Raw genomic sequence first — 57,671 nt, 5'->3', positions numbered from 1 at the left:
CGGCGGCGAGCAGCACCGGGTCCGGGTCGAGGTAGCCGACCGGCCGCATCCCGTACTCCCGATGCTCCGTCAGCACCGCCGCCACGCGCTGCCCGAGCTGGCCGGCGCCGAGCACCAGGACCGGGCTGGGGCGCCGGCGGCGGGCCTGGCGCAGTAGGTGGTACATCGCGGCGCGGCCGCAGGAGGCCAGCAGCAGGAAGAGGACGAGCCCGGCGGCCAGCTGGAGCGGGGTGGCGGGGCCGCTGTCCGGCCACCCGTCCCGACAGCAGGCCAGGGTGACCGCGAAGGCGGTGGCCACGGCGGCCCGGGTGGCCAGGGCGGGGACCTCGTCGAGCGCGGAGAGGGTGAACCTGCTGCGGTAGAGGCCGCCGGCCAGATTGAGCGGCAGCAACAGGGGGAGGACGGCGGCGGCACCGAGCAGGGGGTGCGCCCGGCCGCCGGCCACGAGGGCGGTGAGGGTGGTCGCGCCGAGGACCGCGAAGGCGTCGACGGTGACCAGACCGGCCGGAAGGGCGGCCCGAGAGCGGAACGGCCTGCGGTGCTTCCCGATCGGCGGCGCGGAGCGGGCCTGGGCCGCCGCGCTGGGACGGTCGAGGAGCCCGGTGGCGATCCGCCGGGTGGACGGCAGGGGTCGGCCCGGCCGTGGCACACTCTCGTGATCGATGGTCATCAGCGCGCGAACTCCCCTGCTGTGTACCCGCCATGACGGAACGTCCGAATCCGGGCTGGCACCGGCACGGCCGTCCCGGCCCGGTGGATGCGGTCCAGGTAGCACCTGCTGCCATGGGTGGCATTCGGGCATTTTCCGGATTGCCCCCCAGGGGGGTCGGCAGCCAGAAATAGCAACGAAGCAGGCAAAATCAGACATTACCGAACGCTGGCTTGATTTCAGGAAGTTGACTTGCCATTTCATTCCACCCGCCCATTAATCAGACTTTCGGATTTGAATCCTCGGCCACTTGGTCCAGGTTCGAATACAGCAGCACCTTCGCGGCGAGCATTCACGGTCTGAGAAACGATCAGGACCGCCGGGAGACACGGGCGGCACGGCGCGCCGATCGCGGCGCGGGGGCACCGGGGGTGGTAGCCCCGGGAGGGTCCGACGGGGGGCTCGGGGACGAAGTCGGAGGTGAACTCGGGGGTGAACTCGGGGAGGGACTCACGGAGGGACTCGCGGAGGGACTCATGGGGGGACTCGCGACGGAATTCGTTCGCAGAACAGTTCGGTAGAGATCGTCCACCTGTGCGATCACATTCCGCACGTCGTGCCGGTCGGTCACATGCCGGCGCGCGATCGCTCCACGACGTTCGCATTCGATCGGATCAGACAGCGCCTCGATCAGCCTGCGAGCGAGTTCCGCAGGATTCTCCGGCTCCACCAGGCAGTCCGCCACCTGCCCCGGCGGCAGGCACTCGCGGGCCCCCGGAACATCCGAGAGCAGCACCGGACGCCCCGTCGCCATCGCCTCCAGCGGCGCCAGTGCCATGCCCTCCCAGCGGGACGGCAGCACCACCAGATCGGCGGCGGCCAGCCACGGCCTGGGGTCCGCGACGTCGCCGGCCAGCCGCACCCGCGATGGCTCCGGCAACTCACGTACCTGGTCCGCGAGTTGGGTGGCTTCCGGGCCGTCACCGACCAGCGCGAGGCGCGCGGCGGGGAGCCGCCCGACCACCTCCGGCCAGGCGGCGAGCAGGACGTCCTGGCCCTTCTGCCGGCAGAGCCGACCGACACAGACCGCGAGCGGGGCGTCCAGGTCGAGCCCCAGCGACATCCGGGCGGCGCGACGGGCGGCCGAGTCGGCGGGGGCGTAGTGCCGGACGTCCACTCCGTTGGGGATCACCCGCCAGTCGGCCGGCAGACCGGCCGCCTCCCCGTCCAGCCGCTCCCGCTCGCTGACGCAGAGCACCGACCGGGCCCACCGGGTGGCGAACCGCTCCCAGCGCAGGGTGGCGTTGGCGAGCGGGCCCTCGACGGCGGCGAACGACCAGGCGTGCGGCTGGAACACGGTCGGCACCGAACCCCGCACGGCCAACCGCCCCGCCAGCCCGGCCTTCGCGCTGTGCAGATGCAGTACATCGGGTTTGGCCCCCCGGACGATCCGGCGCAGCCGCCACACCTCCGCCGCCGTGCCGGGACCGGGCGAGCGTCCGGCGGGCCAGTCCAGCACCAACGCCCCCGCGCCGGCCGCCTCGGCAGCCAGCCTGCCGCCCTGCGGACAGGCGACCAGTACCCGGCACCCGGCCTCGCGCTGCCCCCTGACCAGGTCGACCACGACGCGGGCGACACCACCGTCGACGGGCTGGGAGATATGAAGGATCGTCATGTGCACGGCCGCGAGCCTAGGTCGGCGGTATCCCCCCGCCGGGTGCTCTCACCCACTCCGGGGTACAGAACCACTCGTCCGGGGGTAAACATGCGCAACTGGGTCCCCCAGGGGGCGGGCGCCCTGAGGGACCCGACGGGTTACTTGACCTCGTCCGCGAGGCGGGCGAGCACGGAGTCGTGGATCCGGTTCAGCCCCTTCGGTGCGAAGGTCCGCTCGAAGAAGCCGCCGATGCCGGTGGCGCCCTGCCAGGTCGTCTCGATGACCACCTTGGCCTGGTTGTCACCGGCTGTGGTCACCGTCCAGGTGATCACCATGCTGGAGTTGGCGTCCGTCTCGACCAGCTTGCGGGGGCTCGGCTCGGTGACGGTGAACAGGCAGTCCCGCACCCGCTTCTCGGTCGCCTGGAGCTTCCAGTGCACCTTGGTCCCCGCGCCGGTGCCGCCCGCCTCGACCTCGTACTCGCTGTACTGGGCGGGCAGCAGCTTCGGCCGGGTGACCGTGTAGTCGGCCAGCGCCTCGTACACGCGCTCCGGGGACGCCTGGTAGACCCGCTCGGTGGTGGCGTTGACCTGTCCCATGACTGAACTCTCCTCGACTACGACTGTGGCTGCGGCTGCGACGTTTGGAAGCTGCGCGCCACAGCCAATCACCGGCGTCCACCCGTTCCAAACCGGGGCCGGGTTAGGCTGGCCGGTGTGCTTACCGAGGTGACTGCGCTGCGCTACCTGGACCCGCTGCGGGCGGGCGGCTCCGTGCCCGGGATCGTGGAGACGGACGACCTGGGCACGTACGTGGTCAAGTTCTCCGGTGCCGCGCAGGGGCACAAGGCGCTGGTCGCCGAGGTGATCGTCGGGGAGCTGGCCCGGCGGCTGGGACTGCGGGTGCCCGAACTGGTGCTGGTGGACTTCGATCCGGCGGTGGCCGCCGATGAGCCCGACGCCGAGATCCAGGACCTGCTGAAGGCCAGCTCGGGCGTCAACCTCGGGATGGACTACCTGCCGGGCGCACGCGACTTCGAGCGGAAGATGCTGGACGTGGACCCCGTCGAGGCGGGCCGGGTGGTCTGGCTGGACGCGCTGACCGGCAACGTCGACCGCGGCTGCCGCAATCCCAATCTGATGGTCTGGCACGGCGCCCTCTGGCTGATCGACAACGGCGCCGGGCTGATCTTCCACCACCGCTGGTCGGGCGCACACGCCTCACTGCTCAAGGCGTACGACCTGAGCGACCACGCACTCGGCGCCTACCGGCCCGACGTCCGCGCCGCCGACGCCGCGCTCGCGCCGCTGGTCACGGAGGGCCTGCTGCGCGAGGTGGTGGCCCTGGTTCCCGAGGAGTGGCTGACCGACGAGCCGGGCTTCGGCTCGGTCGGCGAGCTGCGGGAGGCGTACGTCAAGCACCTGGCAGCCCGCGCGGCAGGCTCCGCCGCCTGGCTCCCGGACGGCTTCGCCTCGCCCGAACAGTTGCGTGCAGCAGCGGCCGAGCGAGCGGCGACGACCCGCGCGGGCCGTCCGGCCTGGCTGCAGCAGGTACCTGACCTGCACGGGAAACCCGCCGTGGAGTCGGACTGGAGCAACCACGTCGGGTGACACGCCGGGCGAACAGAGGCACCGGGGTAACCACCCTTTCGTGACCCCCCGATCCCGTTTACGAAGCCTCAGTACCGCCACCGCGTGGCCGCGATGATCTCCTCCGGGGTACGCCCCGCGAACAGTTCGACCTCCGCGCGCCGCACCGCCAGCACCGCCGAGAACAGCTGGGCGCCGAGGGCCTCCCGCAGCAGCACGGACTTCTCGTACACGTCGAGTACCTCCGGCAGGTCGGCCGGCAGCCGCTCGGCCGCACCCGGTGCCGACGGGTCGCCGGTGACCTCGGGCGGCAGGGGGTCGCCGAGGTCGAGGCCGGCCAGGCCGGCCGCGAGCACCGCCCCGACCGTCAGGTAGGGGTTCGCGGCGGCGTCGAAGCACTTGATCTCGGCATTGGCCTGGGCGCCCGTCGAGCCGGTGATCAGGCGCAGCGCGGCCTCCCGGTTCTCCAGCCCCCAACACCGGTACGCCCCGGCCCAGCGCGAGGGCACCAGCCGCAGGTAGCTGGCCACGCTCGGCGCGCCGAGCGCGAGCAGGGCCGGGAGTTGCGCGAGCACTCCGGCGAGGAAGGCCTCGGCCTCGGGCTGGAGTCCGTGCGGGCCCGGGCCGCCGTGCCCGAGGTTCTGCCCGTCCCGCCAGAGGCTGAGGTGCAGGTGGCCGCCGTTGCCGACGGCCCCTTCCGTGACGACGGGTGCGAAGGAGGTCCGCAGGCCGTGGCGCGCCGAGACACCGCGCACGGTGTGCCGGATCAGCATCACCGTGTCGGCCGCCTCGACCGGCCCCTCCGCCGCGACCGAGACCTCGAACTGGCCCGGGGAGTACTCGGGATGAATCTGAAGTACCGTCAGACCCTGGGCGGTGAGCGCCTTCAGGACATCTCGCAGATAGTCGGAGAGTTCGATGAACCGGTTCATCCCGTACGCGGGCCCGGTGGCAGCGGGGTCGCCGTGGGCGTCGGCGACCACCCACTCGACCTCGATCCCGGCCCGTACCGCCAGGCCGCGCCGCTCGAGCGTCTCGGTCATCCGGCGGGCGAAGCGCCGCTGGCACCCCGGGTGCGGCACGCCGTCCTGGGTGTAGCGGTCGGCGGGCGCCCAGGCCCAGCCGGGCTGGGCGGCCAGCGGGGACAGGCGGGCGAGATCCGGGACGAGCCGGAGATCGCCGACCGGGCCGTCGCTGAACGGGCTGCTGGTGCTCGAGTCGTCGACCAGGAACACGTCGAAGCAGGGCGCGGCTCCGACGCCCCACTCAGCGGCGTGCTCCAGCTGCCCGACGGGGACGGCCTTGACCCGGGTGACGCCGGCGTTGTCGACCCAGCCGAACACCACCCCTTCGATACCATCGGCGGCGAGTCGGACGGCGGCCAGTCGGGCCTGCGCCGCGCGTTCGGCGCGGGGCTGCATGCTGCTCATCCGCCCATGCTGCCCGGCCCGACGGCCCGACCGGCAGCAGCCGTGCGGACGATTCACTCATCCGGGGACGGCAGCTCAAACCATCTTGTGACGCAGGTCACACTTCGTCGCGAAATATCCGGGGACTTCTCCCCCGTTTACCCGTATGTTCGAAGAACCGGGGAAAATCTCCCCGGAACACCGGCAGAGGACCGCAGCCGAAGTACGCGTCCCGAAGTACGTGTCCCGAAGTACGCGTCCGAAGCCGCCACCCGAACCGAAGCCCGAGCCCAAGCCCGAGGGGAGCCCGATCATGACCACAGTCGCCGCCGGACCGGCAGCACCGCGTCTGCGGGCCGACGCCTCCCGCAACCGGGCTCGGATCCTCACCGCAGCGCGCGAGGCGTTCGTCGAACACGGCGCGGACGTGCCGTTCGACGAAATCGCGCGACGCGCGGGGGTCGGCAATGCCACCATGTACCGTAATTTCGCGGACCGCCGGGACTTGATCCACCAGGTGACCCTCTCGGTGATGGCCCGCGTGCTGGGCCACGCCACCGAAGCCATGGCCGAGGAGGCCGACAGCTTCGACGCCCTCTGCCGGTTCGCCCACGCGGCGGCCGACGAGCGGATCGGCGCCCTCTGCCCGATGGTCTCGGACCACGTCGACCTCGCGGACCCCGAGCTGGAGCAGGCCCGGGCCGACCTGGTGCGGGGTGTCACCGAACTCATCACGCGGGGCCAGCAGAACGGGCGGATCCGTACCGACGTCGGCGCCGGTGACTTCGTGATCGCGCTGAGCCAGCTGACCCGCCCGCTTCCCGGCACCGCGTGCCTGGATCTCGACCAGTTCGCCCACCGGCACCTGCAGCTCCTCCTGGACGGCCTGCAGGCTCCGGCCCGATCGCCGCTGCCCGGCCGGGCAGCGACCATGGAGGACTTCCAGCGGCGCTCCTGAGCCGCTCGCCTGCCCCCAGCACCCAAGACTTCCGCGCCCAAGAGTCCGCAGCTCGGACTCCGCACCTCCGCTTCCGCACGCTCGCACCGCACACATAAGTGGGTACCTCCATGTCCCAGACCGTCCCGCAGCCGGACCCCCGGCGCTGGAAAGCGCTGATATTCATCGGCCTCGCGCAGCTGATGGTCGTCCTCGACGCGACTGTCGTGAACATCGCGCTCCCCTCCGCCCAGGCGGACCTCGGCATCTCCGACGCCAACCGGCAGTGGGTGATCACCGCTTACGCCCTCGCCTTCGGTGGCCTGCTGCTCTTCGGCGGACGGATCGCCGACCTGTGGGGACGCCGACGGACCTTCATCGTCGGCCTGACCGGCTTCGCGCTCGCCTCCGCCCTCGGCGGTGCCGCCGCGAACACCGCGATGCTGCTCGGCTCCCGGGCCCTGCAGGGCCTGTTCGGCGCACTGCTCGCCCCGGCGGCGCTCTCGCTGCTCGCGGTGATGTTCACCGAGGCCCACGAGCGGGCCAAGGCGTTCGGCATCTACGGCGCGATCGCCGGTGGCGGTGGCGCGATCGGTCTGATCCTGGGCGGCCTGCTCACCGAGTACATGAACTGGCGCTGGACCTTCTTCGTCAACATCCCGTTCGCGGCGGTCGCCATCGCCGGTGCGGTGCTGATCATCCGCGAGCCCGGCGGCGCCCGTAACAGCAACCGCCTCGACATCCCCGGCGTCCTGCTGGTCACCTCCGGCCTGGTCTCGCTGGTCTACGGCTTCACCCGCGCCGAGACGGACGGCTGGACCTCCGGCATCACCCTCGGCCTGTTCGCCGCCGCCGTCGTCCTGCTGGCCTCGTTCGTGCTGGTCGAGAGCAAGGTCAAGGCCCCGCTGCTGCCGCTCCGGGTGATCCTCAACCGCAACCGTGGCGGCGCCTACCTGTCGCTCGGCCTGGCCGTGATCGGGATGTTCGGGCTCTTCCTCTTCCTGACGTACTACATGCAGAAGGTGCTGAACTACAGCCCGGTGCTCACCGGTGTCGCCTTCCTGCCCATGGTCGCGGGCATGATCACCGGCTCGACCCAGATCGGCGCCCGGCTGATGACCAGGGTCCCGCCGCGCTACCTGATGGCCCCCGGCTTCCTGACCGCCTCGGTCGGCCTGCTGATCCTCACCCAGATCAAGGTGGACAGCTCGTACCCCGCCCTGATCCTGCCCGGCCTGATCCTGATGGGCCTCGGCATGGGTACCGCGTTCATGCCCGCCATGAGCCTGGCCACGCTCGGCGTCGAGCCGCGCGACGCCGGTGTCGCCTCCGCGATGGTCAACACCTCGCAGCAGGTCGGCGGCGCGATCGGCACCGCTCTGCTGGCCACCATCGCCAACAGCGCCGCCACCGCGTACGCCAAGGCACACCACGTCGGCCCGACCGCGTCGCCGCTGGCCCACGCCCAGACCATGGTGCACAGCTTCTCGACCGCGATCACCTGGTCCTTCGGCATCCTGGTGCTGGCCGCGCTCATCGCCGGCCTGCTGATCAACGCCGGCCACCAGGGCACCCAGCCGGTCGTCGGCGAGGACGGCGAGGTCCTGGACGCCATCCCGGTCATGGCGCACTGACCCACCGGCAACTGACCCACCTGCCCCACCCGTAACAGCGAAGCCCCCGCCTCCTCGGAAAACTCCCGGGAAGTGGGGGCTTCGTCATGCCCGCACCCTTCCCTACCTGGCGGTAACTTCGCTACAGTGACCGCACGCACCACCGCTGGGCTTCGGGAGCCGCACCAGCGGGGCCGCCGTCCGACGTGCCATCGCACGTTTCACGGACGCGATCGCAGCGTTCTCCACACCTTCACTCAGCGACACCGCACTCAGCGCGCCTGAGCACCACGGCACACCCGCAGCAGAGCCGGAGCGGACCGGCCTGCTCGCAAGTGCCGCACCCGTCATTCCCTCCCGTTCCCGTGCCGTCGCACGTACCCCCGCGTTCTCACGCACCCCGCAACGCCGCTCGATCCCACCGGACGAGCAGGCCGGGCGGCTGGGCACGCGGACGTCGGCACGGGTCCCATGACAAGGAGTCAGGACCTATGGAGCGTCCCTTCCCCACCGTCGCCGTGGTCGGCCTCGGCACCATGGGCGCCGGCATCGCCGTCGCCATCGCGCGCAGCGGCCGCCGGGTGATCGGCATCGAGGCCGACTCCGGCTCCGCCGCCCGGGCGCTGGCCCGGATCGAGGAGGCCACCGCGCACGCCGTGCAGCGCGAGCGGCTCACCGCCGAGCAGCGCACCGGGCTGCTCGAGCTGATCTCGGTCGGCGACCGGCTCGACGCGGCCGCCACGGCCGATCTGGTGATCGAGGAGGTCCCCGAGCAGCTGGAGCTCAAGCGCGAGATCTTCGCCGAGCTGGACCGGATCTGCCCGCCGGAGACCGTGCTCGCCACCGGTACGACCGCGCTCTCGGTGACCCGGATCGCCGCCGCCACCGCCCGCCCCGAGCGGGTGCTCGGCCTGCACTTCTTCAACCCGGTGCACTCGATGAAGCTGGTCGAGGTGGTCCGCACCGTCCTGACGACCCCTCAGGTCGCCGAGGAGGCCGCCGCCTTCGCCCGCGAGCTGGGCAAGGAGCCGGTCGCGGCGGGCGACCGGGCCGGGTTCGTGGTGAACGGCCTGCTCTTCGCGTACCTCAACCAGGCCGCCGCGATGTACGAGTCGAAGTACGCGACGCGCGAGGACATCGACGCCGCGATGCGGCTCGGCTGCGGCCTGCCGATGGGTCCGCTGGCCCTGCTCGACCTGATCGGCGTGGACACCGCGCGCACCGTCCTGGAGGCGATGTACGAGCAGTCCAAGGACCGGCTGCACGCGCCCGCGCCGATCCTCGGCCAGCTGGTCGCCGCCGGGCTGCTGGGCCGCAAGTCCGGCCGTGGCTTCTACACCTACGAGGCACCCGGTTCGTCCAAGGTGGTCGCCGGGACCGCCGAGCAGACGGCCGCGCGGGTGGCGGGCCGGGAGATCCGCAGCGTCGGTGTCTGCGGCTCCGGGACGATGGCGACCGGGATCGCCGAGGTCTTCGCCAAGGCCGGCTACCAGGTGCTGCTGACCGCCCGCAGCCAGGAGAAGGCGGACAAGGCCAAGGCGCAGCTGACCAAGTCGCTGGAACGTTCCGTCGCCAAGGGCCGCCTCACCGAGGCGCAGCGGGACGAGGCGCTGGCGCTGGTCACCCCGACCGGCCGGTACGGCGATCTGGCCGAGGCCGACCTCGTGGTCGAGGCGGTGGCCGAGGATCTCGCGGTGAAGCGTGAGCTGTTCGCGACCCTGGACAAGATCTGCAAGCCGGGCGCGGTGCTGGCGACCACCACCTCCTCGCTGCCGGTGATCAGCTGCGCGACCGCGACCTCGCGGCCGCAGGACGTGATCGGCATGCACTTCTTCAACCCGGCGCCCGCGATGAAGCTGGTCGAGGTGGTCTCCACCGTGCTGACCGGCGCGGATGTCACGTCCACCGTGCTGGAGCTGTGCGGGAAGGTCCGCAAGCACGCGGTGGAGTGCGGTGACCGGGCCGGGTTCATCGTGAACGCGCTGCTCTTCCCGTACCTGAACGACGCGGTGCGGATGCTGCAGGAGCACTACGCGACGGTGGACGACATCGACACCGCGATGAAGCTCGGCTGCGGCTACCCGATGGGCCCGTTCGAACTGCTCGACGTGGTCGGGCTGGACGTCTCGCTGACCATCGAGCGCGTGCTGCACCAGGAGTTCCGCGAGCCCGGCCTCGCCGCCGCGCCGCTGCTGGAGCACCTGGTCGCGGCGGGTTGCCTGGGTCGTAAGACGGGGCGTGGCTTCCGCGACCACGCACGCCGGTGAACGGCCTGCCGACGGGCGGCCCATCGGCGGGGCACGACCCGGTGGACCGGAACGGTCTCCCGCTGCGACCGGCCTGGAGCCCGGGGGCGGCCTCGTCCCGGTGGCCCCGGCCGGTGGCGGCGCGGCCCGTCCCGACGGGAGCGGTGGCGCCGGTGCGCAGAGCAAAGGCGGCGGCCTCGGGACCAGGGGCGTGTAGCGTTCCGGGCATGGACCGGGCTCAGTCATCCACCGAAACGTCTCTCCTGGAGCAGCAGGACTCCGTACGGCCCGCCACCGAGGCGGGCGCCGGCAACCGCCGGGCGGCCGCCCAGCGGCAGCAGATGCGCCAGGACCTGGCCACGGCCGCGATGGAGCTGTTCGCCACCCAGGGGTACGAGGAGACGACGGTCGACCAGATCGCCGCCGCCGCCGGGGTGGCCCGGCGGACCTTCTTCCGGTACTTCCGGTCCAAGGAGGAGGCGATCTTCCCGGACCACGACGACACCCTGATCCGGGTCGCCGACCTGCTGGCCAGCTCCGACTACGAGGAGCACCCGCTCGACGTGGTCTGCCGGGGCATCAAGGAGGTGCTCCGGATGTACGCCTCCACGCCCGGGGTCTCGGTGGCGCGGTACCAGCTGATCCGCCAGGTGCCCGCGCTGCGCGAGCGCGAGATCGCGGTGGTCTCCCGGTACGAGCGGCTGTTCACCCGGTACCTGCTGGGCCGGTTCGACGCGGCCGAGGAGATCCCGCCGGGCTGGCAGCGCGGCGGGGACGACGACTCGATGCTGGCCGAGGTCTCGGCGGCGGCGGTGGTCGCGGCCCACAACCACGTACTGCGGCGCTGGCTTCGGGCCGGCGGCTTCGGGGACGTGGAGGCGCAGCTCGACCACTCCTTCGAGGTCATCCGGAACACCTTCTGGGCGACGGCTCCGACGGGTGCCCGGCGGCGTGGCACGACTGTGGCACCGGGTGCCACTGGTGACACCGCGACGCCGATGGAGGCGAGTGCCATCAGCGCACTCAGTGCCAGCCCGGGGGGTGAGGTACTCATCACAGTGGCCCGCACGGACGCCCCGCTGGACCTCGTGGTGGACAGCATCCGGGCCGCGCTGGCCGGCGCACAGGCCACCTGACATCCCACATATCCGCAGGTCAGAGCGGTATCGAAGGCCCGCCCCGCAACTGCGGGGCGGGCCTTCCGCATGCCGCCCGAGCGGAGGCTCGAACGGCAGTCGCATTCACCCGAATTGATGACACCCAGTGTCTTTACGAGTGGCACAGGGTGCCACTACCTTGTTACTCACCAGTCGCGGCGCCGCGGCTCCCCACCTCGGCGCGCCGTGTCGGGTGCGACACCACCACTCGTCGCGCAGGCCCAGATCCACCCAGATCGACTCACTCACTCAGACCGACAGCGAAGCCGGTGTCCGCGCCCGGCTCCCCCAGACGCCCTGTGCCCCCCTCACACAGGTACGCCTTCGGAGGCAGCCATGAAGGAAATCCTCGACGCAATCCTCAGCTCCGACAGCACCTCGGCGGACTTCGCCGCGCTGAAGCTGCCGGAGTCCTACCGGGCGGTCACGCTCCACAAGGACGAGGAGCAGATGTTCGCCGGCCTCGCCAGCCGCGACAAGGACCCACGCCAGTCCCTCCACCTCGAGGACGTCGCCCTGCCGGAGCTCGGCCCGGGCGAGGCCCTGGTCGCCGTGATGGCCAGCGCCGTGAACTACAACACCGTGTGGAGCTCGATCTTCGAGCCGGTCTCCACCTTCGGCTTCCTGGAGCGGTACGGCCGCCTGTCGCCGCTCACCAAGCGCCACGACCTGCCGTACCACGTGGTCGGTTCGGACCTGGCGGGCGTGGTTCTGCGGACGGGCGCCGGCGTCAACGCCTGGAAGCCGGGCGACGAGGTGGTCGCGCACTGCCTCTCCGTCGAGTTGGAGAGCTCCGACGGCCACAACGACACGATGATGGACCCTGAGCAGCGGATCTGGGGCTTCGAGACCAACTTCGGCGGCCTGGCCCAGCTGGCGCTGGTCAAGACCAACCAGCTGATGCCCAAGCCCGCCCACCTCACGTGGGAGGAGGCCGCCTCCCCCGGCCTGGTCAACTCCACCGCCTACCGGCAGCTGGTCAGCCGCAACGGCGCGGGGATGAAGCAGGGCGACAACGTGCTGATCTGGGGCGCGAGCGGCGGGCTCGGCTCGTACGCCACCCAGTACGCGCTGGCCGGCGGCGCCACCCCGATCTGCGTGGTCTCCAGCGAGCAGAAGGCCGACATCTGCCGGGCGATGGGCGCCGAGGCGATCATCGACCGCAGCGCCGAGGGCTACAAGTTCTGGAAGGACGAGAACAACCAGGACCCGCGCGAATGGAAGCGCCTGGGCGGCCGGATCCGCGAGCTGACGGGCGGCGAGGACGTGGACATCGTCTTCGAGCACCCGGGCCGCGAGACCTTCGGCGCCTCGGTCTACGTCACCCGCAAGGGCGGCACCATCGTCACCTGCGCGTCCACCTCCGGCTTCATGCACCAGTACGACAACCGGTACCTCTGGATGTCGCTGAAGAAGATCGTCGGCTCGCACTTCGCCAACTACCGCGAGGCCTGGGAGGCCAACCGCCTGGTGGCCAAGGGCAAGATCCACCCGACCGTCTCCAAGGTCTACACCCTCGACCAGACCGGCCAGGCCGCGCTGGACGTGCACCACAACAAGCACCAGGGCAAGGTCGGCGTGCTCTGCCTGGCTCCGGGTGAAGGCCTGGGCGTGCGCGACACCGAGCTGCGCGAGAAGCACCTCCCGGCCATCAACCGCTTCAGGGACATCTGATGACGCGTCAAAAAGACCGGCCCTGGCTGATGCGTACCTACGCGGGCCACTCCACCGCGGCCGACTCCAACGCGCTCTACCGGAAGAACCTCGCCAAGGGGCAGACCGGCCTGTCGGTGGCCTTCGACCTGCCGACTCAGACGGGGTACGACTCGGACCACATCCTCGCCCGTGGCGAGGTCGGCCGGGTCGGCGTCCCGGTGGGCCATGTGGGTGACATGCGGGCACTGTTCGACGGCATCCCGCTCGAGCAGACCAACACCTCGATGACGATCAACGCCACCGCGATGTGGCTGCTGGCGATGTACCAGGTGGTCGCCGAGGAGCAGGGTGCCGACATCACCAAGCTCACCGGCACCACCCAGAACGACATCGTCAAGGAGTACCTCTCGCGCGGGACGCACGTCTTCCCGCCCGGCCCCTCGGTGCGCCTTATCACCGACATGATCGCGTACACCGTCGCCAACATCCCCAAGTGGAACCCGATCAACATCTGCAGCTACCACCTGCAGGAGGCCGGGGCCACCCCCGTCCAGGAGATCGCGTACGCGATGTGCACCGCGATCTCGGTGCTGGACGCCGTCCGTGACTCCGGCCAGGTGCCGGCCGAGCGGATGGGCGAGGTGGTCGCCCGGATCTCCTTCTTCGTGAACGCGGGCGTCCGCTTCGTCGAGGAGATGTGCAAGATGCGCGCCTTCGCCCGCCTGTGGGAGAAGGTCACCCGCGAGCGCTACGGCATCGAGGACGAGAAGCAGCGCCGCTTCCGGTACGGCGTCCAGGTCAACTCGCTCGGCCTGACCGAGGCCCAGCCGGAGAACAACGTCCAGCGGATCGTGCTGGAGATGCTCGCCGTCACGCTCTCCAAGGACGCCCGCGCCCGGGCCGTCCAGCTGCCGGCCTGGAACGAGGCGCTCGGCCTGCCCCGGCCGTGGGACCAGCAGTGGTCGCTGCGCATCCAGCAGGTGCTGGCCTACGAGTCGGACTTGCTGGAGTACGGCGACATCTTCAACGGCTCCGAGGTGATCGAGACCAAGACCGCCGAGCTGCTCGCCGGCGCGGAGGCCGAGATCGCCAAGGTGCTGGAGATGGGCGGGGTGATTCCGGCCGTCGAGTCGGGCTACCTGAAGTCCAACCTGGTGGCCGCGCACGCCGCCCGGCGGGCCCGGATCGAGTCGGGCGAGGACAAGATCGTCGGGGTGAACTGCTTCGACACCACCGAGGAGAGCCCGCTCACCGCCGACCTCGACGCCGCGATCATGGTGATCGACCCGGCCTCCGAGCAGTCCGTCCTGACCGCCCTTCAGCAGTGGCGCGGCAAGCGCGACGAGCCGGCCGTGCAGACGGCGCTGGAGCAGCTCAAGACGACGGCCCTCACCACCGACAACCTGATGCCCGCCACCCTCGCCTGTGCCCGCGCCGGGGTCACCACCGGAGAGTGGTCCTTCGCCCTGCGCGACGTCTTCGGCGAGTACCGCGCGCCCACCGGCGTCGGCGGCGCCCCGGTCGCGGTGGCGGCCGAGCCGGGCGGCGAACTGGCCGCCGTCCGCGAGGCGGTGGCGGCCACCGCAGCCGAGCTCGGCGTCGGCAAGCTCCGCCTGCTGGTCGGCAAGCCCGGCCTGGACGGGCACTCCAACGGCGCCGAGCAGATCGCCGTCCGGGCCCGCGACGCCGGGTTCGAGGTGGTCTACCAGGGCATCCGACTGACGCCCGAACAGATCGTCTCCGCCGCCGTCGCCGAGGACGTGCACTGCGTCGGCCTGTCGATCCTCTCCGGCGCCCACCCGGAGCTGGTTCCGGACGTTCTGCACCGGCTGCGCCGCGCGGGGGTGGAGGATGTCCCCGTGATCGTCGGTGGCATCATCCCGGCAGCGGACGCCGAGACCCTGAAGGCCGCCGGCGTCGCCGCCGTCTTCACCCCGAAGGACTTCGGCATCACCACCATCATCGGCCGGATCGTCGACGAGATCCGGCTCGCCAACAGGCTCCAGCCTTGGGCCGCGGCCACCGCCGCTACCAGCTGACCCGGAAGGACGAACCACCCCTATGACTACCGTCAACCGGCTCCGCCCCCGCCGTTCCTGTCTCGCCGTCCCCGGGAGCAACCCGCGCTTCCTGGAGAAGGCCCAGGGCCTGCCCGCCGACCAGGTCTTCCTCGACCTGGAGGACGCCTGCGCCCCCCTGGTCAAGGAGAGCGCCCGCCACAACATCGTGGACGCCCTGAACAACGGCGACTGGGGCAAGAAGACCAAGGTCGTCCGGGTCAACGACTGGACCACCCACTGGACGTACCGGGACGTGATCACGGTAGTCGAGGGCGCCGGCCCGAACCTGGACTGCATCATGCTGCCCAAGGTCCAGGACGCGACCCAGGTGAAGGCGCTCGACCTGCTGCTCACCCAGATCGAGAAGACCATGGGCTTCGAGGTCGGCAAGATCGGCATCGAGGCGCAGATCGAGAACGCCAAGGGCCTGGTGAACGTCGACGAGATCGCCGCCGCCTCCGCCCGGCTGGAGACGATCATCTTCGGCCCGGCCGACTTCATGGCCTCGATCAACATGAAGACCCTGGTGGTCGGCCAGCAGCCCCCCGGCTACCCGGCGGACGCCTACCACTACATCCTGATGCGCATCCTGATGGCCGCCCGGATGCACGACCTGCAGGCGATCGACGGCCCGTACCTGCAGATCCGCAACAACGAGGGCTACCGCGAGGTGGCCGGCCGCGCCGCCGCGCTGGGCTTCGACGGCAAGTGGGTGCTGCACCCGGACCAGGTCGGCGCCGCGAACGAGATCTTCTCGCCCTCGCAGGAGGACTACGACCACGCCGAGCTGATCCTCGACGCCTACGACTACTGCACCTCCGAGGCCGGTGGCGCCAAGGGCTCCGCGATGCTCGGCGACGAGATGATCGACGAGGCCAGCCGCAAGATGGCCCTGGTCATCGCGGGCAAGGGCCGGGCCGCCGGCATGGAGCGCACCACCAAGTTCGAGATCCCGGGGGCCTGACGCCATGCAGTTCGGACGCACCTACGAGGAGTTCGAGGTCGGCGCGGTCTACAAGCACTGGCCCGGGAAGACCGTCACCGAGTACGACGACCACCTCTTCTGCCTGCTGACCATGAACCACCACCCCCTCCACATGGACACCAACTATGCGGAGAAGACCACCGACTTCGGCAAGAACGTGGTGGTCGGCAACTACATCTACTCGCTGCTGCTCGGCATGTCCGTCCCGGACGTCTCCGGCAAGGCGATCGCCAACCTGGAGATCGAGTCGCTGCGGCACATCGCACCGACCTTCCACGGCGACACCCTGTACGGCGAGACCGTGGTGCTCGACAAGTGGCCGTCCAAGTCCAAGGACGACCGCGGCATCGTCTACGTCGAGACCAAGGGCTACAAGCAGGACGGCACGGTCGTCTGCATCTTCCGCCGCAAGGTGATGGTGCCGACCGAGACGTACATCAAGGCGCGTGGCGGCGAGCAGCCCGGCCGCCCGGAGCCGCTCTCCCAGTAGTCCAGCAGGACAGAGCCCGGCTCTTCCCAAGACCCCGGCCGAGGCGCCGCCGTCATCGGCTCCTCACCGGTCACGGGGGCTCCACGGAAGTCACGCTTCGTGGAGCCCCCACAACTCCCCACCCTTACTTCTAGTTCTGGAGCCGCACGATGGGACGCCTCGCACAGACCGACGGCCTCACCGAGATCCAGCGGGACATCCTCGCCACCGTGCGGGACTTTGTCGACAAGGAGATCATTCCGGTCGCCACCGAGCTGGAGCACAAGGACGAGTACCCGACCGCCATCGTGGAGGGGATGAAGCAGCTCGGCCTCTTCGGCCTGACCATCCCCGAGGAGTTCGGCGGGCTCGGCGAGTCCCTGCTGACGTACGCGCTGGTGGTCGAGGAGATCGCCCGTGGCTGGATGTCGGTCTCCGGCATCGTCAACACGCACTTCATCGTCGCCCACATGATCAACGCGCACGGCACCCAGGAGCAGAAGGAGTACTTCCTGCCCCGGATGGCGGCCGGCGAGATCCGTGGCGCCTTCTCGATGTCCGAGCCCGGCCTCGGTTCCGACGTCGCCGCGATCTCCACCAAGGGCGTCAAGGACGGCGACGAGTACGTCCTCAACGGCCAGAAGATGTGGCTGACCAACGGTGGCACCTCCACCCTGGTCGCCGTCCTCTGCAAGACGGACGAGGGCGGCAGCACCCCCTACAAGAACATGACCACCTTCCTGATCGAGAAGACGCCCGGGTTCGGTCCGAACCCGACCGTCCCCGGGCTCACCGTGCCCGGAAAGATCGAGAAGATGGGGTACAAGGGCGTCGACACCACCGAACTGGTGCTCCAGGACGTCCGTATCCCTGCGAATCGTGTGCTCGGTGGCGTCACCGGCAAGGGCTTCTACCAGATGATGGACGGCGTCGAGGTCGGCCGCGTCAACGTCGCGGCCCGTGGCTGCGGCGTCGCCCGCCGCGCCTTCGAGCTGGGCATCTCGTACGCGCAGCAGCGCTCCACCTTCGGCAAGAAGATCTGCGAGCACCAGGCGATCCAGTTCAAGCTGGCCGAGATGGCGACCAAGGTCGAGGCGGCACACCAGATGATGGTGATGGCGGCCCGCAAGAAGGACAGCGGCGAGCGCAACGACCTCGAGGCCGGGATGGCGAAGTACCTGGCCTCCGAGTACTGCAAGGAGGTCGTGGAGGACTCCTTCCGCATCCACGGCGGCTACGGCTTCTCCAAGGAGTACGAGATCGAGCGCCTCTACCGCGAGGCTCCGATGCTCCTGATCGGTGAAGGTACTGCGGAGATCCAGAAGATGATCGTGGGTCGCCGCCTGCTGGAGGAGTACCGCCTCGCGGAGTAGGTCACCGGCCGGCCCACCGATCATTTTAAGACTGACCGGCATTGGCAGCCCCACCCACCATGTACCGGTCGGTCCGAGAGCGTCCGCCCCCTACCGGCGGACGCCCCAAGCCTGGAGGCGGGCGTGCGGGTCCGCCTCCGACCGCCGCCGCCACCGTGATGATCCCCGGCCTGGTCAGCCGTGGGGAGCGGTGCGGGGGCACGGGGAGAGCCGCAGGGCGCGTATCGAGAGGTACGCGCCCTGCGGCCGCCCCCGCACACCTGTTTTCGGCCACGCTCGAACCAGGCTCCGGCCCGGCTCGAGTCGGGCTTCGACCACCCGTGCCACCCGGTCAACTGCGTTCGGTTTGAGACATGGCTCACGCAGTTCGCCGGACCCCTTGGGGAACCGGAGCGCCCGAGCTACGGTCGTATACATAGCAGGCATAGATCGGCACCGCGCAGGACACCTGAACATGCAGGCGGCTTGCCCACCTACCGCCTGGTCCCGATAGCATCCACCGGGACAGCAGCCGTCTCTTTTCACTCGATCCCCGCGGTGGCCCCCGTCCAGCGGCCATGATCCCCCGCGACTAAGGTCTTCGATGCCCATCAGCCCGTCCCCTCACACCTCCGTTCCGGATGGCGATGTCCTCGCCACCCCGGTGGCCGGTCGGCGCCCGCGCGTGACCATCGCTCGCGGAGCAACCCCCTGGTTCGTCCCCACGTTGGCCACCGCCGCGCTCACCACCGCCCTCACCAGGCGGAGCGGCAAGTGGGCCGTGGCGGCGGTACCGGCCTGTGCGCTGAGCGCGGGCATGCTGTGGTTCTTCCGCGACCCCGAGCGTGAGATCGGCCCGGGCAGAGTGATCTCGCCCGCCGACGGTGTGGTGCAGAGCATCGACGCCTGGCCGGACGGCCGGACTCGCGTGGCGATCTTCATGAGCCCGCTCAACGTGCACGTCAACCGCGCGCCGCTGCCTGGCACCGTGACGTCCGTCGAGCACATCGCCGGTGGCTTCGTCCCGGCGTTCAACAAGGACAGCGACCGCAACGAGCGGGTCGTGTGGCATTTCGACACCGAGCTCGGCGACATCGAGATGGTACAGATCGCGGGGGCCGTGGCCCGCCGCATCGTGCCGTACATGGACGCCGGCACCAAGGTCGAGCAGGGCGAGCGGGTCGGGCTGATCCGTTTCGGTTCCCGCGTCGACACCTACCTGCCGGTCGGCGTCGAGGTCGGCGTCGAGGTCGGCCAGAAGACCACTGCCGGGGTGACGCGCCTTGACCGTGACTGATCCTGAGACGTTGGTCGGTCTGGGGGACGACGACGAGACGGACCTACGTCGTCGCCGCTGGGCCCGCGACCGCGAGCTCCGCGCTCCGCGTTCGCCCCAGCACCTCTCCACCGCCGACTTCCTGACCCTGGGCAACGCCGTCTGCGGCTTCCTGGCGATCTACTCGATCACCACCGGGGTCCTGATGCCGCACATCACCGGGGAGTCCCACTCCCCGAACCGGAACAGCGCGGCCACCGCCGTGACGCTGCTGCTGATCGGTGCGATGTGCGACCTGTTCGACGGCCTGGTGGCCCGGAAGCTGCGCTCCTCGGCGCTGGGCGCCGAGCTCGACAACCTCGCCGACCTGATCAGCTTCGGTATCGCGCCGGCCTACTTCGTCGCGGTCTGGGGCATCGTCTCACCGGACAGCAACCAGCAGCTCTCGGCGCTCATCGCGCTGACCGTGCTGCTGGCGGTCGTGCTGCGGCTGGCCCGGTTCTCGACCGTGAAGATGCGGCCCGGGGTCTTCCAGGGCATGCCGTGCCCGATGGGCGCCATGACGGTGATCGCCATCGTGCTGCTGGACCCGCCGCTGCTGCTCGGCCTCGCGATGATCTTCGGCGTGGCCTACCTCATGGTCAGCCGGATCGAGTACCCGAAGCCGCAGGGCCTGCTGGCCACCGCCACGCTCTGCTGGATCGTGGTCAGCATCGGCTGCCTGGCGGCCTGGGCGGCCGGTCTGCCCGGCGGTGACACCCTGATGCACATCGGCGCGATCGCCCAGATCACGCTGGCCGCGATGGCACCCCTGCTGGTCATCCGCCGCAAGGTGGGCCAGAAGGTCGGCGACGTCCGCGCCCGCCGCGCGGAGTCCAAGGGCTGCTGACCAGGGCTGCTGACCCGAGTACAGAAGACGAAGGGCCCGGATCCTGACGGATCCGGGCCCTTCGCTTTTGCGACAAGCGCTACGCGCCGCCGCCCCGGTGGACGCTGAAGGCGCTGCGGCGGGCCGCCCGGGCGACGGCCGGGTCGGGGTGGACGCCTGCCACGGCGGTGAGGACGGAGGCGGCGCGGGGGTGGCCGGACTGGCGGGCCCGGTTGAACAGCCGGACGGGCTCGCCCGCCGAGGCTCCCTCGACGTGGCCGACCAGGAGTTCGGTCTCACCGTGGTCGAGGACTGCGGCGGCCGTGTCCACCCAGAGCCAGGCGGCGTCCTCGGCCGTCAGCACGTCGGCCGGCGCGCAGCCACCCTCGTCCGACTGCTCGGCGAGCCAGAGCAGCGCATACGGGCGCAGTACAGGCTCGTCCACGGCCGCGCGGACGGCCTGCTCGGCGGTGCCCCCGGCGACCCGCAGGGCTTCGAAGGCGAGGCCGCGCAGCAGGGCGTCCTCGCCCTGGGCGGCGTCGAGCAGCTCGGCGACGGCCCGGTCGACCGGGCGGGCGGCGACCCAGGCGCGGTACTCGGCGCGGGCGGGACCGGGTGAGTAGTTGGCGCAGGCGTCCAGCAGTTCCAGGGCGCTCTGCTCGATGTGCCCGGCGGCGGTCTGGGCGACCGTGCAGATCTCCTCCAGCTTGGCGCGGACGGCCCAGTGCCCCAGGGAGGAGAGCTCGGCGGCCTCGCCCTGGCGGATGACGGCGCCGACGGCGGCCAGTCCGTCCAGCATCCAGTCCAGGACGGCGGCGACGTCGGAGAGCGCGTGCGGGGTGTCGATCTGCGGCTCGCGGCAGGTGCCGCGCACGGCGGAGACGGCCGAGGCGGCGTGCGGGACCGGGGAGAGCGCGCCGGCCCCGGCGCCGGCGCCGTGGCGGCGCTCGTCCAGGCCCCGGCGGAGCAGTTCGAGCAGCTCGCTGTCGGGGACCGGTCCGTCCACCAGGTGCAGGAAGGAGAGCAGCTGCGGAGCCTGGTCGACGGCCTGCCCGGCCAGCACCGCGAAGACGCCGCGCAGCGCGGCGGGCGGTACGGGGGCGAGCAGCGTCCAGGCGTCGAAGAGCGCGGACCAGCCCCGGACGACGGCCTCGTCGTCGTGCTCCCAGGCGTGCAGGCGCCAGCCGGGGGCGGCGCCGCCGTCGCGGGCCTCGACCAGCCCGACCAGCAGGGCCTGGCCCCAGGCCCTGGCGGCGGCGGGGACGGTCATGGCGAGGGCGCGGCCGGCGGCGCGGGCGTCCTCGGGGAGGAGTTCGCCACGCTTGTCGACCCGCTCCAGCTCGCCCGCCCAGCGCGCGATCCGGACGGCGTCGGCCAGCATCCGCCGGGCCGGCGGTGCCAGCTCGGCGGGCGCCGGGAAGCCGTCGGGCATGGGTACGCGCCCGCGCCCCGGCTTGGCGGCGGGGGTACGGCGGCGGGCTGCGAGGGGATCGGCCGGGCGGGCGCCGTCGGCACGGCGGGCCGTACCGGGCAGACGGGTCACCGTCGCACCGGCACCGATCGTCGGCGGGGGCGGGGCATCACGGTCGCGCGGGTTCCGAGACGTCACGCCGTGCAGTCTTCCCCGTGCACGGGCCATCTGTCACATCGACTTAGGTGCATCTTCCGGAGTCCGGCGCCCGGGGCGGGCAGAGATCGGGCAACCCCCCGCAAACCGGGCTCTCACCAGGGCCGATATGGCATGACCACGACAGCCATGGCGCTCGGAGCAGGACGCTCAGAGCAGCGGGGTGAGCCAGCGGCGCAGGGTCTCGGTGTAGCCGGCCGGGTCGGCGTTCCAGAGGGCGGCGTGGTCGGCGCCCGCGACGGGGTGCAGGCTCACCACGTCCTCCCGGAGGTGCGCGAGGCGCTCGGCGGCCGCGTAGGGGGCGAAGTCGTCCGCCGGGCTGTGCAGCAACAGCGTGGGCGCGTGCAGGTCCGCACCGTCGGCGAGCCGGGCGAAGCTCGCCAGGTCGACCTTGGCGCGGCCCTGTGCGGCCAGCGCGCCGAGCCCGGCGAGCGGCGCCGGCACGCCGGAGCGGACGACCTCCTGCCGGACCGTGGCGGGCCAGTCGAGGACCGGGGAGTCCAGCACCAGTCCGGCGACCGACTCGCGCCAGTCCGAGCGCGCGGCCGCCTGGAGCGCGACGGTGGCGCCGAGCGACCAGCCGTAGAGGATCACCTTCCCGGCGCCACTGGTCAGCGCGAGCCGGATGGCAGCCTCGATGTCGCGCCACTCGGTCTCACCGAAGTGCCCGAGCCCGTCGGGCGAGGCCGGCGCACCCTCGTCGCCCCGGTAGGTGACGGTGAGGGTCGGGAGCAGCAGCGACTTCAGCACCGGCAGCACCGGCAGCGCCTGCGAGCGGTCGGCGCCCGGCCCGTGCACCAGGACCACCCAGGTGCCGCGCACACCGGCGGTGTACCAGGCCGGGAGCGAGCCGAGCTCGCCGTCGGACGCGGTCTCGATGTACTCCAGACCGAGGGCCGACTCCGGGTTGCCGAGGTACACCCGAGGGGTCAGCCGGACCTCCGTACCGACGTCGAGCGTGCCGCTGTCGGCGCGCTCCAGCCGACGGGTGACGGTCTGGACGTCGGTGCGCAGGATCTCGCCGATGACCGCGTGCCCGTCGCGCCCCCACTCCAGGGCGTAGCGGCCCGGGCGGGCGGTCTCCGGGGTGCGGCTGAGCGTGACCCGGCCGGCGCCCAGGGCATGCACGCGCAGGGCGACGGTGGCGGCGGGTTCGGCCCCCTCCAGGTGGACCACCCGCTCGGAGACCTTGCGACCGAGCAGCAGGACGGCCACTCCGGTCCCGACGGTGGCGGCCGCGACGATCGCGGCGGTTCCCCAACGCATGACGCTCCCCGGTACAGCTGACGAGACGGTGTCCGATTGCGGACGGTACGTTCCCAGTCCACCGGCTGTGGGCCTGCCGTGCCAGTGGGAGGAGCCCGTACGAGGAGGCCGGGTCGGACCCGGCGGGTCGGACCGGTCAGACCGGGATGTCGGTCTCGTGCTGGGAGAGCAGCTCCCAGAAGCGCTGGCCGAGCGGCTTGGCGGGCGGCTGTTCGGCGACGGGCGCGGAGGTGCCCCAGTGCATCGGCACCAGGTACTCGCTCTGCAGGACGGCCAGCGTCTCCGAGAGCAGCTCGCGGGGGACGGGCACCAGGCGGGCGATCACCTTCAGCTGGGCCTGCCAGCGCCCGTCGACGCAGCTCCGCAGCCGGAGGTCCAGTTCGTCCTGACGGTTGGTCACGTACAGCAGTGCGCGCAGGCTCAGGCCGAGGGCGTGCGCCAGGGCGTACGACTGCTCGGTGTCACCGGCCCACTTGCCGGTCGCCTCGGCCTTCTCGTACACCGACACGGCGATGCCGATCCTGCGGGCCGCCTGCTCCACGGTCAGTTCCCGGGCCACCCGGAAGTCGCGCAGGCTGGCCGGGCGGGTGCCCATCAGTTGGGCCGGGGGGCACCAGAGGGCCCGGGAGAGTGCGATGAGCTCCTCTTCGGTCGGGCGGATCTCGCCGCTCTCCCAGCCGATGACGTGCCCGGGCAGCAGCCGGATGCCGTGGGCCGCCATCCCGTCGGCGACCTGTTCCGGGGTCAGGCCGAGCCCGACCCGGTGCGCCCGGGCGGCCGTCGGGGAGAAGGGCACGGGAGGGGGACCGGGCTGTCTGCGTCGCATGTCAAGTGACCGTACGGGGGTGCCCATACCGCCCACACCCGCCGAATGCACGAAGGCGGGCAGTCGCCCCCGAGTGGCACTTGTAGGATTCCACAAGCGACCTTGTTCGAATCGGCCTTCTACTCGGAGGTAGTGACGGACCATCGACAGGCTGCCAAGCTACGCGAGTAGCGCTCGCCCCGTCCCAGGTTCTGTCGGCGTGTCAGCGGGCACGACGTGTGACCAAGCCCTCCGGGCCCGTTGTTGACTCCCGGCCGAGCCCCGTGGTGGGATCCTTCAGCCAAACGGAGGCATGCAGAGGAAGCCGGTGAGAATCCGGCGCGGTCCCGCCACTGTCACCGGGAGCACGCCCCACGCGGGCCGGCCCGGAAGCCAGGAGACTCTCGCCCCCGGTACGTCGATCCAGGGCGCGGACCCTGAGTGAGGACACGCACGCCATGCAGGCTGCCCCGGTCGGGCCCCGACCGTTCGCACCAGGACCACTCGCCACCGGACCGCTTGCCACCGCTGCGCCGTGCGCGCGTTGAGCCGCGGCTCCGCCCTCGCGCTCGGTACGCTCGCGGGCTACCTGGCCGACGCCCGCTTCGCCGACCCCCGGCGCGGCCACCCGGTGGCCGCTTTCGGCACCGCCGCGAGCCGCCTGGAGCAGCGGCTCTGGCGGGACCACCGGGCCGTCGGCGCCCTCTACACGACGATCTGCGTAGGCACCGTCGCGGCCGGCGCGCTGCTCGCCGAGCGGACCGCCAGGCGTAGCTGGACGGGGCGGGCGACCCTGGCCGCTGCCGCGACCTGGACGGTGCTCGGCGGCGCGTCGCTCACCCGGGAGGCGCGCACCATCGGCCGTGCGCTCCGGGCGGACGACCTGAGCGCGGCCCGCGAGCGGCTGCCGCACCTGTGCGGACGCGACCCGAGCGCCTTGGACGAGGCGCAGATCGCCCGCGCCGTGGTCGAGTCGGTCGCCGAGAACACCGCCGACGCGGTGGTCAACGCCCTCTGCTGGGGGGCCATCGCCGGCACCCCCGGGCTGCTCGCCTTCCGCGCCGTCAACACCCTGGACGCGATGGTCGGCCACCGCTCACCGCGCCACCACCGCTTCGGCTGGGCCTCGGCCCGCCTGGACGACGTGGCCGGCTGGCCCGGCGCCCGGCTCACCGCGCTGCTGACGGTCACGGCGGCGCCCGAGCCGCGTACGGCCTGGCGGGTCTGGCGGCGCGACGGCTCCGCGCACCCGAGCCCCAACGCGGGCCAGGCGGAGTCCGCGTTCGCTGGTGCGCTGGGCGTCCGGCTGGGCGGCACGCTCACGTACGGGGACCGGGTCGAGCACCGGCCGGTGCTGGGCGCGGAGCTGCGGGCTGTCTCGGTCGACGACATCGAGCGGGCCTGTACGTTGTCCCGCCGGGTGGGGTTGCTGGCCCTTGCTGTGACGGTCGGTGCGAGGGTGCTTGGGCGGATTGGACGTGACGGCACCGTTCCTTCCGTTTCGCGCACGCAGTTGATGAGCAGAGCCTCGCGCCCCTGGTTGTGGCTGGCCGACTGCACTGGGAAGAGGAACGTATGAGTGGGGCTCTGCTGGTCGCTGGGACGACCTCGGATGCGGGAAAGAGTGTGGTCACGGCGGGGATCTGCCGGTGGCTGGCGCGGCAGGGTGTGCGGGTGGCGCCGTTCAAGGCGCAGAACATGTCGCTGAACTCGTTCGTAACAGCCGACGGCGCCGAGATCGGCCGGGCGCAGGCGATGCAGGCGGCGGCGGCCCGGGTGGAGCCGGAGGCGGCGATGAATCCGGTGCTGCTGAAGCCGGGGGCCGACGGGCGGAGCCAGGTGGTGCTGCTCGGGAAGGCGGTGGCCGAGGTCGGGGCGCTGGACTACCGCGAGCGCAAGCCCGTCCTGCTGGAACGGTCGCTGGAGTGCCTGGCCGACCTGCGGCAGCGGTACGAGGTGGTGATCTGCGAGGGTGCGGGCTCGCCCGCCGAGATCAACCTGCGGGACCGGGACATCGCCAACATGGGCCTGGCCGTGGCCGCGAAGCTGCCAGTGGTGGTGGTCGGCGACATCGACCGGGGTGGGGTCTTCGCCGCGATGTTCGGGACGCTGGCGCTGCTCTCCGCCGAGGACCAGCGGCACGTGGCCGGCTGGTTCGTCAACAAGTTCCGGGGCGACGCCCGGCTGCTCGCCCCCGGCCTGGAGATGCTGCGCGAGCTGACGGGCCGTCCGGTGCTGGGCACGCTGCCGATGCTCTCCGGCCTCTGGCTGGACGCCGAGGACTCGCTCGACCTCACGACGGTGGTCGAGCGCGGCGACGTACGCGGGCCCGTCGGCGCGGACGTGCTGCGGGTGGCCGTGGTGCGCTTCCCGCGCCTGTCGAACTTCACCGACCTGGACGCGCTGGCGCAGGAGCCGGGCGTGCTGGTCCGCTGGGCCACCCGGCCCGAGGAGCTGGCCGACGCCGACCTGGTGATCCTGCCCGGCAGCCGGGCGACGGTGGCCGACCTGGCGTGGCTGCGCGAGCGCGGGTTGGAGGCACCGCTGCGCGCGCGGGTGGCGGACGGGCGGCCGGTGCTCGGGGTCTGCGGCGGGTACCAGATGCTCGGCCGGGAGATCGTGGACGAGGTCGAGTCCCGGGCCGGCACGGTCGCCGGTCTCGGACTGCTGCCGACCCGGGTGGTGTTCGGGCGGGAGAAGGTGCTCACCCGGCCGGTCGGCGAGGCGTACGGCGAGCGGGTCGAGGGGTACGAGATCCACCACGGCGTGGTGGAGGTCGAGGGGGGCACGGCCTTCCTGGACGGCTGCCGCGTCGGCGCGGTCTGGGGGACGACCTGGCACGGCGCGCTGGAGAACGACGGCTTCCGGCGCGCGCTGCTGCGCGAGGTCGCCGAGCTCGCGGGACGGGCGTTCGTCCCGGCGCCCGACACCTCGTTCGCGGCGGCTCGGGAGGAACGCCTCGACCGGCTCGGCGACCTGATCGAGGAACACGCCGACACCGACGCACTGTGGAAGCTGATCGAGGGCGGGGTGCCCGGCGACGGGCTGCCGTTCGTACCGCCGGGCGCGCCCCGGCCTCTGGAGAACTGATGAGTGACGTCCGATACCCGTTCACCGCGATCGTCGGCATGGCCGACCTGCGGCTCGGGCTGCTGCTCAACGCGGTCTCCCCCGCCGTCGGCGGAGTGCTCGTACGCGGCGAGAAGGGCACCGCCAAGTCGACCATGGTCCGCGCGCTCGCCGGGCTGCTGCCGTCGATCGCCACCGTCCCCGGCTGCCGGTTCGCCTGCGACCCCGCCTCCACCGACCCGCAGTGCCCGGACGGTCCGCACGAGGTCTCCGCCCAGGACGACCGGCCCGCGTACCTGGTGGAGCTGCCGGTCGGCGTCTCCGAGGACCGGATCGTCGGCTCGCTGGACCTGGAGCGGGCGCTCGCCGAGGGCGTGAAGGCGTACGAGCCGGGCCTGCTGGCCAAGGCGCACCGGGGCGTGCTCTACATCGACGAGGTCAACCTCCTCCAGGACCACGTGGTGGACCTGCTGCTGGACGCCGCCGCGATGGGCAGGTCGTACGTCGAGCGCGAGGGCGTGTCGGTGCGGCACGCGGCGCGCTTCCTGCTGGTCGGCACGATGAACCCGGAGGAGGGTGAGCTGCGGCCGCAGCTGCTCGACCGGTTCGGGCTGACCGTGGAGATCGCCGCCACCCGGGACCCGGCCGAGCGCGCCGAGGTGGTCCGGCGCCGGCTCGCGTACGACGCCGACCCGGACGGCTTCGCCGCGCGGTTCGCCGCCGAGGAGCAGGAGCTCGCCGAACGGATCACCACCGCCCGGGAGTTGCTTCCGCAGGTGGAGCTGAGTGATGTGGCACTCCGTCAGATCACCGCCGTATGCGCGGCGTTCGAGGTGGACGGGCTGCGCGCGGACATCGTGATGGCCCGCACGGCCGTCGCGCTGGCCGCCTGGAACGGGCGGACGGAGGTGCTGGAGGAGGACGTCCGCAAGGCCGCGCAGCTGGCCCTGCCGCACCGGCGTCGCCGCAACCCCTTCGACGCACCCGGGTTGGACGAGGAGCAGCTCGACCGGACCCTGGACGAGCACTCCGGCGAGGACCCCTCGGACGGCCCCGACGATGACGGCCCGAACGGCGGCGGCGCCCCCGAGCCGAGCGGCGGGGACACCCCCGACGCCCCTGACGGCAGCGCGGCCGACCCCTCCGACGAGCCCGGCGGGACGGTCCCACAGCAGGGCGGGCCCGCGAAGGCCCCCGTGGCCGCCGCCGGGGAGCCGTACCGAACCAAGCTGTTCAAGGTGCCCGGCACCGGGAAGGGCGCCCAGGGGCGCCGCTCCCCCGCCGAGACGGACGGCGGGCACACCATCCGGGCCCGGCAGCCGCAGGGCCACCTCACCCGGCTGCACCTCAGCGCGACGCTGCAGGCCGCCGCGCCGCACCAGGTCGCCCGGGGGCGGGATTCGCGCGCGCTGGTGCTGCGCCGGGACGACTTCCGGGAGCAAGTACGGCAGGGCCGGGAGTCCAACCTCGTGCTGTTCCTGGTGGACGCCTCCGGTTCGATGGCGGCCCGGCAGCGGATGACGGCCGCCAAGGGCGCGGTCATGTCGCTGCTGATGGACGCCTACCAGCGCCGCGACAAGATCGGCATGATCACCTTCCGGGGCTCCGGCGCGGAGCTGGCGCTGCCGCCGACCTCCTCGGTCGAGGTCGGCGCTGCCCGGCTGGAGCAGCTGCCGACCGGCGGCCGTACGCCGCTCGCGGCCGGTCTGCTGCGCGCGCACGAGGTGCTGCGGGTGGAGCGGATGCGTGATCCGCACCGCCGTCCGCTGCTGGTCGTCGTCACCGACGGGCGGGCCACCGGCGGCCGCGACGCGCTGGAGCGCGCCGGACAGGCGGCCGGGCTGCTCGCCGGGCAGGGGCTGGCCAGCGTGGTGCTGGACTGCGAGGCGGGCCCGGTGCGGCTCGGCCTGGCCCGTACGCTGGCCGCTCAACTCGGCGGCCCGGCCGTCACGTTGGACGAGCTGCGCGCCGAAGGCGTCGCCGCTCTGGTGCACGCGCACCGCCCCGCCCACGCCAACCGAAAGGCAGCCTGAGCCATGCCGAAGGGTATCCCCGAGACCGTCCCCGACGACGGTCTGACGACTCGTCAGCGCCGCACGCTGCCGATCACCGCCGTGCACACCGGCCCCGGCAAGGGCAAGTCCACCGCCGCCTTCGGGATGGCGCTGCGGGCCTGGAACCAGGGCTGGCCGATCGGGGTGTTCCAGTTCGTGAAGTCCGCCAAGTGGAAGGTCGGCGAGGAGAACGCGCTGCGCGTCCTCGGCGCGTCCGGCGAGGGCGGCACGGTGGCCTGGCACAAGATGGGCGAGGGCTGGTCCTGGGTCCAGCGCTCCACCGAGGCGGAGATCTCCAGCGAGGAGGCCGCCAAGGAGGGCTGGGAGCAGGTCAAGCGCGATCTGGCCGCCGAGACCTACCGCTTCTACGTGCTGGACGAGTTCACCTACCCCATGCACTGGGGCTGGGTCGACGTGGACGAGGTGGTGGCCGTGCTGAAGGACCGCCCCGGCAGCCAGCACGTGGTGATCACCGGCCGCTACGCCAAGGAGCCGCTCACCGAACTCGCCGACCTGGTCACCGAGATGACCAAGGTGAAGCACCCCATGGACGCGGGCCGCAAGGGCCAGCGCGGTATCGAGTGGTAGAGCGCAGCTGATCCTGTTGAACCCGTTGAACATCCCCCGTCTCGTCATCGCCGCACCCTCCTCGGGTGCGGGCAAGACCACCGTCGCCACCGGGCTGATGGCCGCCCTCAGCGCCCGGGGCCTGGCCGTCTCGCCGCACAAGGTCGGCCCGGACTACATCGACCCCGGCTACCACGGGCTGGCCGCCGGGCGGCCCGGGCGGAACCTGGACGCCTTCATGTGCGGGCCGGAGCGGATCGCGCCGCTCTTCCTGCACGGCGCCGCCGGGGCCGATGTCGCGGTGGTCGAGGGCGTGATGGGGCTGTTCGACGGAGCGGCCGGGCGGGGTGAGCTGTCCTCGACGGCGCATGTCGCCAAGCTGCTGCGCGCTCCGGTGGTGCTGGTGGTCGACGCCTCCTCGCAGTCCCGGTCAGTGGCGGCGCTGGTGCACGGCTTCGCCTCCTGGGACCCGGAGGTGCGGCTCGCCGGGGTGATCCTCAACCGGGTCGCCTCGGACCGGCACGAGGAGCTGCTGCGGGAGGCGTTGGAGGAGGGCTCGGGCATCCCGGTGCTCGGCTCGGTGCGGCGAACGGCGTCGGTCGCCACGCCGTCCCGGCACCTCGGGCTGATCCCGGCCGTCGAGCGCTCGGCAGACGCTCTGCGGGCCGTCCGGGACATGGGTGAACTGGTCGGCGCCTCGGTCGACTTGGACGCCGTGCTCGCGCTCGCCCGGAGCGCACCGCCGCTCTCCGGCCCGGCCTGGTCGGCCGCCGAGGAGGTCACGCCGGTGGCCGGACGGCCCCGGATCGCGCTCGCCTCGGGGGCGGCGTTCTCGTTCTCGTACGCGGAGAACACCGAGTTGCTGGCGGCGGCGGGCGCGGAGGTCGTCCCGTTCGACCCGCTGCACGACCCGGCGCTGCCGGAGAACGTCGCGGGCCTGGTGATCGGGGGCGGGTTCCCCGAGATGTACGTCTCCGAGCTGAGCGCCAACGCGTCGCTGCGCGCGTCGATCGCCGAACTCGCCGCCTCGGGCGCGCCGGTGAGCGCGGAGTGCGCCGGACTGCTCTACCTGGGACGGGAGTTGGACGGCGTCCCGATGTGCGGCGTGCTCGAGACCACCGCCCGGATGACCGAACGCCTCACCCTCGGCTACCGCGAGGCCGTCGCCCTCGGCGACAACGTCCTTGCGGCAGCGGGCACCCGGGTCCGGGGCCACGAGTTCCACCGTACGGTCTGCGAGCCCGGCGCCGGCGAGCAGCCCGCCTGGGCCTGGCGCGGGCCCGCCGGGCCACGCACCGAGGGCTTCGCGAGCGGTTCCGTCCACGCCTCCTACCTGCACCTGCACTGGGCGGGCGCACCGCAGCTGGCCGAGCGGCTGGTGGGCGAGGCGGCCTCTCGTACACTTCTCCCGTGATCACACCGCCCAAGCTCCACACGTACACCACCCAGGTCACCTGGACGGGCAACACCGGTAGTGGAACCAGCGGTTACCGCTCCTACGAGCGCGCCCACGAGGTGTCGGCGGACGGCCGACCGGCCATCCCCGGCAGCTCGGACCCGTCCTTCCGGGGTGATCCGACGCGCTGGAACCCCGAGCAGCTGTTGCTCGCCTCGCTCTCGCAGTGCCACCTGCTCTGGTACCTGCACTACTGCTCGGTCAACGGCGTCGTCGTCACCTCGTACGTCGACGAGCCGGTGGGCACGATGGCGGAGACGGCCGACGGCGGTCATTTCACCGAGGCCGTGCTGCGGCCCCGGATCGAGGTCGCCGAGGCGTCGATGGCCGAACGGGCCGTCACGCTGCACACCGACGCGCACCGGTCCTGCTTCATCGCCAACTCCGTCAACTTCCCGGTCCGGCACGAGCCGACGGTAACCGTGGCGGGCACCGGGCTCAGCTGAGCTCGTCCACGACCTCGACGCCCCTGATGTTGCGCTCGATCTCCTCCACCGGCAGGGCCACCCGCATCGCCCAGTAGTAGATGCCCAGGGAGAAGGCCACGATCACCACGATGTCCCACCAGAGCGGCAGGTTCAGCTTGGCTCCGGCGCCGAACTGGCCCTGCCAGGAGATCAGACCCATGCCGATCAGGTAGACCGGCAGCCACTGGCCCGCCTTGAAGTCCATCCGTGGAGCGACCGGCAGCCGCTTGGCCTGCGCGTAGGCGGCGTAGGAGCCGAGCAGCAGGTAGCCGAGCAGGATCGACACGCCGAGCCGCCAGAGCGTGTCCCAGCCCGCCCAGTAGATCACCAGGCTGGCGACGGCGAACGCCACCGGCGAGATCACCGATCCGGCCGGCAGGTGGTAGGACCGCTCCAGCGCCGGGAGCCGCTTGCGCAGCACCCCGAAGGACAGCGGGGCACCGGCGTACATCAGCACCACCGCCGACGTGATGAAGCTGACCAGCTTCTGCCAGCTGGGGAAGGGCAGGAAGCAGAGCAGACCGGCCACGAAGGCGACGATCAGGCCGATCCAGGGGACGGAGCGGCGGTCGGTGGCCTGCATGGTCTGCGGGGCGTAGCCGTTGCGGCTCAGCCCGTACGTGATGCGGGAGCTGGAGGTGATGTAGATCAGGCCCGTGCCGAAGGGCGAGATGATCGCGTCGATGTAGAGGATGCTGGCCAGCCAGCCCAGCCCGATGACCGTCGCCAGGCCCGCGAACGGGCCGCTGATCCCGGCATAGGTGAGCTTGTCCCAGCCCCCGGCGAAGGACGAGGTCGGCAGGGCGCCGATGAAGACCACCTGGAGCAGGATGTAGATCAGACTGCCGAGCAGCACCGAGCCCAGCACCGCGCGAGGGATGTCCCGGCGCGGGTGCATGCTCTCGCCGGCCCACTGGATCGCCTGCTCGAAGCCGAGCAGCGCGAAGATGACCCCGCTGGTACTGATCGCCGACAGCACGCCCCGGGCGCCGAACGGCGCGAATCCCTGCGAGCTGAAGTTGCTGCCGTGGAACTCCTTCACCGCGAACACGAAGATGGTGAGCAGCGGGACGGCCACCTTCCACCAGGTGGCCGCGCTGTTGGTGTGCGAGAGCCATTTGACGCCGAGGAAGTTGATCGCGACGAAGACCGCGAGCAGGCCGACCGCGACGGCGAAGCCGGAGCTGGTCAGGGTCCCGTTGGCGGGGTGCTGGAGGCCGTCGGCCCAGGACCAGTGCCGGGCGTAGCCGATCATCGCCTGCACCTCGATCGGCGCGATGGTCGCCGCCTGCAGCCAGGAGAACCAGCCGAAGGACATGCCCGCGAAGCCGCCGAAGGCGTAGTGCGGGTAGCGGGCCGTCCCGCCCGCCACCGGGAAGAGCCCGCCCAACTCGGCGTGCACCAGGGCCAGCAGGATGATCGCCACCGCGCCGATGCCCCACGAGAGCAGCGCGGCGGGCCCGGCCGCCTTGGCGGCCTTCTCCGCGCCGAACAGCCAGCCGGAACCGATGATCGCACCGACCGAGGCCCAGAGCAGGCCGATCAGCCCGACTTCGCGGCGCAGGGCGTGCTTGGGCGACGAGGAGGGGGAGAGCTGGCCAGTCGGTGATGCCATGGTGCGGCCTCTCGGATCGCGGCAGTATGGTGCGACCCTGCCGTGCCCCAGGGCCGTACCGCTCGTGCGGCCGGGGCACACGCCGGGACAGCCACTCTCCCGGCCGAGTTGTCATACCGGGCGACCCGCTCACCCACAGCCGGCGGGAGTTCGACGTCAGTCCCAGCGGGACCAGGCGTCGTCCTCCGGCACCGGCTGGGGCTGCCGGGGCCCGGGCAGCGGTGCGCGGTAGGCGAGTTGGGCGGCTGTGACGGCGAGCAGCGCCTCGCGCGGGTCGGCGAGGCCGATCAGGGCCGGGGTGCCGTCGTACGCCAGGGGCCAGCCGATCACGCCGAATCCGCGCGCCGCCGGGCCGGGGGCAGCCGGTTCGGTCACCAGGTCGCCGTCGAGCACGGCCGGCGGGCGCAGCGCGGTGAGCCTCGCCTCGACCAGGCGGGTCCGGCCGACGTGCCAGGTGGCGATCAGCCGGCGGTTGGTCAGCACGTACACCGAACGGGTGACCCGTGCGCGGCGCAGCAGGACACTGCCCACCGCCTGGCCGAGCCCGAGGGTCGTTCCGACGCCTCCTGCGCCGATCGAGAGGACGGCCGGGCCCTGCGCGGCGAACAGCAGCGACATCACCACGAACAGGACCCCGTACCCGGAGTCCAGCAGGTCGGCGGAGCCGTACCACCAGCGGACCCGGGCCGGGCGCCCGGTCCAGAGCACCTGCTCCCCGGCCGCGAGCTCGACCGCCGGGGGCAGCTCGCCCCGGTGGACGTCCGTCCGGTGCGGCCGGACGACTCCGTCCAGCATGGCGCGGCGCGCCTCGGCCGCCACCTGCCACGCACGCTCGGCATCCGGCAGCGCGCGGAGCTCGGGGCACCGCCCGCCGTCCACGCCGGGCCGGAACCGGGACGCGACGAGTTCGAACGGGCTGCGGTGACTCGGGGCCTTGAAGAGCAGGTCACGGCCGTTCAGGAACGGCTCGGCCAGGCCGTCCAGCCACCATGAGGCCGTCCCTGTGGTGCCCGTGACCAGCACCCGCCGGTCGGTGATCCGATACACCTCAAGGCGGCGGGCCGCCGGCAGGGTCCAGACCAGGTGGCAGGCCACCCGTACGAAATTGGCCGCTCCGGCGAGCAGGAGGAGTCCCCGTGCGGCCTTCGCGGTCCAGGACGTGCCATGCCCGATCAGGACCGTCAGCACCATGAGGGCGACCACGACCGGGACCACGAGCAGCACCACGATCCCGGTCCGTCTGTCCGCTCCGGGTGGCACCCGCCCCGGTCTACCCGTCCACAGCAGTTTTTCGTCCGGCAGCAGTTGTTCGTCGGAGACCGACTCCATGATCCCTCCAGGGTTCGGAGGCACATCCTGGCACCGGCCGTCGGACGTCACCGCGCCGGGTGGGTTCCGGCCGAGGTAGGCGGGTGCCGGCTTCGCGCGTCCCTTCTTCGGTGGCCGCTTGCCCGGGCTGTCGGGGGCGTGGTGGGATTCCGGGACTTGGTCCGTACGTGAGAGGGATGCCCGTTGGGAGTCGTGGTGGGGGTCGGTGCCGGGCGGGGTGTGCCGGCCCGCGAGGTGCTCGAGCTGGTCGACGCGGCGCTCGCGGCGGCGGGGCTGTCGCGCCCGGACGTCTGCCGGCTGGCCACCGTCGACACCAAGAGCGAAGAACCCGCCCTGCGCACGGTGGCCCGGCTGCTCGGGGTGCCGCTGACCGGCTACCCGGCGGCGGCGCTGGCCGCCGTCCCCGTACCGCACCCGTCCCCCAGGGTGCTGGCCGCCGTCAGGACGCCGAGCGTCGCCGAGGCGGCCGCCCTGCTCGGCGCCGGTGACGGCGGGCAACTGGTCGTCCGCAAGCGGAAGTCGGCCCGGGCCACTGCCGCGATAGCCCGTCTCAGCCAACCCTGGAGTACGCACGTGCCGACCGAGCCCGACCTCCGCCACCACGGCGACGCCGAAGTCCGCGACAGCGGCGGCCTGGTGGACCTCGCGGTCAACGTACGGACCGGAACTCCCCCCACCTGGCTGCGCGAGCACCTCGCCGCGACCCTCACCGGCCTCGCCGCGTACCCCGAGGGCTCGGCCGCGCGGGCCGCCGTCGCCGCCCGGCACCGGCGGCCCGTGGACGAGGTGCTGCTGACCTCCGGCGCGGCGGAGGCGTTCGTCCTGCTGGCCCGAACTCTCCGACCACGGCACGCGGTTGTCGTGCACCCCCAGTTCACCGAGCCCGAGGCCGCGCTGCGCGACGCCGGACACACCGTCCACCGCGTACTGCTCTCGCCGCAGGACGGCTTCCGGCTCACTCCCGGGGCGGTGCCGCCCGAGGCCGACCTGGTGGTCGTCGGCAACCCCACCAACCCGACCTCCGTCGTCCACCCCGCCGCCGAACTCGCCGCCCTGGCCCGGCCCGGCCGGACCCTGGTCATCGACGAAGCCTTCATGGACACCCTCCCCGGCGAGACCGAGTCCCTGGCCTCGGTACGCGAACTCCCCGGCCGGGTGGTGGTGTTGCGCAGCCTGACCAAGACCTGGGGCCTGGCCGGCCTGCGGATCGGCTACGTCCTCGCACCCGCCGCACTGATCGCCGAACTGGCGACGGCGCAACCGCTCTGGCCCGTCTCCAGCCCCGCACTGGCCGCCGCCGAGGTGTGCAGCGCACCCGCCGCGCTGGCCGAGGCCGAGCTGGCCGCCCGGACGACCGTCGAGCAACGCGCCTATCTGCTCAAGGGGTTGGGGTCCATTCCGGCGGTCCGGACGTACGGCGAACCGGCCGCCTCCTTCCTGCTGATCGAACTGCCCGGCGCGGCGGAGGTCAGGGAGCGCCTGCGCGACGCCGGCTTCGCCGTCCGGCGCGGCGACACCTTCCCCGGACTCGGGCCGGACTGGCTGCGGATCGCCGTCCGGGACGAGCGGACGACGGACCGCTTTGTCGCTGCGCTGGCTGCGAGTGTCCGCGGTTAGCCAGGTGCGCTGATCAGGGGTGCGGGGGGCCTGCGCGCCATCGGGAGGTGCGGGTCGTTGCCTTCCGGTTTCGCGCAGTTCCCCGCGCCCCTGTCTGTGCGCCTACAGCAGCTTGACCACGTCGCCCAGGCTGATGCGTCCGGGGCGCAGGACCTTGGCGTAGGCGCCTGCGCAGGCCAGCGGGCCGATGCCGGGCAGGGGTTCGATCCGGTTGAACCGGTCGGGCAGGCTGAACGCGTGGGTGTCCGGGGGGAAGACGCCGTGGGCGAGCGTCGGCATCGCGCAGCGCGGGGTGGGTATCAGCACCTGGATCCGCAGGTCGGGCCCGACGGACAGCTCGCGGTCGACCCAGTCGTTCTCCGCGAAGGGCGGGCCGTCCGAACGGATGACCAGGTTCGGGCGGTACCGGGCGGCTCCCAGCACCCCGCGCGGGCTGTGCACGGCCATCCCGTCGAGGGTCGCCGTGGTCAGCAGGTGCAGGGGCGCGTAGTCGAAGAACGTCCCGGCGGGCGCGGCCTTGCCGAACTCGACGACTGCGTGCGGGACTTCGACCTCGACGCCGTGGCGGAGCACCTCCTCCGGCACGGACCGCAGCAGGGTCGCCCCGGGCGGCCGGGTGTGGATCAGCGAGACCCGCCGCCCGAGCAGCTCCGAGAGGACGCCGTCCACCCCGGGTTCGTCGCTCCAGAGCAACTTGCCGGTGGGCTGGGTGATCCGGATTCCCCGCTCGGTGAATGCCGCCGACAATGTCAGTAGTTGACGCCACCGGTACGGGTTCTTCGCGCTCGCGATCCGGCCGGTGTCCAGGTCGAGCAGCGCCGCCGTGCGGTCCCCGGTGAGCCCGCGCTCGGTCACCTCGCTCGACACGATCTCCTCTCCCAGCAGGGATTTCACCGGGTGGCGCCGCAGGGCCTGGATCTTTCCCAGGATCATGACGTCACCTGGCCAGGGCTTGGTGCTTCCGGTCGGGTTTGCTGCGGCATCGCCGTCCTCCTTGCCTCGGTGACGGCCGGATTGTCCGCGACGCACCCCGGTTCGCGCCACCCGAATATCAGCGGCCCCGAACGTGGTCCTGTCGGATCAGGGCTTCCAGGCGCGGGCGGCGGCGATCCGGCGGACCGCGCTGGGGTGGGTCGCGAAGAGCAGCTCCAGCAGCCTGGGCGGATCCACGTCCGAGACGTTGGCGACCGCGAGCCGACGCTGCATGGCGATGAACCCGTCCGGGTCGGCGGTGAGTTCGAGGGCGTGCCGGTCGGCCCGGGTCTCGATCCGGCGGCTGGCCGCGCACTGCGGCGGCCCGGCCAGCAGGCTCAGCACGGCCGCGCAGGCGGCCAGCAGCGGCAGTGAGCGCGGGTCGGCGACACCCGGTGCCCCGGCCGCCGAGAGCAGCGGCTGCCAGGCCGCCGACAGGCCGAGCAGACAGACCGCGAGGGCCGCGCCCAGCGCGCCGAGCAGCGTGCCGGTGAGAACGTCGCGGTGCTTGACGTGCCCCAGCTCGTGGGCCACCACCAACTCCACCTCGCGCGGCTCGGCGGTGTGCAGCAGCGTGTCGTAGGTGACGATCCGCCGGGTCGCGCCGAGGCCGGAGACGTACGCGTTGAGCGCGGTGGTGCGGCGCGAGGCGTCGGCGACCAAGACGTCCTTGACCCGGATCGCGTCACGTTCGGCGAGACGCAGCAGGGCGCTGCGCTGCGGGCCGGGCTCCATCGGCGTGAAGCGGTTGAACACCGGCTCCACCAGCAGCGGGTAGAGGAAGGACAGCGCGGCCACCAGCAGCGCCGCCACCCCGGCGGCGGGCAGCCACCAGTGCTGCGGGGACCACTCGGTGAGCGCGTACAGGCCGTACACGGCGGCGAGCGCGAGCGGCAGCGTGAGCGCGAGGCCGCGCAGCACGTCCAGCGCCCAGCCGCCCCAGCCCTGGGTGACCAGGCCGTACCCGGTACGGATCGCGCGGACCCGGGCGGTGAACGGCAGCCCGACGGCCTGGCCGAGCAGGACCAGCACCGCCGTCCCGCCCAGCACTTCGGCCGTCCGCGAGCCGCCGAACAGCCCGCCGACCGCCGTCACCAGCCCGGCTCCGGCCGGGGTGAGCCCGAGCACGAGGGTGAGCAGCAGCCCGGCCGCCCGGCCGCCGAGTGCCCAGGGCACCTGCGCGCGGCGCAGCGCCCGCCCTCGGGCCACCTGCTCGGGGGTGAAGTCGTCCATGCCCCACAGTCTTCCGTACCGGAGGGCAACCGGGAGACGGCCGGGAGACGGAGAACGCCCGCCGGTCCTGGGCGGGACCGGCGGGCGTTCGGTTCAGCTGTTCAGCCGTGTGGGGCTGGGCGGATCAGACCTGGCCGGCCTTCTCCAGGGCGGAGCAGCAGGTGTTGACCATCAGGCGGGTCACCACGTACGGGTCGACGTTCGCGTTCGGGCGACGGTCCTCGATGTAGCCCTTCTGGTCCACCTCGACCTGCCACGGGATGCGGACCGAGGCGCCACGGTCGGACACGCCGTAGGAGTACACGTTCCACGGGGCGGTCTCGTGCAGGCCGGTCAGGCGGGACTCGATGCCGAAACCGTACTGCTTGACGTGCTCCAGGACCTTCTCCTGCGAGGCGCCGAGCGACTCGCAGGCGGTGATGATGGCGTCGTAGCCCTCACGCATGGCCTTGGTGGAGAAGTTGGTGTGCGCACCCGCGCCGTTCCAGTCGCCACGGACCGGCTTGGCGTCCAGGGTGGCGTCGATGCCGAACTCCTCGGCGGTGCGGTAGAGCAGGTAGCGGGCGACCCACATGTGGTCGGAGACGGTCAGCGCGTCGACCGGGCCGATCTGGAACTCCCACTGGCCCGGCATGACCTCGGCGTTGATGCCGCAGAGCGCGAGGCCGGCCGCGAGGCAGCGGTCCATGTGCAGCTCGACGATCTCGCGGCCGTAGACCTCTTCGGCGCCGACGCCGCAGTAGTAGCCGCCCTGCGGGGCCGGGAAGCCGCCCTCGGGGAAGCCGAGCGGGCGGGAGCCCTTGAAGAAGGTGTACTCCTGCTCGATGCCGAAGATCGCCTCCTGAGCGGCGAACTGCTCGGAGATCGGGCGCAGCAGGGCGCGGGTGTTCGAGGCGTGCGGGGTGCCGTCGATCTCGAAGACCTCGCAGAGCACGAGGATGTTGTCGCCACCGCGGATCGGGTCCGGGAAGGACGCGACCGGCTCGAGCACCCGGTCCGAGGCGTGGCCCTCGGCCTGGTTGGTGGAGGAGCCGTCAAAGCCCCAGGTCGGCAGCTTGTCAGCGTTGGCCAGGATCCGAGTCTTGGAACGGAGCTTGGCGGTCGGCTGGGTGCCGTCGATCCAGATGTACTCGGCCTTGATTGCCACGGCTTACCTCGCAACTTGAGTGGTGGGTGCCCGCGTAGCGTCGCAAGCCGCCGTTTCCCGGTTGTTCCTCCTATGTGACGCCCGTGTAAACCAACCGTCCGCAGTGGCACGCTCACGCTGCGGCAGTGCCATTGCCGATGCCATCGGCAGTGCCTTGGGGGCGCGCGGCTGGCATCGCGCGCCCTGCGTCAGTGCCGGCGCGCGTGGGCGCGGCGGCGCCGGGTCGTCCAGAGGGCGGCGCCGCCTGCGGCGAGCAGTGCTCCCGAGCCCGCCAGCAGGGTCCCGGTGCCACTGCTGCCGGTGAAGGCGAGGCTCCGGCCGGGGGCGGGGACGGCGCTGGTGTCGACGGCGGGGACGATACCGGGCGCGCCGGAGGCGGCCGGCTGGGACGGCGGCACGGAAGCGGGGGCGGACGAGGGCGCACCGGCCCCGCCCGCCACCGGCTTCTCACAGGTGACGGAGGCGACCGTGATCCGGCCGGTGACCTTGGCGACGTTCAGGTTGAGCGGGTTCAGCGCCACCTGCACCTCCAGCGCGGAGGCGGCGGCCGTACTGGAGGTGGTGGTGTGCCTGGAGAACTCGATGTCCACACTACCGATCGCCGGGACCTCTACATGGGTCGGCCCGTTGAGCCCCAGCGCCACGGACCTGCCGAGCACCGTCATCCGGGCGGGCGAGGTGACCTTGGCCGTCGGCGGCCCGTCGACCGGGCAGGTGACCTCGGCGCTCAGCGCCTCCAGACGCAGCAGGGCGGTGAGCGGCAGACCGGGCGCATGCACGTCCGCGCCGACCAGACTGACGGAGGCGGCGGCGCCGCGCGCGTCGGCCCGGGTGACGGACTTGCCGACCTCGGCCTTGACCAGGGTGACCGGACGCTGCCGGTCCACGCCGTCCACCTTGGCGGTCAGCAGCGCGCCGTCGCGCTGCGCCGGGCTCTCCACCTTGTTCAACGCTATGTCGACGGGGACGTCCACCCCGTTGTCCAGCAGGCTGACGTCCAGCTGGAGCTCGGCAGTGACGGCAGTGGCCTTCCCGGGCGAGGCCGGGACGTCGTCGGCGTGCGCGACGGAGAGCGGCAGACCGGTGGCGAGGGCAGCGGCCGCCAGGGCGGCGGCAGCGGTGGTACGCAGAGCGGACACAGGGGATCCCTAGATATGACGGGCCGACAGGTGCCGTCAGTCTGGATCGCACCGTCCGTCACACGAGTAACACTATGTGTTAGTTCACTCGTTGGGGTGAACTACCGAAGTGGGAGCAGACCCCCGTGCCGCTCCCACATCGGTGCCCTGGACTGCGGGTCAGATCATCGTCAACCCGTCCGGCCGCCCGCAAGGCGTTCGGACACTCCCGGACGACCCCGGACACCTCGAACCGGCAGGCTCGCGCCGCTACGGCAGCCGCCAGTCCACGGGCTGGGCCCCCTGCCGGACCAGCAGGTCGTTGACCCTGCCGAACGGGCGGGAGCCGAAGAAGCCCCGGTCGGCGGACATCGGGCTCGGGTGCGCGGACTCCACCAAGGGCACCTGCGATGACGACGTCGATGTCCTTGACGGCGTCCTCGAAGCGGACGGCGGTGTAGTCAACGACCCAGCGCGAGGCACAGGTCGCGGGCGCGCCGTGGCCGGCGGCCATGGCCGCACGCGTTCCAGAAGTGGGTGAAGACTCGTCGATGGCCCTCTTGCGGTGAGCCGCACCCGTGGTGGATGTCTTCGGCCAGGCGTTTGGCCGCATATGGGTGCGACCCTGGTTGTCAGTCAGGGATCGGCTATGGGCGTTGCGGGTTTCGCATCTTCGTCAGCAGCGCGAGCAGGGTGTCCTGCTCCTGCGCATCGAGACCGGCGAACAGCCCGGAGCCGTGCAGCCGCGCCCTCAGCGCCTCCCACAGTTCGTGCCCCTGTTCGGTGAGGACCAGGGTGCGCTTGCGTCCGTCGGCGGGATGGGGCTGACGGGCGACGAGTCCCATGCTCTGGAGTTTGTCGGCGGCGAGACTCACCGTGGAAGGGTCGCAGTGCAGGCGGGCCGCCACATCCCGCATCGTCGGCGGCTGGGTTCCCGGGGCAAGCGCCCACAGCGTGCCGGCGACGGAGGCCGGGACCCCGAACTCGCCGAGCACCTGGGCCACGACCGCATCCGCAGCGTTTCCCACCTCCACGAGAACACGGACGATCTCGGCCTTCCGCTCGACGTCCGCGCGGTGAGCCACCACTGCCTCCACGTCACTACCCACAGTCATGCGGCCATGATACGCTCCCAATATCAATGAGAAACTCAATGATATTGGAGGAGCAGATGACCGCCAGCAACGACGGCGAGACGGTACTCGTCACGGGCGGAACCGGCTACCTGGCCGGCTGGGTGATCGCCGACCTGCTCCAGCGCGGCTACCAAGTGCGCACCACCGTGCGCAGCCTCGACAAAGCGCAGCAGGTGCGCGACGCCGTCAGCGAGCAGACAGGCGGGCAGGCGGCCGCGACCATCGAGTTCGCGGCTGCTGATCTCCTCAGCGACGACGGCTGGGACGAGGCGACCGCGGGTGCCGACTACGTGCTGCACACCGCCTCGCCGATGCCCTTCGGCTCGGGCGTGGACCTCATCACCACCGCCCGCGAAGGCACCTGCCGCGTCCTGGGCGCCGCCGCCCGCGCGGGGGTAAGGCGTGCCGTGCTCACCTCGTCCGGCGTCACGGCCGACACCGGCGACCCGGACACGCCCGCGACCGAGACGACCTGGACCGCGCCGTCCGGCACCCCGCTTCGCGCGTACCCCGATTCCAAGATCCTCGCCGAGCGCGACGCGTGGGACCTCGCCGCCGCGACCGGGCTCGAACTGACGGCCGTCCTCCCGACGTTCATGCAGGGCCCCATGCTGGGCGCACCGAACAGGCCAGGAACCGTCGAGATCATCCGCCGCCTGCTCGCCCGCGAGATCCCCGCCGTGCCGAACATCGGCTGGAACATCGTCGACGTGCGCGACATCGCCGAACTCCACATCCTCGCCATGACCAGCCCCGCCGCCGCAGGCCAGCGCTACCTCGGTTCGGGCAGCTTCCTGTGGTACCGGCAGATCGCCCGCATCCTGCGCGAGAAACTCCCGGACGAAGCCGCAAAGGTGCCCGTGCGCACCATGCCCGACCTCGTCGTCAAGCTGCTCGCGCGGCGCAACCCGCAGCTGGCGATGGTGCGTTCCGAGCTCGGCCGCACGCGGCTCGTCGACAGCGGCAAGGCACGCACCCAGCTCGGCTGGCATCCCCGCCCCACCGAACAGACGATCGTCGACACCGCCACCGCGCTCATCGGCCAATCACGAGAGGGCTAGCAGCATGAAGCTCCCACCGCTGCAACGTACTTCAGTTCCCGTCTACTCACTGGCCGAGCGGGACAGGCGCTGGAACCTGGCTCGCAGCTTCATGGAAGCAGAGGGCCTCGACGGACTGGTCGTGTTCGGCGAGGGAGACGCAGGACCCGCGCCCTTCGCCTTCGACAGCTGGTTCACCAATGATCGACCGGGCGTCCTTCTCGTCTTCCCCCGCAACCGGACACCCACAGCGCTCGTGCCGATCCCGACGTTTCTCTTCGACCATCGAGAAGCAGTGCACAGAGGCGACGAACTGTGGCTCGCCGCGAACGACTTGCGTCTGGGCCGGCAGTCCCACCAGCTCGTCCAGGCATTGAAGGACCTGGGGCTCGGCAACGCATCCATCGGGGTCATGGGCCTCGACCCGTACCTTCCCGCGCATCCCGAAGGGCGAATCCCGTACCCGTTCTGGGACACCGTGTTGCACCGGCTGCCCGGCGCCGATTTCCGCGATGTCGGGCACGCGTTCGCCCGCCTCATGATGCCGCTGAGCGACGAAGAGATCGCGGTGGTGCGTCATGCCGCCCGCATCGGCGACGCGATGGCAGAGGCCATGGTGGCCACGGCCGCACCGGGCGTCTCCGAAGCCGACGTGTTCGCCGCAGCCATGGCCACCGCGTACCGGCACGGCACACTCGCGCCCCACCTGCACTTCTGCACGGGCCCGGCACCATCGGCATCCGGACAGCCCGCGTGGGGCTACCGGCCGCAACCACCGCGCATCCTGCGGGAAGGCGACCTCATCGCCACGGAGATCTTCAGCAACTTCGGCGGCCGTCAAACGCAGCACCAAGCCGCAATCGCCATCGGCGAGGTCCACCAGACCATCGAGCGCGCCGCCCGGATCGCGAACGAGTGCTACGCCGCCGGACTGGCGACGCTCCGCGCGGGCGCGACCTTCGGGGAGGTCTCCGAGGCCATGCTGGCGCCCGCCGAGGCAGTCGGCGCCTGGTTCCGCGGCCCTCAGATCCACGGACTGAACCCCTACGGCGCCTTCAGCCGCATCCCTGGCGGACTCATCCAGGCCGAAGGCGGCGACCTGTACCCGACAGCGGCCCCACGGCCTGCGACGTTGGCTGACATGACCCTCAAGCCCGGAATGTCCTTCGCCTTCGAGCCGAGCTGCGGAATCGGCGACCACATGGTCACCCTCGGCGGGACGGTCCTCGTCGGAGAAGACGAGCCGGTCGAACTCAACCCACTGACCGCGAAACTGCTGCGGGCCGCATAGGCCATCGCCTCGATCCCCAGCTGCGGCATCGGGAGATCCAGGCTCGCAGCTCTCCGCTCTGGTGATCGGAGCAATGCCTATGCACGGGATCGGCCGTGCCTACTGCTGCCGGTAGGTGCGGGCGGGCGGGGCCGAGGCGTCCACGGCAGCGCACAGCACGGATCCTGCCGGGCCGAGGGGCCGGCTGAGGCCGTAACGGGCTGTGGTGATCAGGAGACGGCCACCAGCTGGTGTGAGGCACACGGAGGTGGGCTGGGGGGTGGGCAGGCGCAGGGTTGCCAGGTGGGTGCCGTCAGGGTGGTAGCGGTGGATTGCGCCATGTCCCCAGATCGCCACCCAGAGGCAGCCGTCGGTGTCCACGGTCATGCCGTCGGGTGAGCCGCCGGCATTGACGCGGGTGAACTCCTCGCGGCCGGTGGGATTGCCGTCGGGGTCGAGGGTGCAGCGGTGGATGACGCCAACCGCGCTGTCGGCGACGTAGAGGAGGTCTCCCGTGCTGTTGAAGGCGGGGCCGTTGACGATCGTCATGCCGTCGAGGACGCGGTGCACGGAGCCGTCGTGGTCGGTGCGGTAGAGGGAGCCGGCGCCCGGGGTGGCGTCGTAGGCCATGCTGCCGGCCCAGAAGCGGCCGTGCGGGTCGCAGGCGCCGTCGTTCATCCTGGTGGGGACGGGGGAGCGGTCTTCGGGGCGGGCGAGCCAGTCCAGGCTGCCGTCCGGGGCGAGCAGGGCGATGCCGGTGCCGGCGGCGGCGATCCAGTGCCCGGGGCGGTCGCTGATCGGGGCGACAGCGCCGAGGGGGACGTCAAGGCGGGCGATTTCGAGCGGAGTTCGGGGGCCGGGGAGGTCGGTGACTTCGAGGAGGCGGCCGGCGAGGATGTCGACGTACACGAGTCGGCCGTCGATCCAGCGGGCGCCTTCGCCGAGTTCGTGGTCGCCGGCGGCCCATACCTCGACCTGGCTGGATTCAGTCATGGAAGCTCCCAGAGGGTCAGCGAAGGGTGGTGCCGGCGGGCTGGTCGAGGAGGGCGAGGTCGCGGCGGGTGGGCAGGCCCTCCCAGTCACCACGGGTGGTGACGGCGAAGGCGCCGGTGGTGACGGCCCGGTGCAGGCGGCCTGCGACGTCGAGTCCGTCGAGCAGGCCGGAGAGGTAGCCCGCGACGAAGGCGTCGCCGGCGCCGACCACATCGATCACCGGCACCTTGCGGGCGAGGGTGCTGACGGTGCCGTGGGCCGTGGTGGCGCTCGCACCCTCGCCGCCACGGGTGATCACCACCTCGCTGCGTCCCTGGGCGATCAGTGCGGCGACCGCGTCGGGCTCGGGCAGGTCCGGGTCCTCGGCGACCAGGTGCAGTTCGTCGGCGGAGGCGACCAGCACGTCGGCCGTCCGCGCCAGCGGCAGCAGGACCGTCCTCGCCTCGGCCGGCGACCACAGGCGGGCGCGGTAGTTGACGTCGAGGCAGACGGTGATGCCGAGTTCCCCGGCTCTGGCGGCTGCCGCGTGGACGGCCTCGGCTGCGCCGGCGCTCAGGGCGGGGGTGATCCCGGTCAGGTGGAGGATGCGGACGCCGTGGCCGAGGGCGGGCAGGACGTCTGCGGCCCGCAGGGCCGATCCGGCCGATCCCGCGCGGTAGTAGGAGACGCTGACCAGGTCGGCGATCCGGTCCTCGCGGGCCAGCAAGCCGGTGGGCCGGCCGTCGGCGTCGAGGCGGGCGTGGCCGACGTCGACCTGTTCCGCGCGCAGGGTGCGCAGGACGAGGGCGCCGAACTCGTCGTCGCCGACGCGGCCCACCCAGCCGGCCCGGTGCCCGAGCCTGGCCAGGCCGATCGCGACGTTGGCCTCGGCGCCGGCGACGGAGAGCTGCATCGGTGCTCCGAGCCTGACCGGGCCGGTGGCGCGCAGGGCGGCCATCGTCTCCCCGACGGTCACGACATCGAGCGGTGCCAGGCCGGTCATGCCGCGACCTCCTCGGTCAGGGCGGCGCGCCAGCGGGCGACGCGCTCGCGCAGTGCGTCCAGGTCTCCGCCGCCGGCGGCGTCGCCGACCAGTGGTGAGCCGACGCCGACGGCGACTGCGCCGACAGCGAGGTAGGCGCGGGCCAAGGCGGCGTCGATGCCGCCGACGGGCACGAACGGTACGGCGGGGAAGGGGTCGCGCAGGGCCTTCAGGTAGCCGGGGCCGCCCAGCGAGGCGGGGAAGAGCTTGACGGCGAGGGCTCCGCACTCACTCGCGGCGATCACCTCACTGGGTGTCAGCGCGCCTATCAGCATGGGCAGTTCGAAAGCGGCACGGTGGCGCAGGTCTTCGCCGAGGCCGGGAGTGACGAGGAAGCTTGCCCCGGCGTCGGCGGCGCGGGCGGCGTCCTCGCCGGTCAGGACGGTCCCGGCACCGAGGGTGGCCTGGGGGCCGAGTTCGCGGCGGGCCTGCTCGATCACCCAGAGGGCGTCGGGGGTGGTCAGCGACACCTCGGTGGCGGTGATGCCCTCCTCGGCGAGGGTGAGGACGGTGCGCAGCGCCGCGTGGCGGTCGGTGCCGCGCACGATGGCCAGTGTCCGGTAGGGCAGTTCGTTCAGGTTCACGGGGGCCTTGTCGGTCAGGTCGGTTCAGGTGGTGCGGGAGCTGGTCGCGGTGATCTCGAGCTGCCAGCGCAGCGTGCCGCCGGCCGGGACCGTCGCGGCCTCGCCGGGCCCGGCCTCGGCGAGGTCGAAGACGGACCCGAGCATCGGCTCGACCCCGATGCTGCGATAGGGGGCCGGGGCGGGGAAGCCGCGCAGGTTGCGCCACAGGGCGATGGAGACGGGGACGTCGGCGTCGGTGTGCAGGGAGAAGGTGAGTGTGTCGGTGCCGTCGGTGACCGTCACGCTCGCGCAGTCGGTGAGGACCGCACCGACGGCGGTGCCGTCGTCGGGGCCCAGGCGGTAGAGCGGCAGGCCATGGGGCGTGGGCCATGGTCCGGTGATGTGGTGGGCCCCGGCGGGCCAGGGCTCTTCCAGTAGCGCGGCTGCCTCGGGGAAGAGCCGGGCCGAGGTGGCGTCCGGCGCGATCAGCCGGGCATCAGGGGTGACGTCCAGGAGCGCGTGGGCTGCCCAGAGCAGGCGGTAGCCGGGGTCGGCGTGCAGCTCGTAGCTGGCGCGCAGCGCGGCGGGCCGGTGCTCGATGCGTCGGCGCAGCACGAAGTCGGGGCACTCCACGAGGTCCGTGTCGCCGTCGCGCCGCCACGGCCGGGACCAGGCGTCGCCGTGGTCGGGGGTGCCGCGCACGGTCGGGATGCACTCCTCCAGACCGCCGGCGTCGACGAACGGGTCGCCGGGGCGGACGGTGGCGCGGGTCGGGCCGGAGCCATAGCCATTCGCGCTCGCCGGCCCGCAGGGAGGTCCACCGGCCGCCGTGGGCCGGGTCGGTGCGGGCGGTCAGGGACAGGGCGGTCAGTGGCGCGGTGGTCAGTGGCAGGGTGGTCTGCGGCAGGGTGGTCTGCGGCAGGTCGGTCACCATTCCGCGAACGATCCGTCCTGGTGGTGCCAGACGGGGTTGCGCCAGCGGTGGCCGGTCTCGGCGGCTCGGCGCACGGCGTTCTCGTCGATCTCGATGCCCAGGCCGGGGCCGGTGGGCCGGGCGGCGTGGCCGTCGGTGAAGCGGAACGGCTCGGGGTCCAGCAGGTAGTCCAGCAGGTCGTTGCCCTGGTTGTAGTGGATGCCCAGGCTCTGCTCCTGGATGAGGAAGTTCGGTACGGAGAAGGCCAGTTGGAGGCTGGCTGCGAGGGCGATCGGGCCGAGCGGGCAGTGCGGGGCCATCACCACGTCGTGGATCTCGGCGAGGGCCGCGATGCGCCGGACCTCGGAGATGCCGCCGGCGTGCGAGACGTCGGGCTGGGCGACGGCGATGCCGGCGGCGAGCACGTCGCGGAAGTCGAAGCGGGAGTAGAGCCGTTCACCCACGGCCAGCGGCACGGAGGTCGAGTCCACGAGGTGGCGCAGGTCGCGGGAGTGTTCGGGGAGGACGGGCTCCTCGACGAACATCGGGTGCAAGGGCTCCAGCAGGGGCAGCAGGCGCCGGGACATGGCCGTGGACATCCGGCCGTGGAAGTCGACGGCCACATCGCGCTCGTCGCCGAGGACTTCGCGGACGGCGGCCACCCGGTCGATGACGGCCTGGGTCTGGGCGAGGGTGTCGATGGGGCGCATGTGCGCGGAGCCGTTCATCTTGACGGCGGTGAAGCCGGCATCGACCTGGGCCTGGGCGAGTTCGGCGACGTCGGCGGGGCTGTCGCCGCCGATCCAGGCGTACATCCGCACCCGGTCGCGGACGTGGCCGCCGAGCAGTTGGTGGACCGGGACGCCGTGGGCCTTGCCCGCGATGTCCCAGAGTGCCTGGTCGATTCCGGCGACCGCGCTGGAGAGGACCGGGCCACCCCGGTAGAAGCCGCCCTTGGTGAGGATCTGCCAGTGGTGCTCGATGCGCAGCGGGTCCTGGCCGACCAGGTAGTCGGCGAGTTCGCGGACGGCGGCCTGGACGGTTTCGGCGCGGCCCTCCAGGACGGGCTCACCCCAGCCGGTGATCCCCTCGTCGGTGGCGACTCGCAGGAACAGCCAGCGTGGCGCGACGAGGAACGTCTCCAGCGATGTGATCTTCATCCGGTCTCTCCGGGGTTGCTGTCGTCGATGAGGCCGTGAAGGTCGGCGGCGGCCTGGGCGAGCAGGTCCTGGACGGCGCGGGCGGCGACCTCCGGCTCCCGGGCGCGCACGGCGTCCAGGACGGCCCGGTGGGCGGGGACGGCGTCGGCGCTGTGGTCGGCGCCGTGCACGATGTGGTCGCGCACCCGCAGGCCGGCCTCGATCACGACCTCCATGCGGGTGAGGAGTTCGTTGTGGGCGGCGGCCAGCAGCGCGCGGTGGAACGCGAGGTCGGCCTCGACCGCGGCGTGGGCGTCGCTGCCTGCGGCCGCCATCTTGTCGAGTGCGTCCTGCAGAGCGGCGAGGTCGCTCTCGTCGCGGCGCTCGGCGGCCAAACGGGCCCCGGCCGGCTCCACGATGCCACGGACCTCGCCGAGGTTGTCGAGGAAGACCTCGTCGGGGATGCCCCGGCCCTGCCAGCGCAGCAGGTCGCCGTCCAGCAGGTTCCAGTCGGAGCGCGGCCGGACGAAGGTGCCGCGCTTCTGGCGGGAGTCGATCAGTCCCTTGGAGGCGAGGACCCGCAGTGCCTCGCGTACGACGGTCTTGCTGACGCCGAGTTCCCGCTCGACCTGGTCGGGGTAGAGCGAGGCGCCCGGGGCGTACGTGCCGCGAATGATCCGCTCGCCGATGACCTCGACGGCCTGCCCGTGCAGGCCTCGTGCCGGCTGGTTCATGACGGGTCCTCCTCTGTTGCCGCGCGCGGGCCGGCGGCCCGCGCGTCGATCTTGCGCATGTTCACGAGGCAGCTTTCACGAGGAAGCTTTGACGACGGACCAGCCGCCGTCCACCACCAGGTTCACGCCGGTGACGTAGGAGGCGTCCGAGGAGGCGAGGAATGCCACGGCTGCCGCGACCTCCTCAGGCCGGCCGAAGCGCTTGGCAACGGTCTCGGCAACGCTGTCGGCCCGCCCGGTCTCGTCCACCCGGTCCCAGGCCGCCGTCATGATCGGCCCGGGCACGACGGTGTTGACGCGGACCTGTGGGCCGTACTCGACAGCGAGTTGACGGCCCATCGCGCACAGGGCGCCCTTGGCGGCGGCGTACGCGGGGTGGCCCGGCAGGCCGATCAGCGCGTGCACCGAGGAGGTGAGCACCACCGAGCCCTCGCTGTCGCGCAGGGTCCCGGCGAAGGCGCGGATGGCCAGCCAGGAGGCCTTGAGCGTGACGGCCAGCTGGGTGTCCCACTCGCCCTCGGTCAGCTCGTGGGCGGGTTTGACGATGACGGCGTAGGCGTTGCTGTGCAGCACGTCCAGGCGCCCGTAGCGGCTGCGCACGTGCGCGGCCAGCTCGTCCCACATCGCGGCGGAGGTGACGTCGCCGTGCCGGTACTCGGCCCGGCCGCCCTCGCTGGTGATCGCCTCGACCACCGCCCGACCGGCCGTGTCGGCGATGTCGACGGCCACGACAGAGGCGCCCTCGGCGGCGAGGCGCCGCGCGGTGGCGGCGCCGATGCCGCTGGCGGCACCGGTGATCAGGGCGACACGGCCCTGGAATCTTCGACAGGTCTGCTCAGTCACAGCCTCACCGTAGCGCTTGTGATTAATTATGCAAATATCTTGACAGCCATGGTTACCCGGTCCCAGGATTCGTGCCCAGGACGACAGGCGAGACGCCGAGCGCGGCGGTGGCCGTCACAGTTCCGGACCACCCACCTCTTCTTCACTCCCGAAGAACCCCACCCTTCCTGGAGCTCGAATGATCACTGCACGCACCCGTGGTGCTGCCGCTGTCCTCGGCGCAGCCGTCGCTCTCGTCCTGACGGCATGTTCGACCGGTCAGACGTCGAGTGCCGCCGGCGCGGCGTCGGTCGCTCCGGTCAGCGGGAAGATCTCGCTGACGTACCTGCAGAAGCAGGGCGACCAGCAGTACTTCATCGACGAGGCCAACGGTGCGAAGGCGAAGGCCGCGGCGCTGGGCATCGACCTGAAGGTGGTCAACCTGGGCAACGACGCGAACAAGACCGTGAGCGAGGTGCAGTCCGCGATCGCGCAGAAGTCCAACGGCCTGATCGTCGTCGTTCCCGATCCGGCGGTGGGTCCGCAGGTCGTGCAGACCGCGAAGGACGCCAAGGTCGCGCTGCTCACCTCCGACGACCAGGTCTGCGCCAACAGCCCGACCCCGGCCGGCTGCGACAAGGCCGACCTCGTCCCGCGTATCGGCTTCTCCGGGCAGCAGATGGGCACCGAGGTCGGCAAGCGTGCCGCCGAGGAGTTCAAGAAGGCCGGCTGGAACGCGGCCGACACCCGTACCATCTCCGCCTGGCAGCAGGACGTCACGGTCTGCGGCGACCGCGTGAAGGCCGCCAAGGACGCCTTCGGCAGCGGCGCCGGCGCGAGCGTGCAGAACATCGATGTAGCCACCGACAACACCCCGACCGGCGCCCAGGACAAGGTCGCCGCGACCCTGACCGCGAACCCGGGCGTCAAGCACTGGATCGTCTGGGGCTGCAACGACGAGAACGTGCAGGGCGGCGTGACGGCCCTGCAGAACGCCGACATCAGCCCCGCCAACATCATCGGTGTCGGCCTGGGCGCCTATCTCGCCTGCAAGGACTGGGGCTCCGGCGCCCCCTCCGGTATGAAGGCCTCCCTGTTCATCAACGGCAGCGACATCGGCGCGCTCGCCGTCCAGACGATGTACGACAAGCTCAAGAACGGCAAGGACATGCCCGCCGAGGCGTTCGCCCCCACCACCATGGTCGACGCCACCACCTGGCAGTCCGCCGGCCTGAAGTGCGCCTGAGCCAGATGAACATCCCCGGCACAGCAGCGTCCGGGGCCGGGCTGGCGGCCGAAGCGATCACCAAGCGATTCGGCCCCGTCCAGGCTCGCCCTCGCCCGCTGGCTCGCCCGTAAGCCCGCCCTGCTGATCCTCGACGAGCCCACCCGAGGCGTCGACATTGGCGCCAAGGCCGAGATCTACCAGATCATCGCCGACCTCGCCCGGCAGGGCACCGCCATCCTGGTGATCTCCTCCGAACTCCCCGAGGTCCTCGGCCTCGCCGACCGCGTCCTCGTCATGCAGAACGGCCGCATCACCGGCCACCTCGACCACACCCAGGCCACCGAGGAAGCCATCCTCGCCCTCGCCATGGCCGACGACCTCACTCCCTCCCTTCCGCACGAGACCACCACGGCACCTCGCACCGGAACCGACCCGGCCCCCGGAGGCACCCGATGACGACCGCCCGCTCCGTCGACCGAGAGCCCGACGAAACCGGCGACCGGCCGACGCCCGCAACCGCCGCCCGCACCTGGCCGGCCCGGGTGGGCAGCCAGAACCTGGGCCTGATCGGCGCCATGGCCCTCGTGCTCGCCCTGTTCGGGTCGCTCAACCCCAACTACCTCAGCTGGGACAACATCCAGGTCATCGCCGAGGCCGTCACCATCTCCGGCCTCCTCGCGGTCGTCCAGACCGTAGTGATCATCTGCGGGGCGCTCGACATCTCCGTCGGCTCCCAGGCGGGCCTCGCCTCCGTCACCAGCGCCATGGTCTTCACCTCGACCGGCTCGAACTCCCTCCTCGGGATCGGCGCCGCCATCGCCATCGGTGCCCTGGTCGGCGTACTCAACGGCGCCGTCATCATCTACGGCCGGGTCAACGCGACCATCGCCACTCTGGCGGGCCTGGCGGCCTACAAGGGCATCGCACAGCTGATCTCCAACGGCTCTGCACAGGGCTATGTACTGAACGACGGCCTGTTCGTCTTCCTGAGCCGTGGCAAGATCGCCGGCCTGCCCGTCATGGTCTGGCTCCTGCTCCTCGTCGCAGCCGCCGTCCACGTCCTGCTGAAGTACACCGACGTCGGCCGCAACATCTTCGCCATCGGCGGCAACGACACCGCCGCCCGACTGGCCGGCATCAACCTCAACAAGTACCTCATCGCCGCCTACGCGCTCAGTGGCATGGTCGCGGGCATCGCCGGCGTCCTGCTCACCGCCCGCACCGGCTCCGGCCAGCCCGTCTCCGGCAGCGAAGGCCTCGAACTCCAGGCCATCACCGCCGCCGCCCTCGGCGGCTGCGCCCTCAAGGGCGGCAAGGGCGGCGTCGGCGGCACCCTCCTGGCGGTCGCCCTGCTCGGCGCCCTCCAGAACGGCCTCACCGTCCAGGGCATCAACGCCTTCTGGCAGAACGTCGCCCAAGGGGCCCTGCTGGTCGCCGCCGTCGTCATCCAGCAGCGACGCACCGGCGAACGCGCCGTCGGGCTGCCTGCGTAACCAGCTCCTGCCAGTCTCGCCGATCGCCGGCCCGATCCGGGCCGGGCCGTAACCCCACCCCCAGGGAGCGTGACCGCATGTCCCCTCACCCGCGCACCGCACGCACGGCAAGGGCTGCCTTGAGCCTGGCCGTAGTCGCGGTCTCACTGACGGCGCTGAGCACCGTCTCCGCCCCACCTGCCACGGCGATGGTCCCGCCCGGCGTCTTCGGCACCGCGACGGCGCCGATGGGCTGGAACTCGTGGTACTTCTTCAACAACAACTACGACTCGCAGAACATCGCCGACGAGGCCGCCAGTCTCGCCACGCCGAACGCCGATCTTCCGCTCAACGGCTCGGGCGGCCACGAGAGCATGGCCGACCTCGGCTACAAGAACGTCGGCATGGACGGCGGCTGGTGGACCAACGGGTCCGCCGGCCGCGACGCCAACGGGAACATCGTCCCCAACTCGACGTTCCTGTCGGGCTACCGGACCAAGTCGCTCACCCTGTCCAACGGCACCACCGTGCCGTCCGTGACCCTGAACTCCATGAGCGACCTCACCGGCTACATCCACTCGCTCGGGCTGAACGCCGGCATCTACACCGACACCGGGACCACCGGCTGCGGCGGCCAGAACGGCAGCGGCGGCCACGAGGCCGCCGACGTCACGACCTTCGCCACCTGGGGCTTCGACTGGGCCAAGGTCGACCACTGCGGCGGCGTGCCGTCGGCCTACGGCTCGACCATGGCCGACTACGAGGCCTGGGGCAGCCTGATGGCCGGCGCCAGGACCACGGGCGGGTTGTCGCACCCGATGGCCCTGGAGATCTGCGAATGGGGGCAGGGCGCCCCGGACAACCCGTCGGTCTGGGGTGGCGCGGCCGGGCGCACCTGGCGCACCGGACGCGACATCAGCTTCGCGAACGGCTACGGGACCCCGTCCAACGGCGGCTCCTCCTGGATCAACTTCGGCAACGTGCAGAACAACTTCTCGTTGAACGACCACCCCAGCAACGAAGCCGCCGGACAGTACAACGACCCGGACTACCTGCTGATCGGCCCCGGCTTCGGCGACAACCCGACCACCGGTCAGCAGCAGTCCAACGGCGGCACGCTCTACGGGCTCACCCCCGACGAGCAGCAGTCCTACTTCGGCATGTGGGCCGTTCAAGGCGCGCCGCTCGTGCTGTCGACCGATGTCGCGAACCTCACCCCGGCCATCGCCGGCATCATCGGCAACCCGGCCGTCATCGGCGTCGACCAGGACAGCGCCGACCACCAGGGGCAGAAGGTCCTCACCAACGGCGCCGTCCAGGTGTGGTCCAAGCAGCTCGCGGCGTCCGGGAGTCGAGCCGTCCTGCTGCTGAACACCGGCACCTCGGCCACGACGTACTCGTTCACGACGCAGGGCCTGGATCTGCTGGGCAGCCCGTCGGTGCAGAACCTGTACTCCGGCGTCGGCCTCGGCACCTTGAGCCAGACCGGCTCCCTGTCCTTCACCCTGGCCGCCCACCAGTCGGTGATGCTGAAGCTGACCGGCGGCACTGAGCAGCAGCCGGAGACGGTGTTCGCCGCCGACGCCTCGGGCCTGAACCAGGAGAACTGGAACGGCAGTTCGTGGTCGGCGTGGCAGTCCCTGTCGCTGGGCGTCGCCGGCTCCACCGGCCCCGGCTCGATGCAGGGCGACCCGGCGGTGGTGTCCTTGCCGTCCGGCACCGACGTCTTCGTCCGGGGCGGCGACAACGCCCTGTGGGAGGACAGCTACACCAACGGCGCCTGGGGCGCCTGGGTCAGCCTCGGTGGAACCCTGTCGGCGAGCCCGGCTGCGGCGAGCCTGGGGCAGGACCGCATCGACGTGTTCGTCCGTGGCACCGACGGCGCCCTGTGGCAGAAGACCTACCAGCAGGTCCCCGCCTCCGGTTCGGCCAACAGCCCGGACGTCGCGTGGACGCCCAACTGGACCGATCTGGGCGGCCCGAACACCACCACCGGCCCCGGCACGTTCACCGGAACCCCAGCCGCCGTGGCGTCACTGAACCGCGTCGACGTCTTCGTCCGGGGCAATGACGACGCCCTGTGGCAGAAGAGCTACATCAGCGGTGCGTGGACCGACTGGACGAGCCTCGGCGGCACGCTGACGTCGTCCCCCACTGCGGCCAGCGCCGGCCCCGGCCAGATCGACGTGTTCGCCGCACGGACCGGCGGCACGGTCGGCGAACTCAACTGGACGGCCGGCGGCGGCTGGACCAGCGGCTGGACCAGCCTCGGCAGCCAGGTCATCACCGGCGCTCCGAGTGCGGCCGAGGTCGCGGGCCGCGCCAACGTCTACGCCCGTGGTACCGACAACAGCCTGTGGCAGTGGTACCGCGTCGGTGCCGGACCGTCCGGCACCTGGCAGAAGCTGGACAGCACGCAGGCGCTGACGAGCAGCCCCGCAGCCTCCGGGCACGTCTGACATCCCGTCGCCCGTCCGCCGCGTCCGGCACCGGTGCCCTCCGGTGCCGGACGCTCGGCCACCAGCGCGCAGTCCCCTGCCGCGAAGGCAGTGCGGAGGTCAGGATCAGTCCACTGCGGGGCCAGGACACCCGGATCGTCGCAGCGTTCTCGCCACGCCAGACCTCCGCCTTCGCCGTCGGCCTGCTCTCCACCGATCGCCTCCGGCGACTGGCGGAACGGCTCGCCGCCCTCGGCGGCGCTGAACCAGGGCCGCGTACGGTGACAACCAAGTGCCATATGACGGAGGGCAGATGCACCTGCACAGTGGCATGGGCAGACACAGACGAGATGCGATCCGCCCGCTTACGGCAGGCGCCAGTCCACCGGCTGCGCACCCTGGCCGACCAGCAGGTCGTTGGCACGGCTGAACGGGCGGGAGCCGAAGAAGCCACGGTCCGCCGACATCGGGCTGGGGTGCGCCGACTCGATCGCCGGGACCTGGCCGAGCAGCGGGCGCAGGTTGCGGGCGTCCCGGCCCCAGAGGATCGCCACCAGCGGGCCACCGCGCGCCGCCAGCGCCTTGATCGCCTGCTCGGTGACCTCCTCCCAGCCCTTGCCACGGTGCGCCGCCGGCTTGCCGGGTGCCGTGGTCAGCGCCCGGTTGAGCAGCAGCACCCCCTGCTGGGCCCACGGCGTGAGGTCACCGTTGCCGGGCGGCGGAAACCCCAGGTCCTGGCCGTACTCCCGGTAGATGTTGATCAGACTGCCGGGGATCGGCCGCACCTGCGGCGCGACGGAGAAGCTCAGCCCGACCGCGTGCCCGGAACCCGGATCCGATAACCGCACCTGGCCGCGCAGGTGCCGCTGGACCGGGCCCGCGACGACGGCCCGCCGCTACCCCGGCCGACGTCAGCGGTACCCGCACGAGGCGGGTACCGCCGGCAGGGACGGGCGGGGCCCGGTCAACGGGGGCTCAGGACCGCGACTTCCCAGCCGAAGGCCACCACCAGCCGCCCGTCCGGCGCCACGACCGCCGCGTACACGCTCTCGGGGAACACCAGCTCCGCGCCGACCTGTTGACGGGTGGTCAGGTCCCACACCCGCACCGTCATGTCGTCGCTGCCGGTGACGGCGACCGGGCGGCCGTCCACCACCGCCGTCGCCACCGCGCGCGCCCCGTTGTTGGTGAGGGGTTCGCCGATGGGCTGTCCGGTGGTCAGGTCCCACACCCGCACCGTCCTGTCGCTGCTGCCGGTGACGGCGACCGGGCGGCCGTCCACCACCGCCGTCGCCACCACACCGTCGGCGGTGAGGGGTTCGCCGACGGGCTCCCCGGTGGCCAGGTCCCACACCTGCACCGGGTCGTCGTCACCGTAGCTGCTGGTGACGGCGACCGGTCGGCCGTCCACCACTGCCGTCGCCGCCGCCAGCACCGGGTCGGTGTGATCGATGAAGGGTTCGCCGATGCGCTCGCCGGTGGTCAGGTCCGACACCCACACCGCGCATTCGCTGTAGTCGCTGTGGTCAGCGATGACGACCGGGCGGCCGTCCAGCACCGCCGTCGCCACCGCGCGCGCCCAGTGGGCCTTGTGGGGTTCACCGACGGGCTGCCCGGTGGCCAGGTCCCACACCCGCACCGTCCCATACCCGTCGCCGTCATCCTCCGATCCGGCGGCGACGGCGACCGGTCGGCCCTCCAGCACCGCTGTCGCCACCGCCCACACCGGGTCGGTGTGGCCGGTGAGGGGTTTGCCGACGGGCTCTCCGGTGGCCAGGTCCCATACCCGCACCGTCTTGTCGTAGCTGCTGGTGACGGCGACCGGGCGGCCGTCCACCAGGGCCGTCGCCACCGCACACACCGGGCCAGTGTGGCCGGTGTGTGGTTCGCCGGTGGGCTGTCCGGCGGCCAGGTCCCACACCCGCAGCGTCAGGCCTCCGCTGCCGGTGACGGCGACCGGGCGGCCGTCCACCACCGCCGTCGCCACCACGTTCACATCGTTGGTGTAGCCGAGGGGTTCGCCGACGGGCTCTCCGGTGGTCAGGTCCCACATCCGCGCCGTCTTGTCATTGCTGCCGGTGACGGCGACCGGGCGGCCGTCCACCACCGCCGTCGCCACCGCCCACACCCCACCGGTATGGGCGGTGAGGGGTTCGCCGACGGGCTCTCCGGTGGTCAGGTCCCACACCCGCACCGTGTCATCAAAACTGCCGGTGACGGCGACCGGGCGGCCGTCCATCACCGCCACCGCCACCGAACCCACCCGGCCGGCGTGGCCGGTGAGGGGTTCACCCACCTGCTCGCCGGTGGTCAGGTCCCACACCCGCACCGTCCTGTCGTCGCTACCGGTGACGGCGACCGGGCGGCCATCCACCACCGCCACCGCCACCGCGCACACCCGGCCGGTGTGGCCGGTGAGGGATTCACCCACCTGCTCGCCAGTGGTCAGGTCCCACACCCGCACCGTCCTGTCGTCGCTACCGGTGACGGCGACCGGGCGGCCATCCACCACCGCCACCGCCACCGCGCACACCCGGCCGGTGTGGCCGGTGAGGGATTCACCCACCTGCTCGCCAGTGGTCAGGTCCCACACCCGCACCGTCCTGTCGTCGCTACCGGTGACGGCGACCGGGCGGC

47 protein-coding genes, 2 pseudogenes and 1 riboswitch (1 of these 50 running past the window's edge) are annotated in these 57,671 nt (G+C 71.9%); of the genes and pseudogenes, 25 read left to right on the top strand and 24 right to left on the bottom strand.

Features of this window, described 5'->3' with window-relative positions; translation table 11 throughout:
- The 3 genes from P3T29_RS20605 to P3T29_RS20595 form a co-directional block, all read right to left on the bottom strand.
- Positions 1-670, bottom strand: partial view of a sugar transferase gene (locus P3T29_RS20605; protein ID WP_280718008.1) — the 5' portion only. Its footprint begins 836 nt before the window's first position; only the first 670 of its 1,506 coding nucleotides appear in the window; the start codon lies at positions 668-670; its stop codon lies off the left edge, out of view.
- A 349-nt stretch (positions 671-1,019) separates the two neighbouring features.
- On the bottom strand, positions 1,020-2,324 hold the full coding sequence (locus P3T29_RS20600) for a glycosyltransferase (RefSeq protein ID WP_280718007.1): 1,305 nt from the start codon (positions 2,322-2,324) through the stop codon (positions 1,020-1,022).
- A gap of 140 nt (positions 2,325-2,464) precedes the next feature.
- Complete coding sequence (locus P3T29_RS20595) at positions 2,465-2,905, bottom strand: SRPBCC family protein (RefSeq protein WP_280718006.1); 441 nt, start codon at positions 2,903-2,905, stop codon at positions 2,465-2,467.
- 117 nt (positions 2,906-3,022) lie between these two features.
- Here P3T29_RS20595 and P3T29_RS20590 point away from each other — a divergent pair, with 117 nt between their 5' ends.
- Positions 3,023-3,916: a HipA family kinase gene (locus tag P3T29_RS20590; protein WP_280718005.1), complete on the top strand. Its 894-nt coding sequence runs from the start codon at positions 3,023-3,025 to the stop codon at positions 3,914-3,916.
- Positions 3,917-3,984: 68 nt separating this feature from the next.
- On the opposite strand, the gene P3T29_RS20585 is transcribed toward P3T29_RS20590, so the two are convergent.
- Positions 3,985-5,316, bottom strand: a complete 1,332-nt coding sequence (locus P3T29_RS20585) for a glutamine synthetase family protein (protein WP_280718057.1) — start codon at positions 5,314-5,316, stop codon at positions 3,985-3,987.
- A gap of 301 nt (positions 5,317-5,617) precedes the next feature.
- Here P3T29_RS20585 and P3T29_RS20580 point away from each other — a divergent pair, with 301 nt between their 5' ends.
- From P3T29_RS20580 to pssA, 11 genes are all read left to right on the top strand, one after another.
- Positions 5,618-6,262, top strand: a complete 645-nt coding sequence (locus P3T29_RS20580) for a TetR/AcrR family transcriptional regulator (RefSeq protein ID WP_280718004.1) — start codon at positions 5,618-5,620, stop codon at positions 6,260-6,262.
- A gap of 110 nt (positions 6,263-6,372) precedes the next feature.
- Entirely contained in the window at positions 6,373-7,875 is a 1,503-nt protein-coding gene (locus tag P3T29_RS20575; protein ID WP_280718003.1) for an MFS transporter, read from the top strand.
- Positions 7,876-8,345: 470 nt separating this feature from the next.
- Positions 8,346-10,121, top strand: coding sequence for a 3-hydroxybutyryl-CoA dehydrogenase (locus tag P3T29_RS20570; protein WP_280718002.1), 1,776 nt, complete (start codon positions 8,346-8,348; stop codon positions 10,119-10,121).
- A 206-nt stretch (positions 10,122-10,327) separates the two neighbouring features.
- On the top strand, positions 10,328-11,236 hold the full coding sequence (locus tag P3T29_RS20565) for a TetR family transcriptional regulator (protein ID WP_280718001.1): 909 nt from the start codon (positions 10,328-10,330) through the stop codon (positions 11,234-11,236).
- Positions 11,237-11,593: 357 nt separating this feature from the next.
- Positions 11,594-12,931, top strand: coding sequence for a crotonyl-CoA carboxylase/reductase (gene ccrA / locus P3T29_RS20560; RefSeq protein WP_280718000.1), 1,338 nt, complete (start codon positions 11,594-11,596; stop codon positions 12,929-12,931).
- Entirely contained in the window at positions 12,928-14,952 is a 2,025-nt protein-coding gene (locus P3T29_RS20555) for a protein meaA (RefSeq protein WP_280718056.1), read from the top strand. Before ccrA ends, P3T29_RS20555 begins: the two co-directional genes overlap by 4 nt.
- Positions 14,953-14,974: 22 nt before the next feature.
- Positions 14,975-15,937: a CoA ester lyase gene (locus tag P3T29_RS20550; protein WP_280717999.1), complete on the top strand. Its 963-nt coding sequence runs from the start codon at positions 14,975-14,977 to the stop codon at positions 15,935-15,937.
- Positions 15,938-15,941: 4 nt separating this feature from the next.
- On the top strand, positions 15,942-16,448 hold the full coding sequence (locus tag P3T29_RS20545) for a MaoC family dehydratase (RefSeq protein WP_280717998.1): 507 nt from the start codon (positions 15,942-15,944) through the stop codon (positions 16,446-16,448).
- A 149-nt stretch (positions 16,449-16,597) separates the two neighbouring features.
- Positions 16,598-17,800 carry an acyl-CoA dehydrogenase family protein gene (locus tag P3T29_RS20540; protein ID WP_280717997.1) on the top strand — a complete coding sequence of 401 codons (1,203 nt, stop codon included), beginning with the start codon at positions 16,598-16,600 and terminating at the stop codon, positions 17,798-17,800.
- Positions 17,801-18,383: 583 nt separating this feature from the next.
- The gene (locus P3T29_RS20535) at positions 18,384-19,076 is read left to right on the top strand and encodes a phosphatidylserine decarboxylase (protein ID WP_280717996.1); all 693 of its coding nucleotides are present in this window, start codon (positions 18,384-18,386) and stop codon (positions 19,074-19,076) included.
- The gene (gene pssA, locus P3T29_RS20530; RefSeq protein WP_280717995.1) at positions 19,063-19,944 is read left to right on the top strand and encodes a CDP-diacylglycerol--serine O-phosphatidyltransferase; all 882 of its coding nucleotides are present in this window, start codon (positions 19,063-19,065) and stop codon (positions 19,942-19,944) included. The genes P3T29_RS20535 and pssA overlap by 14 nt, the downstream gene beginning before the upstream one ends.
- Positions 19,945-20,023: 79 nt before the next feature.
- On the opposite strand, the gene P3T29_RS20525 is transcribed toward pssA, so the two are convergent.
- The 3 genes from P3T29_RS20525 to P3T29_RS20515 all read right to left on the bottom strand — a co-directional run bounded on the left by P3T29_RS20525 (position 20,024) and on the right by P3T29_RS20515 (position 23,642).
- Positions 20,024-21,532 carry a hypothetical protein gene (locus P3T29_RS20525; protein WP_348532848.1) on the bottom strand — a complete coding sequence of 503 codons (1,509 nt, stop codon included), beginning with the start codon at positions 21,530-21,532 and terminating at the stop codon, positions 20,024-20,026.
- 168 nt (positions 21,533-21,700) lie between these two features.
- On the bottom strand, positions 21,701-22,816 hold the full coding sequence (locus tag P3T29_RS20520; RefSeq protein WP_280717994.1) for an alpha/beta fold hydrolase: 1,116 nt from the start codon (positions 22,814-22,816) through the stop codon (positions 21,701-21,703).
- Between the two features lie 136 nt (positions 22,817-22,952).
- Positions 22,953-23,642, bottom strand: coding sequence for a helix-turn-helix transcriptional regulator (locus P3T29_RS20515; RefSeq protein ID WP_280717993.1), 690 nt, complete (start codon positions 23,640-23,642; stop codon positions 22,953-22,955).
- A gap of 296 nt (positions 23,643-23,938) precedes the next feature.
- A riboswitch (cobalamin riboswitch) is annotated at positions 23,939-24,025 on the top strand.
- A 131-nt stretch (positions 24,026-24,156) separates the two neighbouring features.
- Here P3T29_RS20515 and P3T29_RS20510 point away from each other — a divergent pair.
- From P3T29_RS20510 to P3T29_RS20485, 6 genes are read left to right on the top strand one after another with little or no spacing between them, the layout of a single operon-like run.
- Positions 24,157-25,200, top strand: a complete 1,044-nt coding sequence (locus P3T29_RS20510) for a cobalamin biosynthesis protein (protein ID WP_280717992.1) — start codon at positions 24,157-24,159, stop codon at positions 25,198-25,200.
- Positions 25,197-26,711: a cobyric acid synthase gene (locus P3T29_RS20505; RefSeq protein WP_280717991.1), complete on the top strand. Its 1,515-nt coding sequence runs from the start codon at positions 25,197-25,199 to the stop codon at positions 26,709-26,711. Before P3T29_RS20510 ends, P3T29_RS20505 begins: the two co-directional genes overlap by 4 nt.
- The gene (locus P3T29_RS20500; protein ID WP_280717990.1) at positions 26,711-28,723 is read left to right on the top strand and encodes a putative cobaltochelatase; all 2,013 of its coding nucleotides are present in this window, start codon (positions 26,711-26,713) and stop codon (positions 28,721-28,723) included. Before P3T29_RS20505 ends, P3T29_RS20500 begins: the two co-directional genes overlap by 1 nt.
- 3 nt (positions 28,724-28,726) lie before the next feature.
- Complete coding sequence (gene cobO / locus P3T29_RS20495; RefSeq protein WP_280717989.1) at positions 28,727-29,332, top strand: cob(I)yrinic acid a,c-diamide adenosyltransferase; 606 nt, start codon at positions 28,727-28,729, stop codon at positions 29,330-29,332.
- 16 nt (positions 29,333-29,348) lie between these two features.
- Positions 29,349-30,725 (top strand): cobyrinate a,c-diamide synthase, encoded by a 1,377-nt coding sequence (locus P3T29_RS20490; protein ID WP_280717988.1) that lies wholly within the window; start codon positions 29,349-29,351, stop codon positions 30,723-30,725.
- Positions 30,722-31,213, top strand: a complete 492-nt coding sequence (locus P3T29_RS20485) for an OsmC family protein (RefSeq protein WP_280717987.1) — start codon at positions 30,722-30,724, stop codon at positions 31,211-31,213. Before P3T29_RS20490 ends, P3T29_RS20485 begins: the two co-directional genes overlap by 4 nt.
- Here P3T29_RS20485 and P3T29_RS20480 read toward each other — a convergent pair.
- Entirely contained in the window at positions 31,206-32,849 is a 1,644-nt protein-coding gene (locus P3T29_RS20480) for an APC family permease (protein WP_280717986.1), read from the bottom strand. The genes P3T29_RS20485 and P3T29_RS20480 overlap by 8 nt on opposite strands.
- 156 nt (positions 32,850-33,005) lie before the next feature.
- On the bottom strand, positions 33,006-34,178 hold the full coding sequence (locus P3T29_RS20475; RefSeq protein ID WP_280717985.1) for a hypothetical protein: 1,173 nt from the start codon (positions 34,176-34,178) through the stop codon (positions 33,006-33,008).
- Positions 34,179-34,370: 192 nt separating this feature from the next.
- On the opposite strand from P3T29_RS20475, the gene cobC reads away from it, so the two are divergent.
- Positions 34,371-35,795: an Rv2231c family pyridoxal phosphate-dependent protein CobC gene (gene cobC / locus P3T29_RS20470; protein ID WP_280718054.1), complete on the top strand. Its 1,425-nt coding sequence runs from the start codon at positions 34,371-34,373 to the stop codon at positions 35,793-35,795.
- Between the two features lie 102 nt (positions 35,796-35,897).
- Here cobC and P3T29_RS20465 read toward each other — a convergent pair whose 3' ends face one another.
- The 6 genes and pseudogenes from P3T29_RS20465 to P3T29_RS20440 all read right to left on the bottom strand — a co-directional run bounded on the left by P3T29_RS20465 (position 35,898) and on the right by P3T29_RS20440 (position 41,380).
- Positions 35,898-36,728 (bottom strand): MOSC N-terminal beta barrel domain-containing protein, encoded by an 831-nt coding sequence (locus P3T29_RS20465; RefSeq protein WP_280717984.1) that lies wholly within the window; start codon positions 36,726-36,728, stop codon positions 35,898-35,900.
- A gap of 147 nt (positions 36,729-36,875) precedes the next feature.
- The gene (locus P3T29_RS20460) at positions 36,876-38,000 is read right to left on the bottom strand and encodes a M48 family metalloprotease (RefSeq protein WP_280717983.1); all 1,125 of its coding nucleotides are present in this window, start codon (positions 37,998-38,000) and stop codon (positions 36,876-36,878) included.
- Positions 38,001-38,124: 124 nt separating this feature from the next.
- Positions 38,125-39,147, bottom strand: coding sequence for a glutamine synthetase (gene glnII / locus P3T29_RS20455; RefSeq protein WP_280717982.1), 1,023 nt, complete (start codon positions 39,145-39,147; stop codon positions 38,125-38,127).
- 188 nt (positions 39,148-39,335) lie between these two features.
- Positions 39,336-40,286, bottom strand: a complete 951-nt coding sequence (locus P3T29_RS20450) for an SCO1860 family LAETG-anchored protein (RefSeq protein WP_280717981.1) — start codon at positions 40,284-40,286, stop codon at positions 39,336-39,338.
- A 249-nt stretch (positions 40,287-40,535) separates the two neighbouring features.
- Positions 40,536-40,670, bottom strand: a pseudogene (locus P3T29_RS20445) (uracil-DNA glycosylase); the annotation flags it as partial.
- A 242-nt stretch (positions 40,671-40,912) separates the two neighbouring features.
- Entirely contained in the window at positions 40,913-41,380 is a 468-nt protein-coding gene (locus tag P3T29_RS20440; RefSeq protein WP_280717980.1) for a MarR family transcriptional regulator, read from the bottom strand.
- Between the two features lie 56 nt (positions 41,381-41,436).
- Between P3T29_RS20440 and P3T29_RS20435 the strand changes: the two genes are divergently transcribed.
- Together P3T29_RS20435 and P3T29_RS20430 are read left to right on the top strand one after the other, a co-directional pair.
- Positions 41,437-42,462, top strand: coding sequence for an NAD-dependent epimerase/dehydratase family protein (locus P3T29_RS20435; RefSeq protein WP_280717979.1), 1,026 nt, complete (start codon positions 41,437-41,439; stop codon positions 42,460-42,462).
- 4 nt (positions 42,463-42,466) lie between these two features.
- Positions 42,467-43,732 (top strand): M24 family metallopeptidase, encoded by a 1,266-nt coding sequence (locus tag P3T29_RS20430; RefSeq protein WP_280717977.1) that lies wholly within the window; start codon positions 42,467-42,469, stop codon positions 43,730-43,732.
- Positions 43,733-43,831: 99 nt separating this feature from the next.
- Here the strand turns inward: P3T29_RS20430 and P3T29_RS20425 are convergent, their stop codons facing one another.
- The 7 genes from P3T29_RS20425 to P3T29_RS20395 form a co-directional block, all read right to left on the bottom strand.
- Entirely contained in the window at positions 43,832-44,704 is an 873-nt protein-coding gene (locus P3T29_RS20425; protein ID WP_280717976.1) for an SMP-30/gluconolactonase/LRE family protein, read from the bottom strand.
- Positions 44,705-44,720: 16 nt separating this feature from the next.
- On the bottom strand, positions 44,721-45,686 hold the full coding sequence (locus P3T29_RS20420; RefSeq protein WP_280717975.1) for a sugar kinase: 966 nt from the start codon (positions 45,684-45,686) through the stop codon (positions 44,721-44,723).
- Positions 45,683-46,309, bottom strand: coding sequence for a bifunctional 4-hydroxy-2-oxoglutarate aldolase/2-dehydro-3-deoxy-phosphogluconate aldolase (locus P3T29_RS20415; RefSeq protein WP_280717974.1), 627 nt, complete (start codon positions 46,307-46,309; stop codon positions 45,683-45,685). The genes P3T29_RS20420 and P3T29_RS20415 overlap by 4 nt, the downstream gene beginning before the upstream one ends.
- A gap of 24 nt (positions 46,310-46,333) precedes the next feature.
- Positions 46,334-46,990, bottom strand: coding sequence for a hypothetical protein (locus P3T29_RS20410; protein ID WP_280717973.1), 657 nt, complete (start codon positions 46,988-46,990; stop codon positions 46,334-46,336).
- A gap of 225 nt (positions 46,991-47,215) precedes the next feature.
- Positions 47,216-48,361 (bottom strand): galactonate dehydratase, encoded by a 1,146-nt coding sequence (dgoD, locus tag P3T29_RS20405; RefSeq protein ID WP_280717972.1) that lies wholly within the window; start codon positions 48,359-48,361, stop codon positions 47,216-47,218.
- A complete protein-coding gene (locus P3T29_RS20400; protein ID WP_280717971.1) occupies positions 48,358-49,074 on the bottom strand; it encodes a FadR/GntR family transcriptional regulator in 717 nt (238 codons plus the stop codon). Before P3T29_RS20400 ends, dgoD begins: the two co-directional genes overlap by 4 nt.
- A 75-nt stretch (positions 49,075-49,149) precedes the next feature.
- Positions 49,150-49,917 (bottom strand): SDR family oxidoreductase, encoded by a 768-nt coding sequence (locus tag P3T29_RS20395; protein ID WP_280717970.1) that lies wholly within the window; start codon positions 49,915-49,917, stop codon positions 49,150-49,152.
- Positions 49,918-50,095: 178 nt separating this feature from the next.
- Here P3T29_RS20395 and P3T29_RS20390 point away from each other — a divergent pair, with 178 nt between their 5' ends.
- The 4 genes from P3T29_RS20390 to P3T29_RS20375 all read left to right on the top strand — a co-directional run bounded on the left by P3T29_RS20390 (position 50,096) and on the right by P3T29_RS20375 (position 55,055).
- A complete protein-coding gene (locus P3T29_RS20390; RefSeq protein ID WP_280717969.1) occupies positions 50,096-51,142 on the top strand; it encodes a substrate-binding domain-containing protein in 1,047 nt (348 codons plus the stop codon).
- Between the two features lie 222 nt (positions 51,143-51,364).
- On the top strand, positions 51,365-51,580 hold the full coding sequence (locus P3T29_RS32715; RefSeq protein ID WP_348532847.1) for a hypothetical protein: 216 nt from the start codon (positions 51,365-51,367) through the stop codon (positions 51,578-51,580).
- On the top strand, positions 51,577-52,617 hold the full coding sequence (locus P3T29_RS20380; protein ID WP_280717968.1) for an ABC transporter permease: 1,041 nt from the start codon (positions 51,577-51,579) through the stop codon (positions 52,615-52,617). Before P3T29_RS32715 ends, P3T29_RS20380 begins: the two co-directional genes overlap by 4 nt.
- Before the next feature lie 119 nt (positions 52,618-52,736).
- On the top strand, positions 52,737-55,055 hold the full coding sequence (locus tag P3T29_RS20375) for a hypothetical protein (protein ID WP_280717967.1): 2,319 nt from the start codon (positions 52,737-52,739) through the stop codon (positions 55,053-55,055).
- 344 nt (positions 55,056-55,399) lie between these two features.
- Here P3T29_RS20375 and P3T29_RS20370 read toward each other — a convergent pair.
- A pseudogene (locus P3T29_RS20370) lies at positions 55,400-55,858 on the bottom strand (uracil-DNA glycosylase); the annotation flags it as partial.
- 140 nt (positions 55,859-55,998) lie between these two features.
- Positions 55,999-57,671, bottom strand: a 1,673-nt coding sequence (locus P3T29_RS20365) for a WD40 repeat domain-containing protein (protein WP_280717966.1), incomplete at its 5' end; no start/stop codon positions are given.

The sequence above is a fragment of the Kitasatospora sp. MAP5-34 genome (assembly GCF_029894335.1).
Lineage (GTDB): Bacteria > Actinomycetota > Actinomycetes > Streptomycetales > Streptomycetaceae > Kitasatospora.
Note: the sequence above shows the minus strand (reverse complement) of the source record. Positions and strands in the feature narration are given on the sequence as shown.

Bases quoted from the DNA above. Each gene is read 5' to 3' on its own strand.
- P3T29_RS20600 (WP_280718007.1), bottom strand. From the start codon at position 2,324: ATGACGATCCTTCATATCTCCCAGCCCGTCGACGGTGGTGTCGCCCGC.
- P3T29_RS20595 (WP_280718006.1), bottom strand. From the start codon at position 2,905: ATGGGACAGGTCAACGCCACCACCGAGCGGGTCTACCAGGCGTCCCCG.
- P3T29_RS20585 (WP_280718057.1), bottom strand. From the start codon at position 5,316: ATGCAGCCCCGCGCCGAACGCGCGGCGCAGGCCCGACTGGCCGCCGTC.
- P3T29_RS20580 (WP_280718004.1), top strand. From the start codon at position 5,618: ATGACCACAGTCGCCGCCGGACCGGCAGCACCGCGTCTGCGGGCCGAC.
- P3T29_RS20575 (WP_280718003.1), top strand. From the start codon at position 6,373: ATGTCCCAGACCGTCCCGCAGCCGGACCCCCGGCGCTGGAAAGCGCTG.
- P3T29_RS20570 (WP_280718002.1), top strand. From the start codon at position 8,346: ATGGAGCGTCCCTTCCCCACCGTCGCCGTGGTCGGCCTCGGCACCATG.
- P3T29_RS20565 (WP_280718001.1), top strand. From the start codon at position 10,328: ATGGACCGGGCTCAGTCATCCACCGAAACGTCTCTCCTGGAGCAGCAG.
- ccrA (WP_280718000.1), top strand. From the start codon at position 11,594: ATGAAGGAAATCCTCGACGCAATCCTCAGCTCCGACAGCACCTCGGCG.
- P3T29_RS20550 (WP_280717999.1), top strand. From the start codon at position 14,975: ATGACTACCGTCAACCGGCTCCGCCCCCGCCGTTCCTGTCTCGCCGTC.
- P3T29_RS20545 (WP_280717998.1), top strand. From the start codon at position 15,942: ATGCAGTTCGGACGCACCTACGAGGAGTTCGAGGTCGGCGCGGTCTAC.
- P3T29_RS20540 (WP_280717997.1), top strand. From the start codon at position 16,598: ATGGGACGCCTCGCACAGACCGACGGCCTCACCGAGATCCAGCGGGAC.
- P3T29_RS20535 (WP_280717996.1), top strand. From the start codon at position 18,384: ATGCCCATCAGCCCGTCCCCTCACACCTCCGTTCCGGATGGCGATGTC.
- P3T29_RS20520 (WP_280717994.1), bottom strand. From the start codon at position 22,816: ATGCGTTGGGGAACCGCCGCGATCGTCGCGGCCGCCACCGTCGGGACC.
- P3T29_RS20515 (WP_280717993.1), bottom strand. From the start codon at position 23,642: ATGCGACGCAGACAGCCCGGTCCCCCTCCCGTGCCCTTCTCCCCGACG.
- P3T29_RS20505 (WP_280717991.1), top strand. From the start codon at position 25,197: ATGAGTGGGGCTCTGCTGGTCGCTGGGACGACCTCGGATGCGGGAAAG.
- P3T29_RS20500 (WP_280717990.1), top strand. From the start codon at position 26,711: ATGAGTGACGTCCGATACCCGTTCACCGCGATCGTCGGCATGGCCGAC.
- cobO (WP_280717989.1), top strand. From the start codon at position 28,727: ATGCCGAAGGGTATCCCCGAGACCGTCCCCGACGACGGTCTGACGACT.
- P3T29_RS20480 (WP_280717986.1), bottom strand. From the start codon at position 32,849: ATGGCATCACCGACTGGCCAGCTCTCCCCCTCCTCGTCGCCCAAGCAC.
- P3T29_RS20475 (WP_280717985.1), bottom strand. From the start codon at position 34,178: ATGGAGTCGGTCTCCGACGAACAACTGCTGCCGGACGAAAAACTGCTG.
- P3T29_RS20465 (WP_280717984.1), bottom strand. From the start codon at position 36,728: ATGATCCTGGGAAAGATCCAGGCCCTGCGGCGCCACCCGGTGAAATCC.
- P3T29_RS20460 (WP_280717983.1), bottom strand. From the start codon at position 38,000: ATGGACGACTTCACCCCCGAGCAGGTGGCCCGAGGGCGGGCGCTGCGC.
- P3T29_RS20440 (WP_280717980.1), bottom strand. From the start codon at position 41,380: ATGACTGTGGGTAGTGACGTGGAGGCAGTGGTGGCTCACCGCGCGGAC.
- P3T29_RS20435 (WP_280717979.1), top strand. From the start codon at position 41,437: ATGACCGCCAGCAACGACGGCGAGACGGTACTCGTCACGGGCGGAACC.
- P3T29_RS20430 (WP_280717977.1), top strand. From the start codon at position 42,467: ATGAAGCTCCCACCGCTGCAACGTACTTCAGTTCCCGTCTACTCACTG.
- P3T29_RS20425 (WP_280717976.1), bottom strand. From the start codon at position 44,704: ATGACTGAATCCAGCCAGGTCGAGGTATGGGCCGCCGGCGACCACGAA.
- P3T29_RS20420 (WP_280717975.1), bottom strand. From the start codon at position 45,686: ATGACCGGCCTGGCACCGCTCGATGTCGTGACCGTCGGGGAGACGATG.
- dgoD (WP_280717972.1), bottom strand. From the start codon at position 48,361: ATGAAGATCACATCGCTGGAGACGTTCCTCGTCGCGCCACGCTGGCTG.
- P3T29_RS20400 (WP_280717971.1), bottom strand. From the start codon at position 49,074: ATGAACCAGCCGGCACGAGGCCTGCACGGGCAGGCCGTCGAGGTCATC.
- P3T29_RS20390 (WP_280717969.1), top strand. From the start codon at position 50,096: ATGATCACTGCACGCACCCGTGGTGCTGCCGCTGTCCTCGGCGCAGCC.
- P3T29_RS20380 (WP_280717968.1), top strand. From the start codon at position 51,577: ATGACGACCGCCCGCTCCGTCGACCGAGAGCCCGACGAAACCGGCGAC.